The sequence below is a fragment of the Chitinophaga sp. 10T418 genome (genome assembly GCF_056394125.1).
Genome location: NZ_JBFTHG010000007.1, coordinates 115,344 through 173,014 on the forward strand (window position 1 = coordinate 115,344; position 57,671 = coordinate 173,014).

Below are 57,671 nucleotides of genomic sequence, written 5' to 3' on the forward strand. Positions count from 1 at the left end.
CTGCACTTTTGCCGGAGCACGGTTGATTTCATCTGCCAGGATAAAATTGGCGAAGATGGGACCTCTGCGCACCACGAACTCGTTCTTCTGCTGGTTATAGATCATAGTACCTATCACATCCGCAGGTAAAAGGTCAGGCGTAAACTGAATACGGCTGAATTTAGCGTTGATAGCGGATGACAGGGACTTGATAGACAAGGTTTTTGCCAGACCGGGTACGCCTTCCAGCAGTACGTGGCCCTGGGCCAGCAAACCGATGAGCAGTCTCTCCACCATATAACGCTGGCCAACAATTACTTTACCTAACTCCATTGTGAGCAGGTCCACGAAGGCGCTTGCCTGGTGAATCTTCTCATTCAGTTGCCGGATGTCGGACGATGTATTTTCCATGCTAATAATTTTTCAGGTGTGCTAAAATAAACATTCTCTGGTCAAATAAAACTTATCACTATGTGAACAGGCCGTTAAAATGCTGTTAAACTTGCCACTGTGGCTATTTTCGGACACTTAATCATTTAAAGACGCTGCCTAAATTAATAAAGCCCGGCATATTTATATAATATTTTTCCCTATAACGTACATTTGCCGGGACAAGCTTATGGCAAAACACCAACAATTTAAAGCAACAACAATATGGAAGATTTTGAGCAGCGCTGGAAACCGGTAGAAGAAATGCTTACCGAAAGGTTTGGTAAAAAGCCCAATATGGAAGCCATCCTTTTCCTGATCGGCGTAAATGAATTAAACAATCTTAAAAAGAAATATACCAAAGAACAAAAGCAGGATCTGATGCATGTGGCCGTATGTACCCTTCTGAGTCAGAGCGGATACTTTGAAGTAGATGGCTACGATAAAGACGGATGGCCTCATTTTAAAGAATTACAACCCGTTCCTAAAATGGAAATGATGGAACAGGAACACTTCCTGAAAGAGCATATTATTGCTTACTTTGCTGATCACGAAGAAGCATAAAGATATTTTATGAAAAAACTATTACCCCTCAGTGCCCTCCTGTTGTTCCTTGCTTTCTTTGCTGCTGCAAAAGACAGAAGAGTGAAAGTGATTACACCATACGGCACCATGATCATTAAACTGTATGATCAAACCCCGAAACACCGTAATAACTTTGTAAAGCTGGCCAGAAGCCACTTCTACGACAGTACTCTGTTTCACCGGGTGATCAATAATTTTATGATACAGGGCGGAGATCCGGATTCAAAGCATGCCCATCGCGGTGACACGCTCGGAAATGGGGATGTAGGTTATACTATCCCGCCGGAATTTCAACTGGACCTATACCATCGCAAGGGCGCATTGGGTGCTGCCCGGGACGACAGACCTGATAAAGCTTCTTCCGGCTGCCAGTTCTACATTGTGCAGGGTAAAGTATTCACGGATGAACAACTCGATAAACTGGAAAAAACAAGGCTGGGAGGCCGTAAAATACCGGTGGATCAGCGCCGGGTATATAAAACAGAAGGCGGTAGCCCCCATCTGGATCAAAACTATACCGTATTTGGTCAGGTAATTAAGGGCATGGATGTGATAGATAAAATTGCCGCACTGAAAACGGATAGCCATGACAGGCCACTGGAAGATGTGCCCGTGCGGATAAGGGTTATTAAAAAGTGGTGGTTATTTTAAAACGGTAATGACTCCAAATTGCCAAATTCATAATTCTTTCTGTATTTTTACGGCTCAAAATCAAACTTGATATGAATTTTCCGTCAAACCTGCGTTACACAAAGGATCACGAATGGGTTTTATTAGAAGGTAATGTGGCTACCATCGGTATAACTGAATTTGCACAGCGCGAATTAGGCGATATAGTTTTCGTTGATATCAACTCATTGGGTAAACCAGTAGGCGCTGAAGAAGTGTTTGGTACAGTAGAAGCAGTGAAAACAGTATCTGACCTCTTTATGCCTGTTGCGGGCACCGTTAGTGAAGTTAATCCGGAACTGGATGGCTCCCCTGAACTGGTAAACCAGGATCCATACGGCGAAGGCTGGATGGTGAAAGTTACCGTTAACAACCCGGCTGATGTAGAAGCCCTGCTGGATGCTGCAGCATACCAGGCACTGGTAGGTGAATAATTGCACCATAACATCTTTAATATAGAAAAGGACAACAGGCTACGTTATTCTACGATAAGCCTGTTGTCCTTTTTACTAATAGTCGGAAACCGGATAACAATAATTTAATAAGAAGATGAAAGCTCTGAGATATTTTGCGCCAGCCATTCTATGGATCATCCTGATCCTTGTTGTGTGTACCCTACCGGGAAACGATATTCCCTCCAACTCATTCCTGGATAAAATACATTTCGATAAGTTTGTTCATTTTGGCCTGTTTGGAGGCATTGTATTATTTCTGAGCCTGGGCATTTATAAGCAAAAGAAATATATTTCCCCGCTTACACTGGTATTACTGGTAATTGTTGCTGCCGGTTATGGACTTGCTATTGAATTTATTCAGAAATACTGGGCCATTGGAAGAAGCTTCGATATGTATGATGTGGTGGCCGATACTCTTGGCGCTATTGCAGGTGTGTGGGTATTTAAAATTGTCAGATACTTGTTCTTCACGGATAAGAAATAAAATTCCCCCCTGTAAACAGGGGGGAATCTATATCTGCTTATGAGAAATAAGTGTTCTTAATATTTTAATTACTGTTGACCAGCCTCTTTCTTCGCGTCATTTTTCATTTTGTCATTTGCAAAGATAGAGAACTCACAACGGCGGTTTATAGCGCGGTTAGCGTCAGAATCGTTTGGTACTTTAGGCTGTGACTTACCATACCAGAAACCCTGGATACGGCTACCAGCAATACCCTGAGCCTGCAGGAATGCCATCACCGCTTTAGTTCTTCTTTCAGATAAACTCATATTATATTCATCTGTACCCTTATCGTCCGTATGACCTTCCACACGCACATAAGTATCAGGGTATTTATTTAAAACAACAGCCAGTTGTTTAATGTTTTCCTGTGCTACAGCTGACAAGTTTGATTTAYCAAAACCAAATAATACACCTGCATCAAAAGTTACATTGATACCTTCACCTACACGTTCTACAGTAGCATTCGGTACTTCCGTTTTTATTTCCTGTGCCTGTTTATCCATTTTTTTACCRATCAAAGCACCACCAGCACCACCTACAACAGCACCAATGATGGCACCCAGGGCAGTATTACCGGCAACTTTACCTATTATAGCACCTGCGGCAGCTCCGCCACCTACACCTATAGCAGCACCCTTTTTAGTATTGTCCGCGCTCTGCCAGGTTTTACAACTGAACAACATGGTTACAGACAAAACCAAAGCTACCAGAACATTGAAATTTTTCATCATAATAATTTTAGACATGAAGGTTTTTAAGCATTAATTCCGTTGACAAAACTAATTGAAAAACTTGTAATCAAATATGCTGCCAACTTGATTTAATATTCACAACTTATTGATTAATAAAAATAAACAGAAACCAAAAAAATGATAAGTCTTTAACACATGGCAACAATATCTTATACCGTTGAAACGACTATGAGTAATAAACAACTGCACCTGTGAAAAAGATTAACCCAGCAGATTTTTTAGCATTCCACCAATACCACCACCAGTATTTGCCTGTTGCTGTTGCTGTGCGCCATTGGATAACAGACTCTTTAAATCTTCCAGATCTACATGTCCATCACCATTTTTATCCAGGCCTCCGGACAACTTGCCCAGTATGCTTTGCAGATTGATGCCCTGTGCGGAGCCACCAGTGAGTGAATTAAGGATACCATCCAGGCTGAAACTACCATTGGCTGGATCGCTGGTTTTATTAGCCAGAGAACCCAATACAGTTGGGATCAAGGTAGCCGCCAGCTGTGTAGCTGCTCCTTTATCAATGTTGAATTTCTCCAACAGAGTACCCACCAGGTTATTGGAGATATTGCTCACTACCGGGTTACTGGCAGATGCAGCACTATTACCGCCCAATAAAGAAAGTACACCTTCTGTATTGCCGCTGGCCAGCTCCTGCTGCAAACCGGATGCAATAGATTCTGTAGCTGCGCCAATAACAGCTTCATTTTGTTCATTAGGAATGGCAGGGTTGTTAACCACAGCACCCTGTGCATGTTCCCGAACGAGGTCCATTAATTGCTCTAACATTTGGAGATGATTTTTAGGGGAAGAAAAGGTTTTCGCTTTTAGTGCAGCAGCCCCATTCACACAAGACCGCTAACTAAATGTAGGATATTTTGGGAAATTACGGAGTCGTTGCGGAAAGATAACAGAGAATACATATCCCACGCATCTTTCCACAACACCCAGTCTTGACGAGACTAGCTTCCTTGTTTCAGTTTCTCCGCATTTTCAGCAAAAGAAAGGGCATCAATCATATCTTTGATTTCACCATTCATAAAGGCATCCATATTATATACAGTCATACCGATACGGTGATCTGTAACACGTCCCTGTGGATAGTTGTAGGTACGTATTTTAGCAGACCGGTCACCGGTAGATACCAGACTCTTACGTTTGGAGGCAATTGCATCTTCATGTTTACGTACTGCTGCTTCATAGATACGGGTACGTAACATTTTCATCGCAATTTCACGGTTGGAGTGCTGGCTACGGCCTTCCTGGCACTCTACTACCACGCCGGTAGGAATATGGGTAAGCCTTACTGCGGATTCCGTTTTATTTACGTGCTGACCACCCGCACCAGAGGAGCGGAAAGTATCCATCTTAATATCTGCTTCACGTACATCCACATCCACTTCTTCTGCTTCCGGTAATACCGCTACTGTAGCAGCAGAGGTATGCACACGGCCGGAGGCTTCCGTGGCCGGAACACGCTGTACACGATGTACACCTGATTCAAATTTCAGGGTGCCATATACATCATCCCCATTTACTTCCAGTACAATTTCCTTGTAACCACCAGCAGAACCAGGGTTTTCACTCAGTAAACTGGTAGACCAACCCTTGAGTTCACAGAAACGGAGATACATACGGAACAAGTCACCCGCAAAAAGACTGGCCTCATCACCACCGGTACCGGCTCGGATTTCAAGAATAGCATTCTTTTCATCCTGGGGATCTTTGGGTATCAGCAGGTTACGGATATCCTCTTCCAGAACAGTCTTCTGTTCCTGCAATTCTTCCGTTTCTGCCTTTGCCAGTTCGCGCATTTCATCGTCACCACTGTCCAGCACTTCCTTGTTGAATGCAATATTGTCCAGTAATTTACGGTAGGCGTCATATGCCTTCACAATCTTTTCCAACTGCCGGTATTCCTTGCTCAGCTGACCAAATTTCTTGTTATCACTAACAACAGCCGGGTTGGTGAGCGCCATTGATACCTGCTCGAAACGACCTTTTATAGCTTCCAGTTTGTCTATCATAATTATATTTGACTTTTGAGTATCCTTTCCCAACCGGAAAAAGATACTGCCAATCGGGTTGCAAAATTAACACCATTAACTTAATTAAACAGCAGGTAATTGAAACAGATCAAATTAAAGGGAAAAGATATATTTAACGGTACCCGGCTGCTGGGCCCCGGCAAAGTACTCATTCTTCAGGAAGATGGTGTAGTGGCGGGCATTGTAGCCGAATCAGAAGCAGGGGATTCTGTACAGGAACTGGATGGAGTTTTGTGCCCGGGATTTATAAACACACATTGCCACCTGGAATTATCGCATATGAAAGGGGTAATACCGGAAAAAACCGGGCTACCTGCCTTCCTTACCCAGGTCATGCAATCCAGGAATAATAATACCGGCGACTATAACGCTATCATTGATCAGGCAGAGCAGGCTATGTGGGAGGCCGGTATTTCAGCCGTTGGCGACATCTGCAATGGTACTGCCACCCTGGTTAAAAAGCAGCAGGGCAGAATGTATTACCACTCCTTTGTGGAGTGCATGGGCGTAGCAGATGCCGGCGCCAATAGCCGCTACCAATACAGCCTGGATGTATTGGCAGCTTTTCGGGAAATCAACAGTTCCCGACATCAGTGCTCCATTGTACCACATGCACCCTATTCCGTGAGCCAAACCCTGTTTGAATTGTTGGCCAGCACCCCCGCTAACACGCCTGTGTGTATTCATAACCAGGAAACTGCAGCAGAAAATGAATTGTTTCAACAGAAAACCGGGGACTTTCTAAATTTTTACCGTCAGTTTGGGATGGACGTCAGCGGCTTCCAACCTACTGGTACCAATAGCCTGGAAGCTTATCTGCCCAACTTCTCCCAAAATAAAATACTATTGGTGCACAATACCTTTACTACGGAGCAGGATGTACGGTTTGCACAGCAACAGCTCCTGGAAACCTGGTGGTGCCTTTGTCCACAGGCCAACCTGTACATAGAAAACCGTTTACCTGATATTCCGCTGTTCCGGCAGCTGCAATGTAATATTACCCTTGGAACCGACAGCCTGGCTTCTAACCACTCCTTGTCTGTTTGGGAAGAAATAAAAACCATCCGGCAGCATTTTCCGGAAATTCCGTTGGCAGAAATACTGCAATGGGCTACTTTTAACGGCGCAAAGGCCCTGGGCATACAGGATACCTATGGCAGTTTTAACACCGGCAGCCAGCCAGGTGTAATATTGATTAACCAGGAAAGCAGGAGAATAATTTAGCTGTAACTTATGAATGAATTTTTGAACAAGGTCTTTTTAGACAACCCCGTGCAGGATTACCTGATATTGATTGGCGTATTATTATTTGTGCTGATCGTGAAGCGCTATGTATCCAAAGGACTGGCGGCCATTCTGTTCCGGTTGGTAAGACACTGGTCTCCGCAAATCGAAGAAAAGGATTTTGTAAACCTGCTGCTGCGGCCGCTGGAGTACTTCCTGTTGCTGACCACCTTCATGCTGACTATCGACAGGTTCACCTTTCCACGTCTCCTGAACGTACATGTATACGGCAAAGCCACACTGCAAAACGTAACTGATACCTTGCTGGAGCTGGCCCTGAGCATGAGCATTATCTGGATTGTGTTGCGGCTGATTGATTTCATTTCCCTGGTACTGGAAAAGAAAGCGGATCTGACAGAAGATAAAACCGATAATCAATTCATTATTTTCTTCCGGGATTTTTTCAAGGCCATTGTGTTTATCATGGGGGCTATTGCCTTTATCCGCATCCTCTTTGGCCCGGGGCTGGTAGAAAAAATCATTGCCGGTCTGGGGATAGGTGCGGCAGCCCTTGCACTCGCTGCCAAAGAAAGTATTGAAAACCTGATAGGCTCTTTCATTATCTTTTTCGACAAACCATTCCGTGTAGGCGACAGCGTTAAAGTGGATTCCTACCAGGGAGCAGTAGAAAAGATAGGCTTACGCAGTACACGTATCCGTACACTGGAGAAAACATTTGTGACCGTTCCCAATAAAAAAATGGTGGACAGTATTCTCGACAATCTCTCTTTGCGCACACAACAACGTGTGGCTTTAAAGCTCGAACTGGGGACAGATACCCCGGCCGATGCGTTGTTGGGATTTTTACAGGATGTAAGACAGTCGCTGAAAAGCAATGCTAATGTACTGGAAAACTTTACCGTGAATCTGAATGATTTTACGAAAGATACTTACGTTATCCAGATCGTTTTTAATACCTATATCATTGACGGCGCCCAGTATGCGGCGTTAAGGGAAACAGTGAATCTGACAGTGATAAAGCTGTTGGAAGCAAGAGACATTAAATTGCCGACTACCTCTACCAATGTAACGGTAACGGATCAACGACCGTAATTTCCACAGGCTACTGATAAAAAAAAACAGCGAAGATCAAAGCAGGTATATGCTTTGATCTTCGCTGTTTTTTTATCCTTGGCAGAAGTAAAATCGGGTGGAAAACATCCGCATTTACTCCTTATCCTTCTCTTTTTCCTTGGCCTTCTGGCTGCTGCTCAGCAAAATGCGGGACAGGTCAGCTTCTACAGATTCTTTTGGAGAGCCTGTAATACGGCCTTCTTCTTTACCATCTTTGAGAACGATAATAGTAGGCAATTTCTTCACTTTATAGTCAACAGGAGAATCTGTCTGTAATTTCTGATCGGCAGCAAACATCAGGATTTGATCTTCCGGGCTGCCACCGGTGATCATAATTTTATAGAGGGCAGGCACTACCTCACGACTTGTTTCGTCCCAGGTGCCCATTACCACTACCAAATTGAAGTTGGAGCGGTTTGTTTTAATATAATTGAGCATATTGTCATTGGGCTGATAGCTGTTTACACCCTTGTAGAACCACGTTGTGGAGGTATCATTCATCAGTGTTTTCATATCTATCTTGCCCTTCAATACCTTTCCATTCTGTGCCCAGGCCAGGGAAGAGAATAACAGGCCGCCACCCAATAGTAATGTTTTCAATCGCATAATGATGTTTTTATAATTGATCTTTCAGTTCCGTTAAGAAACCCCGTACCTTTAGCAAAGCCTGTACCATTTCAAAATTCCGGGCAGCCAGCTTGTGATCTTCTTTCAGCTTTTGCTTGGCACCTTCTATGGTATATTTTCTTTCGCGTAGTAAATGATAAATTAATTTGAGGTGTTGAATGTCCTCCTGCCGGAAAAGTCGATCGCCCTTTCGGTTCTTCTTGGGTTGCAGTATATCAAACTCATTTTCCCAATAGCGGATGAGCGAAGTATTCACCTTAAACATGGCTGCAACCTCACTGATCGAATAATACTGCTTATCTAGTACCAATTTATCCAATTCCATAATCAGATCCGGGTCCTCCGATAACTCTTTCAATGATTTACGTCCCCGCTTTTTCCCAGGTATGGTGGGTGCTACGGCAGCTTTTTTGCTGCTTGCCTTTACTTTTACTTTAGCTGGCACAGTTACCGCAGCTTCAGCAGGATGCGGTATTCCAGGTGTCGAAAAAAGGTCTAGCTGGTGCATCGTAGTAAAAAACGAGGTGACAAATATCTTTTACGAAGATGAAGTTAAGCTTTTCGCCTTTAGCTTTCCTTTTTTAGATCCCAGAATTTTTAGTTCCGTGCAATTAGTCAGGACATATAACTTACTAAAAGCTAAGGACTAATGGCTCCTGTTTAGTCAAACGACTGGTTTCCTGACCTGGCCATTTTTAACATACGGTCAAACTGTTCCGGGGTGAGATCGTTAAAGAAGAAGTAGACCGGATCTACCTTTTCACCGTTTTTCATCACCTCATAGTGGCAATGCGGGCCGGTAGATTTACCTGTGCTGCCTACCCATCCCAGTACGTCCCCACGTTTAACCACCTGGCCAGCCTTCACTTTCATACGCAGCATGTGGCCATATAACGTTTTATAACCATATCCATGCCGGATGACCACATGATTACCATAGCCCACATCACTGAGACTGGCTTCTTCTACCACACCATCGCCGGTAGAATAGATAGGTGTACCGCTGGGGGCAGCAAAATCGAGCCCCGCATGATATTTCATGGTTTTATAGATTGGATCTATACGATATCCAAAACCGGAGGCAATATGTTTAAGATCTTTATTAGATACAGGTTGTATGGCAGGGATAGACGCCAGCATCTGCTGTTTGTTCTTCACCATCTTATCAATTTCATCATAAGAGGCTTCCTGTGCTTTTACCCGGTTATTCAGTTCTTTAAGTAAAACGGAGGTGGACGCAATGATTTCACTGCTGGCAAAAGATTGCAGCTGAGCAGCTTCTTCATCCCGCTTTACTTTACCCAGGCGGGTACTGTCGGGAATGGGAGAGGCCTCAAAGATAACCCGGTAAATTTCATTGTCACGGTCTTCCAGCTCCGCCAGCTTCCCTTTCACTTCCTTCATACGGCCCTGCAATGCATCGTACCTTTCCTTCATTCCTTCCAGGTCACGGCGGAGTGACTTCTCTTTAGGAGAGTCAACCAGGCGATAAGCCACGGACAGAAAGATAGCCCCGGTAACGATTGCCGCAGACACAAACCCCAGTATTCGGAGGATCTTAACCCGCAGAGATACTACGAGTTTCTCGTATTTTAATGTTTGGGTGTTGTAAAAATATTTAACCTTCTTCATGCACCAGGGTATACTTTATGCGCCATAGTGCAGTGAACGCTATGACAGCCGATTTATTTCACGAGGTACAAACTTATGGATGCTATAGTTGGCTTTTCTTTTCCCATTGAACTATTTTTGCCGGGTTACACAACCTGTTTTGCATAATCATACCAGTTTCGATATTTTTGCACTCCCTTTAACACGGCGGGAAAATAAGGCGCACAAACCTACTGTAATTAGATTAAAACATCAACCTTTTGAATGTCAATTTTCTAACTACTTTATAAGGGCTTGAAACACAGTTGCAAGTCCAAAGCAGGATGAAACACCTTTATAAGATATAAAATACATATTAATTCGTATCAATATTTATGACAGCATCTGAAATAAGACAGCAATTCCTGGACTTTTTTGCGTCAAAAGGGCACCAGATCGTCCCATCTGCCCCTATCGTTATTAAAAACGACCCCACCCTGATGTTTACCAACGCGGGGATGAACCAGTTTAAGGATTACTTCCTTGGCAACCGGGTTCCTCCCAATAAAAGAGTGGTAGATACGCAAAAGTGCCTGCGGGTAAGCGGCAAGCACAACGACCTGGAAGAAGTAGGTATTGATACTTACCACCATACCATGTTCGAAATGCTCGGTAACTGGAGCTTCGGCGACTATTTTAAGAAAGAAGCCATCGCCTGGAGCTGGGAATTACTGACCGAAGTATATAAGATCCCTAAAGACAAGCTCTATGTGACTGTTTTCCAGGGAGATGCCAGCGAAAACTTACCGAAAGACGAAGAAGCATATAATTTCTGGAAACAACATATCGCAGAAGACCGGATCCTGTTGGGTAACAAAAAGGACAACTTCTGGGAAATGGGCGATACCGGTCCATGCGGCCCTTGCTCTGAAATTCACGTGGATTGCAGAACAGAAGCGGAGAAAAAACTGGTAGACGGCAAAACCCTTGTCAATGCAGACCATCCACAGGTGATTGAAATATGGAACAACGTATTCATGCAGTTCAACCGCCTGAAAGATAAATCCCTGGAGCCTTTACCGGCACAGCACGTAGATACCGGTATGGGACTGGAGCGCCTCGTAAGGGTGTTGCAGAATAAAACCTCCAACTACGATACTGACCTGTTTATGGGTACCATCCATACTACAGAAGAACTCAGCGGCAAAAAATATGCTGGTACCGATGATAAAAAAGATGTGGCCTTCCGCGTTATTGCTGACCACATCCGCGCGATTTCCTTCACCATAGCGGATGGACAACTGCCATCCAATACCGGTGCAGGATACGTAATTCGCCGTATCCTCCGCAGGGCAGTACGTTATTATTACTCCTTCCTGGATGTGAAAAAGCCACTGCTGCACGACCTGGTACCTGTACTGGCTGCTCAGTTCTCTCACGTATTCCCTGAGTTGCAACAACAGGTAGACTTTGTTAAGAAAGTAGTTTTTGAAGAAGAAAATAACTTCCTGCGTACCCTGGAAAGCGGTATCCGCCGAATAGAAGACTTTATCCAACACGCAACCGTTAAGGCCGTAGATGGTAAAACTGCCTTCGAATTATATGATACATATGGCTTCCCTTACGACCTCACCAGCCTTATTGCTGCAGAAAATGGTTTTTCTGTGGATGAAAAAGGATTTGAGGCTGCCATGAAAGAACAGAAAGACCGCTCACGCGCCGCTACTGAACTTGATATGGGCGACTGGGTAATACTGGACGAAACACCTAATTCTGTTTTCGTAGGTTACGAACAGCTGGAAAGCACCACTAAACTGCTGAAATACCGTACCGTAAAGGCAAAAGGTAAAGAACAGTTTCAGCTGGTACTGGGGCAAACGCCTTTCTACGCTGAAAGCGGCGGACAGGTAGGAGATACCGGTACGCTGCATTTTGGAGAAGAAGTGATCCATATAACAGATACCAAGAAAGAAAATAACCTCACCATCCACTTTGCAGATAAATTGCCGGCTCAGCCAACAGTTCCTGTAAAAGCGGCCGTAGCAAAAGATAAACGCCATAACACGGAGCGTCATCACTCTGCTACTCACTTACTCCACGCAGCATTACGACAGGTACTGGGTACCCACGTAGCACAGAAAGGCTCGCTGGTTAATGCAGAAGCCCTGCGCTTTGACTTCTCCCACTTCGCGAAAGTAACAGACGAGGAAATGGCGCAGATAGAAGCTATTGTAAATGAGAAAATACGGGAAAACATACCCGTGGTGATCCGTGAACTACCTAAGGAAGAAGCCCTAAAACTGGGTGCCATGGCGTTGTTCGGTGAAAAATACGGAGATGTGGTACGTGTAGTAGTGATAGATCCCGCTTATAGCGTAGAGCTCTGCGGGGGTACACATATCAGCTCTACCGGCGAACTGGGTCAGTTTAAATTTGTGTCAGAAGGTGCAGTGGCTGCAGGCGTACGCCGTGTGGAAGCTGTTACCGGCTCTAAAGCAGAAGCTTTCGTAAATGAGCAACTGCAGCAACTGAAAGAAATTAAGGCCGCCCTGAAAAATCCGAAGGAAGTGGTTAAAACAGTGGAAACACTGCTGCAGGACAAAGCTTCCCTGGAAAAACAACTGGAAGCACTGGAGCTGGAAAAAGTACGTGCACTGGCCACTACATTGCGCCAACAGGCAGAATCCGTGAATGGCATTAACTTCCTGGGGCAGGTCGTAAACGTTAGCAGCGCAGAAGGATTAAAGCAACTTTCCTTCCAGCTGAAAAATGATATCCCGGATCATGTGCTGTTATTTGTAGCCAACATCGGCGGCAAAGCCAGTGTAGCACTCACTATAGACGAAAGTATAGTGGCTGCCAAAGGATTTGAAGCACCTAAATTTATTAAAGAACATATTGCACCGTTGATCAAAGGTGGTGGCGGTGGCCAGAAAACCTTTGCTACTGCAGGCGGACAGGATACAGATAAACTGGATCAGGTAATCGCGGCAGTGAAAAAAGCGATCAGCTAAGACAAAAGGTATAAAGAAAAAAGCTATTGTAGCGAATGATTGTGGAGGATAAATATATATCCATTATCATTATTCGCTACAATGGCTTTTTGCTTTATGCTTTATCCCTTCTGCGCTATTTTAACTTTTTCTTTCCTGTCTCACTCTTTAATTTTGTTGCATTAGTTTAAATTTAGTTAACAAAACGATTCAGCAATATGATCAGGTTACTGCAAATCCTCACACTGGCAGGTATTTCCTGCTTTATTACGGGCGCGGTATCTGCCCAAACAATCAAATCACCCAAAAATCAAATGGGAGAGTTTGATGAAATTGTAATCAAGCATAAAAACGACAAAGACAGTAAGGTTACCGTAGAAATCAAGAATGGCGATATCCTCGTGAATGGTAAAAAAATGGATCAATATAATGATCCTAATCTCTCTGTTTTCCGCAGAAAAATTACACCGCGTGATGGTAATTCCTTCAGCTTCGACACCGATAACCTCCCCGGTAATTTTGATATGCTCAATGATGATGGCAATGACGAGGAAGATAATATGCCCGCAATAGCTAACAAAGCAATACTGGGCGTGATCACAGAAAAAATAGCTGCGACCGGCGTTACCGTGAAAAGCGTCGCCAAAGGCACACCTGCAGATAAAGCCGGTATCAAAGAAGGCGATATCATCACCGCTATCGACAATCAGAAAATTAATGAACCGGCAGAACTATTTGAAGTCATCGGTAAACATCAGCCGGCAGACAATATAACGGTATCGTATATACGCAATTCGAAACCGAACAGCGTGATTGTTACACTGGACAAAAGAAAAAATATGGGTAGTGATAACTGGAGCCTGTATCCACCATCCGGATCACCCAAACTGAGACCACGCACTTTCACTTTTCCGTCTCCGTATCCACGTGGAGAACAAGGCTTTGGCAATGGCCGGTACAACCAGGCAGAAGAAGGTGTAAAACTCGGATTGCAGGTACAGGACACCGAAAATGAAGAGGGCGCCCAGGTAATTGACATTGCACCGGCATCTCCGGCAGAAAAAGCTGGATTTAAAAAAGATGATATTATCACAGACCTGGCTGGCAGTGCGGTTAAATCAGCATCAGATCTTTCCAAAGCATACCGGGAAAATCGGAACAAAGTTAATATAACGGCTACGGTTAAACGAAATGGACAAACACAATCGCTGGAAATAAAAATACCAAAGAAATTAAATAAAGCAGACTTGTAGTTTTTAATTATGCAACTATACATAGTTATCAATAAAAAAGGACGCCGATACAGCGTCCTTTTTTATTGGTAACTATTTCATTAATAGCTTCATCACTTTCAGCTTATTTTTAAATGGTGGATATTTCGTGGGAACATCCAGCCACGTAGCTGTTTTCAGCATTCCTTTCTCATGTGTAAACGTATTGAAGCTATACTTACCATGGTATTTGCCCATACCACTATAACCCGCGCCACCAAAAGGCAATTCAGGATTCGTGAGATGTACCAGCGCATTGTTCACGCAGCCACCACCAAAACGCACCTGTTCTATCAGCATTTTTTCTGTTTTCTTACTCTTTGTAAATACATATAATGCCAGTGGATAAGGCAGTTTTTTGATTGCCTGTATCGCCTGTGGTAATTCTGTATAGGTAAGAATCGGTAATACAGGACCGAATATTTCGTCCTGCATCACCGGATCGGTCCATTCCACATCATCCAGCAGGGTAGGGGCGATGTACAGACTATCACGATTGGTTTGGCCACCATGTAAAATATGGCCTTCCTCCAGGTAGGCCGCCACCGTATCAAAACGTTTGCTGTTGATGATCCGGGCATAATCACCGCTGGCCGCAGGATCATCTCCAAAAAATTCTATGATGGCCGCTTTCAGTGCTGTTACCAGTTCTTCTTTTACTTTCTGATGCACCAGCAAATAATCCGGCGCCACACAAGTTTGGCCGGCATTCCAGAACTTCCCCCATACAATACGTTTAGCCGCCACCGTTACATTCACTTTTTCATCTACCACACATGGCGATTTACCGCCCAACTCGAGTGTTACCGGTGTAAGATGTGGCACTGCCATTTCCATAATCTTTTTACCAACAGGTATACTGCCGGTAAAAAATACATGATCAAAACGGAAGCTCATGAGCAATGGAATTACTTCCGTACCATCACCTTCTACTACGGTAATATAGGCCGGATCAAAAGTATCCCTGATCAGGTCGGCTACTACGGTGGCTGTATGCGGAGCCATCTCCGAAGGTTTGATAATAGCACAGTTACCACCTGCAATAGCTCCCAGCAAAGGGCTCAGCAGCAACATAAACGGATAGTTCCACGGGCCAATGATCAGCGTGAGCCCTAGTGGTTGCTTGTACACCCGGCTGCTGCTGGGGTAGGTCACAAAAGGAGAGGTCACTATTTCGGGCTCCATCCACTGTTTAAGCCCATCGAGTATATAGCTTATTTCTTCATATAAAAACCCTATTTCGCTCCCATAAGATTCCATGGGGTGCTTATGCAGATCAGCATGTAAGGCCGCAATGATCTTCTCCTCATATTTCTGTATTGCCTTTTTTAACCGTTTCAACTGCGTTTTCCGGAAAGCATACGGGAGTGTAGCGCCAGAGTCGAAATACACCTGCTGCGCCTGATAAAGTTGACTTGCCTGGGCCTTACTGATCATAGGGAAGATTTTTTTTACTTGTTGCTTATCTCAATTTAGGGATTTATTGGCACCAAATAGCCTGAAATCACGGTATTATTTGAATATATTTGTGGGAATCAGTATGGAATATGAGCGATATATACAGCAAATATGAAACAGTGATAGGGCTGGAAGTGCACGCCCAGCTGCTTACCGAAAGTAAATTATTTTGTAGCGACAGCGCTGCCTTTGGCGGCGCACCTAATACGCATATCAGCCCTATTACGATGGCGCATCCGGGCACTTTGCCCCGTATGAACCGTAAGGCGGCAGAATATGCCATCAAACTGGGTCTGGCTTGTCATTGCGAGATTGAAAAAGATAATTATTTCGCCAGAAAGAATTATTTCTACCCGGATCTTCCGAAAGGTTACCAGGTATCGCAGCATACCGCCCCTATTTGTAAAGGTGGCTATATTACGATTATTACCGATGCAGGCACCCGTAATGTGCAGTTAAACCGCATTCACCTCGAAGAAGATGCGGGCAAATTGCTGCATGATCAGGATCCCAATAACAGCTATGTGGATTATAACCGCGCAGGCGTACCATTGGTAGAAATCGTGACGGAGCCGGACATGCACAACAGTGATGAGGCTTATGCTTATCTCACTGAAATGCGCCGCCTGGTACGTTACCTGGGCGTATGTGACGGTAATATGGAAGAAGGTAGTATGCGTTGTGACGCTAACATCTCCGTTCGCCTGAAAGGTGCTACCACCTTGGGTACCAAGGTAGAGGTGAAAAATATGAATTCTATCCGCAATGTAAAGCGGGCTATAGATAACGAAGTAAAAAGACAAATAGACCTGATTGAAGCCGGTGGCACCCTGGTACAGGAAACCCGGAGCTTTGACGCGTCTAATGGCAGTTCTTTTTCCCTGCGTTCCAAAGAGGAAGCCAACGACTACCGTTACTTCCCGGAACCAGATCTGGCGCCTTTCCGGCTCACCGATGAATTTATTGCAGGGATCAGGGCTACCTTACCGGCGCTGCCGGAAGAACTGATCCGCAAATATACGGTGGAATTCGGACTACCGGAATATGATGCCCGCGTGATCTGCGATGATAAGTCCACTGCAGATTATTACGAAAGCCTCATTGCTGTTACATCTCAGTACAAAGCTGCGGCCAACTGGATGTTGGGGCCTGTTAAGTCCTGGCTGAATGAAAATTCAGTGGAAATCAGCCAGTTTCCGGTAACACCCACCGCATTAGCATCGCTCATCACCTTAACAGATGCCGGCAAAGTAAGCTTCTCTATCGCCTCTTCCCGCATACTGCCGGAAATGATACAGTCGCCTGCTGATCCGATGGAAATAGCTACCCGGCTCAACTTATTGCAGGACAACAATGCCGACAACATTTCGCCTATCATTGATGAAGTGCTGGCAAAATATCCGGATAAAGTAGCTGCTTTTAAAGGTGGTAAAAAAGGCCTGATGTCGCTGTTTGTAGGAGAGGTCATGAAACTCTCCAAAGGCAAAGCAGATCCGCGTCTTACCAACGAATTACTGGCCGAAAAGCTCAAGGGCTGAAAAAGCATTAATGATAATTAACCTATATTGAGTAGCATTGGTCAGATGAATGTTCAAAAAACAACAGCATGAAAAAATACTTATTATGGATTTCCGCCGGTGTTTTTCTGGCAGGATGTGCCGGACAAACGGAGAAAGGTGAGTTTAAAATAGACGGGCACTTTAGTAATCTTCCATTGGGTCCGGTGGTACTGGAAGAATTGACACTGGAAAATGTGAAAGTGGTAGATTCAACCAACATCAAAGATGCCAGTGGAAAGTTTTCACTGAAAGGTATGGTGGCTGAACAAGGCCTGTATCGGATACGCTTTGATAACGGCAAATTTGTATTACTGGCACTCGATGCCGGCGATATGAAAATAGATGGTGATATGGACAAACTGGAAAACATCAAAGTAACCGGTTCTGAGCCTACTACCGAACTGCAACAGTTCCTGTCAGATATCAGTAAGCAGTCCATTTCACTTACGGAAGAAATGCGCCAACTGGATAGCCTTCACGGATCATTGCCTGATAGCGTGTTTCAGCCACGTCTGGCCGAGCTCCAGAAAAAAGAAAAGGATTTTGAAAATGGCTTCTTCCTGATGGCTGATAAAACAAAAAATCCTGCCAACGCAGTATTTGCTATTAGCCAGGTAAGAAATGGTGAAGAAATTGTAGCACACAAACAAGTGATCACTAATCTCACTACACGTTTCCCGAAGAACACGCTGGTAAAAAGCATGACAGATAAAATTGCTGAATTACAGAAATCACAGCAACAGGGTGGTGGCAGTGATGCTGCCGGTGGTGAAGAACCATCTGCTGTAAAAGTGGGTCAGGTAGCCCCCGACTTTACATTACCTGATCCTGCCGGTAAAATGATCAGTCTGAGTTCTTTCCGTGGTAAATATGTACTCGTGGATTTCTGGGCCAGCTGGTGTGGTCCCTGCCGCCAGGAAAACCCTAACGTAGTAAAAGCTTATCAGCAATACAAAGGTAAAAACTTTACGATACTGGGCGTATCTCTTGATAAAACAAAAGATAAGTGGCAACAGGCTATTAAAGAAGACGGACTTGCCTGGAACCATGTAAGCGATCTTAAATTCTGGGACTCTGCAGTAGTGCCTTTGTATGGCATCAATGCTATTCCTACCAACTTCTTACTGGACCCTCAGGGCAAAATTATTGCAGCTAATCTGAGAGGAGACGCGCTGGAAGCGAAGTTAAGAGAGGTACTGAAATAAGGTATTCATCTTCATAAAAAAAAACCTCACTGGAATAATACCAGTGAGGTTTTTTATTACAAGTGATAGTTTGCAATTATTATGGATTCTGTACAATCTTAGTATTCGCATTTAACTCATCCTGAGGGAACAGCCACTGCCATCTTGTATCACCTGCAGGCATCTTCATGATGCTTGCCAGGGAAGGATCATGATTGGCACCACTTCTGTCAAGCGCTTCATTTTTACGTTTCAGATCAAAGAAACGGAAGCCTTCACCCCAAAGTTCCAAACGACGTTGAATAGCAATTTCATCTTTCAGCGCCTGGCCCGTGTTAGTTGATTTTACATAATTAACATCGCGGTTGTTTACCAAGGTGTACAAAGCGTCTGCAGCTGCTCCATCCTTTGACAACTGGGCGTTTGCCTCTGCATCAATCAGGTACATTTCAGCTAAACGCATGTAAGGCACATCTCCCACACTGCTACCAGTTCCTTTAGCAAGAAATTTCTGGTTCATGTAAGGATACCTGATGAAGTTCGGCGCAGGTAATGGATATTTCTTTCCGGTAGAGTCCCACAACTGAGCACGTACATCCGTTGCCGTTAGCTTGGCGTATAACAATTTATTAATCGCTTTTGGATTACTACGGATATTGGTAGAGCTAAAATTAAACGACATGTAAGCAAAGAACCCGTTGAATGCGGTGGTCTGGTCATCTGTTGGACGACTTGCCCAGATCCATTCTGCGTTATCGCCGTTGTTGAATCCTCTTACATAATCAGTATTACTCATCAGAGAGTAGCCGCCTTTCTTAATCACCAGCTCCGCATTGGCAGCAGCATTCGCCCAATCCTGCGTAGCTAATGCAACACGTGCTTTAAGTCCCCATACCACGGTAGAATCAAAGTGAGATTTAGCTCCTGAAGTGCGCGCATAACCACTCAGATTTGTTAACGCATCGTTCAGGTCCTTGTTTACCTGGGTATATACTTCTTCTACCGTTGCTCTTGACTGTGGCTCAATAGTAAACTTAGTCAATACCGGCACACCATCCTGATTGTTAGGCTTCGTAGTAGCATCATAGCGTTTGGCAAATAACTGCACCAATTGAAAATGCGCCCATGCTCTGTAGGCCAAAGCCTCACCTCTGATGGCTCTCTTATCGGCATCACTACCGGGAATACCATCTATCTTTTCAATGATTTTGTTAGCATTTGCGATGATCCTGTAATAGAAGTAATAAACAAACTTCAGATGGGCGGCGCTGGTATTACGATGTGTAACCCATTGGTAATTGGCAACAAACCAGTTATTACCGGCGCTGGTCATCACGAGGTCATCTCCCATCATATCTGCATCGATCATAACAGTAGACTGACCGGTTTGGTCCTGGCTATCATAGTCCTTATACATGGCCCTGTGAATACCGTTCAAAGCAGCCCATGCGCCCTTCATGTCAACAAACACAACGCCTTCCTCCACTGATTCGGTAGGAGCAGTATTGAGATAATCTTTTTTGCAGGATGTCAGCGACACGCCGGATACTGCAAAAGCAATGAATATATAAAGTATCCTTTTCATTCTTTCAAATTTTAGAGTGTAATGTTCAATCCTGCACTGATGATACGCGCTGGCATATATACATTCGAGGTAACACCGGTAAACGCCTGTGCAACGTTCATTCCTTTACGTGCAGTGAAGAGTGCGAGGTTTTCACCACTCAGGTATACGTTAGCAGCACGCACGTGTGCTCTCTGCGCAAAAGCTTCCGGAACGTTATAGCCCAATTTAACTGACCTTAAATTCAGGAAAGAAGCGCTGGTTAACCAACGATCAGAAGTAGCAGCATTGAAGTTGGAAGTCTGGCTCTGATCCATACGTGGTACATCTGTGATATCACCAGGTTTCTGCCAGCGTTTCAATGCATCTGTATGTAAAGCCGCACCATAGCTACCGGAACTCATTAACGAAGCATAAGTTTGATCGTATACTTTACCACCCAACTGGAAGGATACCAGAACGGAAAGCTGGAATTGTTTGTAGTTGAAAGTATTGGTGATGCTACCAAATAAGTCTGGAATAGCGCTACCTGCATAGTGATACTTAGCATTATTGATATTGGTAGTTACCGTATCACCATTTTTCAGGGCGCGAACGCCAGCACCGCTGGTATTGTTGGCAACATACAATGCAGCTCCATCAGTAGGATCTACGCCGTACCAGTCACGTAACCAGTAGTCATACATAGAGTGACCAACAGACAACTTTTTTGTACCGCTGATAATTTCAGCCTGCGGCAATTTAGTGATCACGTTTTTGAAGGAACTCAGGTTCAGATCTACTGTCCAGCCGAAATCTTTCTTGCGGAAAACTTCACCTGTTAACTGCAATTCTACTCCTTTGTTCACCATAGTACCCACGTTCACTGTTTTAGTAGAAATACCGCTGGAAAGTGGTAATGGCAGATCGAACAACAGGTTATCTGATCTACGGTTGAAATATTCCACACTACCAGATAACCTGTTATCCAGTATTGCAAAGTCAACACCTACGTCAAAGCTCTTATTAGCTTCCCATTGAATCTGAGGGTTACCTAATTTGGTGAAGAATACACCTGGCTCCAGCGCATTATTGAAGCCCAGTTTATACAGTGTCTGCCATGCATAGTAGATCGGAGTTACTACTCCATTGCCATCTACCTCTATTACGGCATCATTACCCGCAGTACCATAAGAAGATCTCAGTTTCAACATATTAACCCAGGTAGCGCTATGCATAAAGTCTTCTTTATCAATACGCCATCCTGCACCAACGGAGTAGAAGTTACCCCAACGGTTATCTGTGTAAAACCGGGAGGTTCCATCACGACGGACAGATGCAGAAACAAAATATTTCTCATCATAATCGTAGTTAATACGGGAGAAATAACCTTCAGTTCTGTATTGTCTTTTATAAGAATACAGGTTGTTAGTGGTAGTAAAGTTATACAGCTCAGAGTTACCAAGAATGATCTGTGACTGACGCTCTCCATAGAGCTGGTTCGCTGTCTGATCATAATTTTCGTGACCTACTAACACACCCAGGGTATGAGCACCAAAGGTTTTGTTGTAGTTCAATAACTGGTTCAAGGTATAGCTGGTAGTTTGTGTACTGGTACGGGAACCGAGACCTATTGGTGCACCATCACCCACCACGGTATTCCAATAAACATTGCTTCTGGTGTTGGTAATGTCTACACTCAGGTTGGTAGTGAATTTAAAATCTTTCAGGAAAGTTATTTCACCAAAAGTTCTGCCACTGAGAACATTGCGGGTGAAAGAGTTATCATTCAGCAGGTTTTCACCAACGGTATTACGACCGGGGGAGGCATTGGAGCCACGAGAACCGCCCACATCAAAAATCTTGTTGCCATCTTTATCCAATACATAAGCACCGGTTGCATCGTGTTGATATACCGGATAAATTGGTCCGATATTACGGGCAAAGAAGATAGGATTTACGTAAGAAGTGCTGCTGGTAACGTCTGTTTGATTTGATTTCACAAAAGTACCCGACAGGTTAACACCCGTTTTAAACCAGTTGGTAGCCTGTGTGTTTACGTTAATACGAGCACTGATACGTTGAAAATCGGAATTGATTACATAACCTTTATCGCTCAGGTAGTTCAGTGATGCGAAATAATCCGTTTTATCTGTTCCGCCGCTGTAATTCATACCATATTCCCCACGGGCACCGCCGCGGGTAACTGCTTTTTCCCAATCCAGATCGTCCGGATAGAGCAATTTGGCATTAGGATTCAGTATACCATTGGTATCAACGATTGCATTATCGGCTACGTTAAACGGATTGTATCCCAACATATCTTTGATGCTTTTCGCACCAGCTACGAGGCCGGAAGCACGTTTGTTTGCAACATCCCGCGCTGTACCATTAGTCACCAACGCATTACGTTGTGCTTCCCATAGCATCGGATAATATTGCTGTGCATTTAATCTGCTATATTCCGGAATGCCACGTGAGTTAAAGCCCTGTATAGCAGTTACTTGCAGCTGATTACGTCCATTTTTACCTTTTTTGGTAGTTACAATTACCACACCGTTAGCTGCGCGGGAACCATAAAGAGAAGAAGAAGATGCATCTTTCAGCACAGAAATGCTCTCGATGTCAGCCACGTTCAAGCTACTCAGATTACCGGAGTACGGTACTCCATCCACTACATACAAAGGATCGCTGGAAGCATTGATAGATCCAAATCCACGGATGCGAATAGCTGGTCCGTCACCTGGCTGACCACTTCCTGCATTGGTTTGAATACCAGGAGCGGCTCCATCCAATGCACTGGCAACGTTGGAAATAGCCCTGGTAGCAAATTTTTTGCTGTCAATTTGTGTAGTAGCGCTGGTATTAGATCCCTTTTTAGTGGTACCATAGGCCACCACAATCACTTCATTGAGCGCTTTTTCATCGGTACCCAGCTTAACATCAATGTTGCTTTTACCGGAAGTAGCTACTTCCTTTGAACCAAAACCAACAAATGTAAACTCAAGCACCGGGTTCCCCTCTACATTCAAAGAGAACTTACCCTCTAAATTAGTAGTAGTCCCGGTATTGGTATTTTTAATTTTTACGGTTACACCAGTCAAAGGTGCACCGTCTTTGGCATCAGTCACCTTACCGGTGATAGGTCGCGTTTGCGCGTGCGCCTGGATAACGCTGATGGCCGCAATAAGCAAGAGCAGCAATGCTTTCTTCATAAGCGATTTAGATTTTAAAATACAACTACAACAAAAGGGTCCATTACAGGCATGGCAATGCTATTAGGCATCCTACCTTTATTCTAACAAATATGTACATACGAAATAACAAACTCCACGCGTGCAAACAACGTAGCGGCAAACAGCACAATACAGTACAGTACAGCAAATGTTATCTCAAAAGCAATTCAAAAACCAAATAACAAGCTAACATATTGCAGCACAAGCGCGCAGCAACAAGCAATTATTTTCTATCGTTAAACATTGTAACCGAACACATTTCAAAAAGTAATGCGTTCAATACCCCGAATAAATTCCGATGCGGGAATAGGTTCTGGTTTACAAGTTGTTTAGATCCTTAATTAAAATGGAAAAAGTCGTTGTAACTCGTTCCTCAGTAAGCAATTATTCTCTCTATAAGCTCAATAAAAGTTAAATTCAGTTTATCATGTTGTAACATAGAATACTTCTATGCGGTCCTGATTTTGGTTCATCAAAATTTTTCATGATGAGCGCAAATATAAATGAAACAGATCCGTCAGGAAATAACACCTTCGTAGTATAGTTGAGATCTATTAAAATAGTCCGGGAATAATCCCGAACTATTTCGTTGTATTCAGATTTCGGTTGACAAAAAATTAATACTGCGGTATTTGTGCTTTTTTCAATGCCGGATTCAAAAATGCTTCTGCAAATCGCCATCATTTAATCCTGGCTATAACATATTATTAGGTATCCTACCTTTATTTTCAGATAATATGTATACATGAAATAACAAATGCCAATGCAAGATAACCTAACAACGGACTTACAAAAATCCATATTACTCGTAAGCAATGAAAAATAACAAGTTAGTTTAGTTGATACATAGCACAGGTCAGCAATTTTTCCATGTAACATCGCAAGTGAAGTTTAGGTAGAACAAGACACCCAACAAACACTTTCTGAACCTAAGTTTCTCCTCGGAATGAATTACAGCTGGCAAGTGTTAGATCCTTAAAAAAATGGAAAATTGCAGTAACACGTCTTAATTAAGCAGAAAGTCCCTCAATACGGTCAAGTTAAAACATTCTCAATTCATCATGTATATTTTCCCGATAATCCATTGTAAATTCAGATTTTGGCTCTTCAAGTTTTCATGATGAAGGCAAATGTAACCAAAGAAGACTACCCAAAAATAACACATTCGTGTTATGTCATGAATTCTACAAAAGCTATTTGAAAAACGTAGTCCCCGAATATATCTTAACCATCAAGGCGCTCCATTTTTCAAATAGCTGCTTCTTAAATTCCGTGTATACGTTAGCGTTATTTCCGGATTGTATACGCCACCTGAATGCTTGCCCCAGGATAGCTGGTAGCATCCGGTCTCCTTTTTCACCGGGAACACCATATTTATCCTACATAAATATAAAATATCATAAACTTTTTTTTCTTCTTTTGATACGGTTATGCCTAAACGAAAGAAGGGAATGCCAAATAGCATTCCCTTCTTTAATACTTAAATACCAGTTAATTACTTATTGACCATATCCTGCATTTTGCTCAATCGGATTGGTATTGATTTCCGTTTKAGGAATAGGACAGATAGCAATAGGTGAGGTAGTACTGATAGTACATGGCGCCGTTATTTCCAGCAGATTATGACAGAAATTGCGGACAACATCTTTACCATTTCTGAGGAGGTCAAAATAACGGTGACCTTCAAACATAAATTCGTTTCTGCTTTCAGCCAGTACATAATCCAGTACATCTTTATCAGCGATACCAGACAACTGACCTCCTCCCATAATTCTCTGCGCTCTCAGGATATTCAGATTACTGATAGCATTGGCGGATTGATTCAGGTGCGCATATGCTTCCGCGCGAATCAGATACATTTCTGCCAAACGGAGGATCTTAGGGCTATGCATACCTGCGATACCATCCTGTCCTGAAAATTTCAGGTTAGTTCTTTCACCGGTGCTGCCGTCAGAAAATACACCAATAAACATTTTTCTATTATCGGTGCTGGCTACTGTATTGTACAGATCAGGAGATACACGAACATCGCCATATCCTGGCTTCAGGTATATTTTACCAATATTATCTGAACCAAAATCTTCAGCAGTACCAACATATCTCAGTGTAAAGATTTCCTCCTGAGTGCCAGGAGTACTATAAAATGCTGCCAGATCACTTGGGGTAGCTAATGAAAACCCTGCATTAATTACGTTGGTAGCTTCAGTAATAGCTGCCTGGTCATCCCCTTTTGCAAGATAAACCCTGGCCAGCAGTGCTGATGCTGCATACTGGCTTGCGCGGTATTTGCTTTTAATACCAACGTTTACCAATAATTTTTTCGATTCAGTCAGATCTGCAATGATCTGTGTATACACCTGCGCTACAGTACTACGGGATGTTTGCGCCAGTTCAAATTTCAATTTGAGTGGCACACCTGCCTGACTGCCGTTGGTGTTGCGGTAAGGCTTGGCAAACATATTCACCAGATCAGAATATGCTAATGCCCGGATAAACAAAGCTTCTCCTTTAGCAACATTCTTCACTTCCTGATCACCTGCTACGGAATCCACACTATTAATAACGTTATTAGCCCCCAGGATAGCTTTATAAGCCGTTTTCCACAGATTCTCTACATCCGCATCCTGCACGTTGTATTCACGCTTAAAACTGGATATAAAACGGTTACTGTTTTTTGCTGCCAGGTATACGTTATCGCCGCTCACCTCGGTCATCACCCAATAGTTACGACCATAATATTCTGTTTGCTGTAACGCATCGTATGTACCGGTCAGGGCAGACTGCACGGCGGGTAAATCACCTAATGCATCGCCTATGTCCAACTGGTTGTTTGGTTTCACATCCAGCTTACCAGAACAAGCCTGTAACAGGGCAGCTGCTGCAAATATTCCTATGATATATTTTTTCATGCTGATTATCCTTTTAAAATTACAATGTGATATCTACACCAAAGCTCACGCTCTTGTTAACCGGATACTTAAAGAACTCATATCCATCATATCCGATTTCCGGATCCACACCTGAGTAGTTAGTAATAGTCCACAGGTTAGCTCCTTGTACATATACGCGGATACCCTGTATCTTGGCGGCTTTCAACATGTATGAAGGCAGGTTGTAACCTAAAGTAACATTACGTAATCTGATGTAGGAACCATCTTCCAGGTAACGGCTGGAGGCTGCGTTGGAAGATTTATTACCACCAATTACAGGTTTAGGACGATCAGCCTTTTGACCGGGAGTAGTCCAGTAATTTTCTCCTGCTTCTACGTTGTAGTTCCATCCAAAACGTCCACCATCTGCATCACCATATCTCTTTGTACCGTTAAAGATTTCGTTACCCTGAGAAACATAGAAGAATGCAGACAGAGAGAAGCCCTTATAGTTAACGGTATTGTTGAAGCCCATAGTGAACTTAGGCATGGTGTTACCAAAAGTTTTATAAGATGCTTTGTTGATATCGTTGGTTGTTTTACCATCAGCAGTATACCACAATGGATCACCATTAGCAGGATCCACACCAGCCCATTCTCTCAGGTACCAGGTATAAGCCGGCATTCCTTCTTTCAGGATAGTGTTGGTGTAAGTGGTTTCTTCAAAATCTTTAAAGTTATTGATAGGCTCATGGTTATTCAGCTTCAATACCTTGTTGCGGTTCATTGCAAAAGTTACATCTGTAGTCCAGGTAACTTCTTTTGATTGAATATTTACAGAAGATACTGTTGCTTCAATACCCCGGTTTCTGATAGCACCTACGTTTGCTGGTCGCTGGAAAATACCAGTAGACAATGGAATAGGCACATTCATCAACAGATCATCACTCTTCTTGTTATAAACATCTAAGGAAACAGTCAGCCTGTCTTTCAGGAAGCCCATATCCAAACCAATGTTGGTATTGGTACTCTTTTCCCAGGTCAGGTCAGGATTACCAATGCTGTTCAGATATCCACCTGGTGCACCGTTGTAGGCAACATTGTATTTGTACAATGCCATCCACGCATAGTTACCAAAGTTGGCATTACCGGAAGTACCATAGCTGGCTCTCAGTTTCAGGTTGGAGAAAATGCTCTGAGACTTCATAAAGTTTTCATCTATTACACGCCAGGAAGCACCCAGGGCATAAAAAGTACCATACCTGTTGTTAGGGCTGAAACGGCTGCTACCATCTCTTCTGATGGAACCTGTCAGGTAATACTTGTTGTTGTAAGTATAGTTTAACTGACCCAGGTAAGAAACGAAACGATAATCATAAGAATCACCGGTTACTGACTGCGGCGTGGAAGTAGCATCCAGTACATTCAGTTTACCATTAGCCAAACCAATGCCCGATGCGTTGAAACCATCAAAGTGGGTAGGTACGTATTCCATCATCGCCAGGTAATCAAACTGGCTTTTTTCACCAATGTTGAAATTACCGGAGAGAGATGTTTGTGATGTGATTGTTCTGTTGGTTTGACTTGCTTCCAGTACACTTCCACTTTTGGAACCATCTTCAGAATTAAATCCATCTGCAGTAGTTGGATCCTGGAAAGATTTCTGACGGGCCATGATCATGTCAGCAGAGATATTCTGTGAGAATTTTAACCAGTCAAATATGCGGTAGTTCAGGAACATTTTACCCAAACCACGGAAGTTGTAGTTGTTATTGGTATTCAATGGAACAGAATACAGGAAGTTATCTCCGGTAGTAGAGCTTGCCCATGCATCTTCCAGACCTGTATATAACTTACCATTTGGCTGGTATGGATTCAGCATAGGTGAGTTGGCAAAACTTGCCAGCAACGGACTGCTGTAACGGTTACCAGCACCAGCGTTATTAGCATCGCTGTAAGACAGGTTCAGATTCATACCGATATCCAAACGGTCGTTTACTTTATGCTGGATGTTAGATACTACTGAGTAACGTTTCAGACCAGAGTAAATCAGGGCACCGTCCTGGCTGAAGTAAGCACCGGACAGGTAGTATTTGGTTTTATCGTTTCCTCCGCTGGAAGAAATCTGATAGTTCTGTGTACGTCCATTCTGGAAGGCAGCGTCTCTCCAGTCAAACATATGATTCAGTAAAGAGTCAGGCAGTTGGTCTTTGATTTCTGCTTCTGATGCCCCACCTAAGCGCAGAAGCCCTTTTTCATAATTAAAAGCCTGCTCACCATTCATTTGCTTCCATTTACCGAAGCTGGGAGAAGTGAAACCGTATTGTGCTTTAAAGTTAACGTTAGAGGTACCGGCTTTACCTTTTTTAGTGGTGATAACGATTACACCGTTACTACCTCTTGAACCATACAACCCGGTAGCAGATGCGTCTTTCAACACATTCACGCTTTCAATGTCGTTAGGGTTCAGGTTAGCCATGATATCACTGCTCTGTGTCTGGTTATCGTAATTGAACTGGCCATTATTCACGATAATACCATCAATTACGTACAGCGGACCTGCACCTGCACTCAGTGAACCAATACCACGGATAGTTACTTTCTGAACAGACCCGGGTTGTCCGGAACCGGAAGCAGATACCACACCAGGTGCACGACCTTGCAGGATCTGGTTTACATCCGGCATAGGTACGTTCTCTATTTGCTTGGAACTTACTTCTGCAATGGAACTCACCATTTTTTTACGGTCTACCTGCGTGTAACCTGTTACCACTACTTCGCTCAGTTGCTTGTTGTCGGCTTCCAGGCTCACGTTGATGACTTCTTTGTTTGCAGGAAGTTCCTTTACCAGGTATCCTATAAAAGAGAAGGACAGGACCGCATTGCTGTTGTCTACTGTAATTTTGTAAGAACCATCCGGAGTGGACATAGTGCCCTTGTTGGTTCCCTTGATCTGAATAGTTGCGCCAGGTATAGGCGAACCGTCTTTACCATCGGTAACTCTCCCTGTTACTGTGCGGCTCTGCGCATAGACCTGCCCGCCCAGAAATAGCACGGACAAGAGGAGAAATAACACTTTCCTCATAAGCATGATTTTGTTGTTTCCTTAACCTTAAAAAATAAAAATCCACATCAAGGCTATAGAGCCCTAATCATTTGGTTCCCGTTAAATCAGTTGAGTAAATTGTAAGCTGGATAACTTTAGTAGTGGAGAGCTGGCAAGCGTATTATATACTTTGACAATAACTAAAAGATTGACCTATTCCATTGCGATTTATTTAATAAATCAACATCAGAAGTAATCAACTTCTTCCTCATAAGCAGTTTCCTTAGCAAATTTTCAACCAGCTTCAAATATAATAATTCTTAACAAAAAATTAAGCTAGAAAAGTTGCTGATAACATTTGGATAACACTCTTTTAACGTCTTATTAACTTATTTGTAATTAATATAATTCGTAAGGGCATAAGAATAAACAAGCGGCAAGAATACCGCCTGTACTCATCAACCAAAATCTAAATCGAGATTAATGTTGCCCCGCATAAAGCGGGGCTAATTATTTTTATCAGGAAAGGGTAAGCGGGTATATTTTTAATAATTCCAGCAGTACCATAAACAGGTCATCATTACGATGATTAAACCGGTATTCACACTCTTTCAAGTGCAAATAGGCGGTGTTACGGTTCAACCCTTTAAACTTGGCTAGCCGGTGCTTTGTTAAGCCCCAGAAAGCATCTACATCGTCCATTTGGTGCGTTTCCGAAGTTTGCCCCAATCGGTACAAACGGTATTGACCTAAATCCACCAAACCATTAAACCTGCGCAAACGTTCTGCTGCACCCTGGGTTTCCAATACGGAACGACCACGTGTGGCAGCATGAATCATGGAGCGGCTTACATCTGGGAGAATTTCGGTGTGCAACCTGTCTGAGGATCTGCAGATGCCGAAGATTACCGGCTTTACAATCCGGTCTACTTCCGGCTTTACGGCCACCAGCGTGTCGCTGTCGTGGTCCGGGGTTAGGTCACTGGGTCTGCTGTCGTAGGTTAAAACGGGAACAGGCGCAGGATGCTGCGTCTCACAGTAGCGTGCAATCTGGTGTCTTAGCTTTTTCAGGTAACTATTAATAGTTACCCTGCTGACACCGCTGATATTGGCTATCTGGGTCGCAGTAAGATCATCGGCAAACAGCCGCAGGATCTCCTTAAATTTGCGCTCGGATAAATGAGCGCCCTTTAAGTACTTATTTTTCATGAACTATGTGTTAGAATGGCATTATAAACCTCATACTTTTTCATTATAATATGCCAGCCTTTTTTACAAGCGGTGAAAAGGGTATTTGAATGCTGCCCACTAGATTATTTCAGGGCGATTATTTGTCCATTTTAGCTAAATGTTTAGCAGTGACTGCGAAAAGTAGCCTATAAAAACACATCGGGGGCGAACAGCTGCAGCCAAAACTGCATCCGTTCGCCCCCGATAGAGACTATTTTTATGCTAAAAAAGACTATTCTTTATCGCTGATTCCCAGCTTCTCAATATCGATATCTTCCTCTTCATCCAGCGCTTTCCATAACTCCTTCTTCTTGGCCTTCTTTAATAACGCCTTTTCCATCCACAACAGCAAAGCCGGCAAAATCGTCAGATTGGTGATCATAGCCACTACCAGCGTAAKAGAAGTTAACCAGCCCAGAGCCTTTGTACCTCCAAACCCGGAGAAACTAAAGATCATAAAACCTGCAAACAAAATCGCAGAAGTATAAATGATACTCAACCCTGTTTCATGAATCGTTTGCTTTACAGTAGCACTGATATCAAAATCATGACGCGGTAACTCCTGTTTGAAATTTACAAGGAAACGTATTGTAACATCAATGGCTATACCAAGCGCTACGCTGAACACCAATACGGTAGATGGCTTCAACGGTACGCCTACCCAACCCATTACACCTGCAGTTACTACCAGCGGAATCACATTCGGGATCAAAGATATGATCAGCATCCTCCAGGAACGGAACAGATACAACATACACAGCATAATCAATACAAAAGCCAGCACAATACTTTCCATCAACCCGTTAATGATAAACCGGGTACCCTCCTGGAATATAACACTGGTACCTGTAAAGGTAACCTTGTAGTGAGCAGTATCAAAAATAGCCGTTACCTTAGGCTGTAACGAATCCAGCAATACCGGTAACTTCTGGGAACCCACATCCTTCATATTCACACTCAGTCTCGCTACCTGCTTGGTACTATCCATAAAGGAAGATACCAGCTTTGAGAAAGTAGAAGCAGGGCCAGTAGCATTACTTCCCTTCATTCGCAGATAAGGCGCCAGGAAGCCCAGATCAAACTGGTTAGGCACCGCAAAGTTGGAGCTATCCCCGTTATAGTAAGCCTGCTTGGCAAACTTAATACCTTCCACTACTGACAACGGACGGCCAAAATCAGGCTGTGCAGAAATCAACTGTGTCAGTTCATCCAGCTTGTTCAGCGTTTGCAGATTGATGACCCCGTTTTTCTTTTTGGTATCCACCGCTATTTCCAGTGGCATCACCCCTTTAAAGTTAGTTTCCAGGAACTTCAGATCCAGGTACAATTTATCGGTATGCGGAATATCATCCAGCATATAGCCCACAGACTGCAAACGTCCCATCCCTGCAATCGCCAGGATCACCAGGACAGCACTTACTGCGTATACCCATGACCGGTACTGGAATACCAGTTTGGTCAGGAAATTCAGAATAGCACCAAAGAAACGGTTATCCAGGTAGGTAGTATGTTTGCTCTTCGGTGCAGGTAAATAACTCAGTACAGAAGGCAGGAAAATGAAAGAGATCAGGAAGATGAACATAATATTCAAACCTGCTACCACACCAAACTCTTTCAGGATAGCACTATTGGTAAAACAAAACACGCCAAAACCAATAGCAGCCGTCAGATTGGTAAACAAGGTTACAATCCCCATCCGTTGTATCATATGCACCAATGCCCTCGTTTTATTGGCATCCTTGGCATATTCGGTATGATACTTACTCAGGAAATATACACAATTGGGAATCCCTATTACCACTATCAGCGATGGAATTAACCCCGTCAGTAATGTAATTTTATAGCCCATGAGCACTATCGTACCCACAGACCAGATCACTCCAATGGCAACCACAATCATAGACATCAGTACAGCGCCAAAGGAACGGAAGAACAGGAATAAGATCAACCCTGTCAGGAGAAATGATATTTTAAGAAACAGCTTCAGTTCGTCTGCCACCTTAACGGCCATGGCAGTACGAATTAAAGGCAATCCGCTCAAATGCACTTCTGTATGTTGCTTTTCCTGGAAAGCTGTTGCCAGCTTGGTTATTTCTTTTACTACCGCCGTACGTTTAGGCGAATTAAATACATCCTTATTCACATAAATAGCCATCAGATAGGCATGTGTATCCGGATTGTATAAAAGGCCTTTGTAAAACAGGAGAGTGTTAAATACTTTTGATAAACTATCAATCACTACCTGGTTTGTCAGATCGCCCTTGAAAAGCAAATTGGCTTCCAGCTTCTGTGTACTATCGTTCTTCACCAGGTTTACTGCCATGGGCACACTCATAATGTTTTCTACGGCAAAAACATTTTTCATGTCCTTGTTCAGCTGAACATAGTCCTTAAAAAAATCTGCCTGGAAAAATTTATCTGTTTGCACAGCGAGCATGAGCACATTACCATCTGCTCCAAATTTCTTCTTAAACTCCTGGTACTCAAGAAATTTTGGATTATCATGCGGGATAGTGGCCACATAGTCATAAGACATTTGAACCTTACTGGCAAAATAACCCATCACGCCGGTACCGGCAAGCAGTAGAACAAGAAGCAATAATCGATATTTTAGCACAAAGCCGGCTAAACGTTGCCACATAAGGATTTCCTTTTTAGTAATGGGCGTAAAGGTAATTAAAATAGCTATTAGCTGTTAGCGAACAGCGATGAGCTGTCTGGTTTTGGCTACCAGCTGCCAGCTTTTTGCCTTTACCTGTAAATCAGTGGCCTGCATGTTCCTTATCGTGGTTTGTATTAACTTGCAATTCTGTTTCTATCACAAAATGCTAACAGCTACCAGCTAAATGCTTCACAAAACACGCGGCATAGTATTACGCACCGTCAAGTATGGAGATACGAGCCTGATCGTGAATATATTCACTGAACTCTTTGGAGTACAATCGTACATTGTAAACGGTGCCCGATCTTCCAGGCCCAAAGCGGCTAAAGGAAATTTGCTGCAACCCGGCAATATCCTGGAGCTGGTGGTGTACCACAATGAAATCAAGAATCTCCAGCGGATATCCGAATTCAAGCTGGCATATATTTACAATGCCGTACACCTGAATGTAGTAAAAAATACAGTGGCACTCTACATTATAGAGCTTCTGCAAAAATGCCTTAAGCAACCGGAACAACAACTGGATCTTTATTATTTCACGGAAAACACGTTGCAGTTACTGGACGTATCTGCTTTACCGGTAGTTGCTAATCTTCCACTATATTTTACATTGAAAGTAGGGGAGCAGCTTGGTTTCCGGCTGAATGGCCGCTTCTCTGAATACACTCCCTACCTGGATTTACAGGAAGGCACCTTTGCTGATTTACCACCACATCACAGCGATCACCTGGATGCACATAGCAGTGAATTAACCGATCAGTTGTTCCAATGCACGGAAGTACAGCACCTGGCGGCAATCACGATGAATAAAGAAAGAAGAAGGAAATTACTGTATGCGTACCTGGATTTTTTCCGATTGCACTTACCTGATTTTACAGAGATGCACTCACCGCCTATCCTGCACGAGATTCTGGACGCCTGATCTGGCGGCCTTTTCACCGGCTTCGGTAAAAAACTTCAGTGCTACCTCATTGCCATCATAAACAGCATAGGAAAAATAGTTGAGCCAGTCTCCCAGATTAATATAGCGACTGCCTTCGGATAGTTGAATATCGAGGGGCAGATGTCTGTGCCCATATATGAAGTAATCGAAGTGTTCTTTTTGCAATATTTCTTTGCTGTAAATGGCCAGCCATTCATTTTCCGTACCTAAGAAATGTTCCAATTCCTGCCCGGTAGCGGAGCGGCTTTTACGGCTGAAATAGTTAGCAAGGGCAATTCCCCAGGCGGGGTGAATGGCAGAAAACATCCAGCGGCAAAAGGGATTTCTGAATACTTTCTTCAGCATCTTATAACCATGGTCACCTGGCCCTAAACCATCGCCATGGCCGATATAAAAACGTTTTCCACCAATGGTATAAGTTTGTGGCTCGTAGTAAACCGGGATATTCAGTTCTTCTTCAAAATATCCATTCATCCACATATCATGGTTTCCAATAAATACAGAAATACCAATGCCCTTATCACTTAAGGCAGCCAGCTTGCCCAGTATGCGGGTATAGCCTTTAGGGATAACATGTTTGTATTCAAACCAGAAGTCAAAAATATCACCTACCAGGAAAATATGTTGTGCATCAGGTTCTACCTGATCGAGCCATTGCAGGAGCAACTTTTCGCGCTCCCTGCTGGCAGCAGCATTAGGAGCACCCAGATGAAAATCAGAGGCAAAATATACTTTCTTATTGGGCGGTAAGTGGATATCCATTGCTTTAAAACCTTTAGCCTTTAGCGGTTAGCTTTTAGTAGCAAAGCGACGTATCGTTTTCTGCTAAAGGCTAAAAGCTAAAGGCTAAAGGCTGTTTTTTATTATTCGTCTACTAAAAATACATATACTTCTTTGGGACCATGAATCCCTACTACCAACGTTTTTTCGATATCTGCAGTACGACTGGGTCCTGTTGCAAAGGATATTGCAGAGGGGAGATCGTTACCATACTTATCTTTCAGCTTATTCAACGCATCCTTCAGGTCAAATACCAGTTGGTGCGTATAGGCGATCATGATATGTACAGGCGCATATACCGGCAATGCTCTGCCGCTGGGTTGTGCTGCACTCAGCACCACTGTTCCGGTGCGGGCTACCAGGTATTCACAATCTGTGATGGCAGCATCAGCTTCGTGCATGGAACCCTGATTAAGGGTGGGTAATTCTTCCTGATGAATTACTTTCAGCAGGGCAGGGGTTTGACAGAAAACGTTGTGCCACTCTTTGTTTTCGCAAAGCGCGCGCAAACTATCCATCAACTCACCTTTTCCTGTACAGAAAACAAATTTTCCTTGTAATCTGGTAAATTCTTCTGCAAACTTTAATTCCAGGCTCTCATTCTCGGTTCTGAAAACAGACGAGTTGCCCTCCGAATTGGGGAAGGGCAACTGTACTGACTGACTTAACGCATTCCGTACTCTTTTCAGAATATTTTCCTTAGCAGGAGAAATCTTCATATCACTATTTACGCATTAGCTGGTGATGGAGAAGGGTTGATGATATCTGATGGATGAACACCATCAGTAGTCATACCTTCTTTATTCAGTAAATGTTCTCTGTGAACGTCGTAAGGACGTTTACCGATCAGTCTTTCCAGGTCGGCCTGGTATAAAACCTCTTTCTTCAACAGTTCCTGCGCCAGTACTTTCACCTGATCCATCTTTTCAGTCAGCAGGTCTTTAGTTCTGATGTAAGCAGTTGCAATCAGCTTTCTTACTTCATCATCAATCATCTTGGATGTTTCTTCAGAGTAAGGCTTGGTAAAGGATTGCTCGCTGTTGGGATCGTAGAAAGATACATTTCCTACTTTATCGTTCATACCGTAAACGGTTACCATTGCATAGGCCATGCGGGTAATTACCTGCAGGTCATTTTGTGCACCGGTAGAAATTTTACCGAATACCAGTTCCTCTACTGCACGTCCACCGAGGGTCATACAGATATCATCGAGCAGCTGTTCAGTATTGTATAAATATTGTTCTTTAGGAAGATATTGCGCATAACCGAGTGCCGCAACACCACGGGGAACGATCGTTACTTTCACCAGTGGATTAGCGTGTTCCAGATGCCAGCCGCAGATAGCGTGACCAGCTTCATGGTAAGCGATGACTTCTTTTTCTTCCGGAGAGATGATTTTATTCTTCTTTTCCAGACCACCAATAACGCGGTCAATGGCATCATTGAAGTCATCCATTTCTACCTGTGTTTTGCCTTTACGGGCAGCAATCAGGGCGGCTTCGTTACATACGTTGGCAATATCAGCACCGGCAAAACCAGGTGTCATGGAAGCCAGCTTCTTCACATCGAGGATAGGAGAAGTTTTGATAGGCTTTAAATGCACTTCAAAAATGGTTTCCCTTCCTGCCAGATCCGGCTTGTCGATAGAGATCTGACGATCAAAACGACCCGGACGTAATAAAGCGCTATCCAGTACATCTGGGCGGTTAGTGGCAGCCAGGATAATGATACCGCTGTCTGTTCCGAAACCATCCATTTCTACCAGCAACTGGTTCAGTGTGTTTTCACGCTCATCGTTGCTCATCATTACATTCTTGCCTCTTGCACGACCAATCGCGTCAATTTCATCGATAAAGATGATACATGGTGCTTTTTCGCGGGCTTGTTTAAACAAGTCACGGACACGGCTCGCACCTACCCCTACAAACAGTTCCACAAAATCGGAACCGGACATAGAGAAGAAAGGAACCTGTGCTTCACCTGCCATGGCTTTAGCCAACAGGGTTTTACCAGTTCCCGGAGGACCTACCAGCAAAGCACCTTTAGGGATTTTACCTCCCAGGGCAGTATATTTTTTAGGATTTTTCAGGAAATCCACAATTTCCATTACTTCTACCTTGGCTTCGTCCAAACCAGCTACATCGTTGAATGTGATATTCACACGGGTACCTTTATCGAACAGGGTAGCTTTGGATTTACCAATATTGAAGATGCCACCAGGACCTCCACTACCACCGGCAGGGCCACCCATCTTACGCATCAGCAATATCCACAAACCAATGATCAGAATGATAGGTAATAACAATTGGAAGATAGGTTCAAACCAGCTTTGACGCTCATCATAAGAGATCTTAACCTGGTTTTCTACCGGAACACCTTCCTGTGCTTTATCAATATCTTTCTTGAAACTTTCTTCACTACCTATCGTAAAACGGTAATGAGGACCGGGGTTATCACCACCAAATCTGCTCTTGTTAACAGGATTAAACTTAGCTTGTTTTAAAGAGTCTGTTTTTATGTAGACCTCTACATATTTTTTATTTACGACAACCAGCTTATCAACATCTCCTGGTTTCAGATACTCGATCTGAAATTCCTGGAAACTGATCTCTTTGGTTGAGGATTTAAAATCACCAAAAATGTTCATTGCCAGCAGGGCAACGCCAATAAAGGCATATACCCAGTATATATTGAACTTCGGTCCTTTCTTAGGTGATTTCTCCGAACCCTTGTTGAAGTTATTGCCTCCTTTTTCCATAATCTTACGCTCCTTTACGGATGTTTATTGCAATCAGAATAATATAAATAATTAAATTCTAAAACAACTGTTTAGTCTAGTCTTCGATGTGGTCCATTCTATCAGCATCACTCCACATTTCCTCAAGATTATAGAATCTCCGGTTCTCTGGTTGGAAAATATGTACAACAACATTCACATAATCCACCAAAACCCAGTTTTGTGAACTAAATCCTTCGTGCTTATACGGTTCCTCTGATGTATGCTTCTCCACCTCATCTGACACATAATCAGCAATGGCTTTCACCTGGGTGCCCGAATTGGCTTCACATATGATAAAGAAATCGGCCACGGCTTCAGGAATCTGGCGTAGATCCAGGGATACGATATTTTCCCCCTTCTTATCCTGTATGGCCTTTATGATGGTGGTAAAAATTTCACTTTCTCTGGTCAGGCGTAACTGCGCCTTCTTTCTCGTGCTCAGAACGGTTAAGGGTGCCAATAAATCTCGTTTTTGTTAAAAATAATCTTTAATTGTCAAAGTTACTAAACAAGCAGTAATATAAGATGTTTAATCTCACCTGCGGGCCTCCTGAAATGTTAATTAAATAATAAAATGAATTACTTTTCGGGCCAGATATACAGACTAAAAAAGATTCATGTGATAGGACACCCGTTTCATGTATTAGACGAAATAGACAGCACCAATAACTATGCCATGGAGCAGGTAAATTCCGGGCAGGTGACATCTGGTACTGCCTGGTTTACCAGCAACCAAACTGCCGGAAAAGGTACCCGTGGGAAACAATGGTTGGCCCAACCCGGCGACATCTGTGCGCTCAGTGTTGCCCTCCAACCGGCTATGCTACCGCTTTCGCGCCAGTTTATGCTCAGCATTTCGGTGGCACTGGCTACCGCCGATTTCTTTACTTCCTATGCCGGCGACGAAACCACCATCAAGTGGCCAAACGATATTTATTGGCGTGACAGAAAGGCAGTAGGCATGTTGATAGAGAATGTACTACGCGGAAATATGTGGCAATATGCCATTATCGGAATCGGACTCAACATTAATCAGGCTGCTTTCCCTCCCGAATTACCTAATGCTGTTTCCCTTAGACAGATCACCGGTAAAACCCGGGAAACCTCCAGCCTGGCAAAGGAATTATGTACTTTCCTGGACAAAAGAATCCGGCAACTACAACCTGCCAACTACGAAGCCCTCCTCCAGGAATATACCAGTAGGCTTTTCCGCTGGCAACAACCAGCCCTGTACCGCAAAGACGGGGAAATTTTTGAAGGCATTATCAGGGACGTATTGCCCGATGGACATCTTTGCCTGGAGAAAAATGGAGAAATATTGCAACTAGGATTTGGTGAGATAGAGTTTATCCTCAACCGGTAATATATAAGCAAAAGAGCAGCCACCAGCCAAAGCCTGGCGGCTGCCCCTGTAAAACGCCTACTTCTTTCCTGTATATTCCTGTTGTTTTTCCAGTAGTACCTTGTGTAATACCTGTGGCAACACCGGCGACAAATCAGACAACAGGTAAACATCCGCTCCATAACCGTACTCGCGGGAAAGGGTATCTTGTAATGTACCGGTTTGCACCACCCGGCCAATAAACTTCAGCGTTTCGCCCTGCGGCCGCTTGCCTACTTTAATAATGTAACGGATACTATCAATCCTGGGAAACCAGAAAACATAGTCTGCGTCGAAAGACACTGCAAAAGGCATCTTTCCTTTATTATAATAGTTTAATGCACCCGCTTCTCCATAATTACTGGTAACTACCATCGTATAAGGCCTATCTGCTGCCGGCACCTGCTGCCAGGCCTGTAATGCCATTGCAGCCAGACTATGCCAGCCCAGCATATCCGCAAAATCCTGGGGCAGCGGATGATCCTGTCCGTCTTCCCAGCGTAATAAACCCAACGTCTTGAACTTGGCAGCCTTTTCACTGATCTGCGCAGGGCGCAGTACCGGGAAAACTGCATTTACCAGTAATGCAAAAGGGATAACGATGATCGCTACCCATAACACGCGCAGATAGCGCGTCCAGTCGTGCGTAAAAATTCGTTCCCAGTATACGCTGCCAAAAGCCAGTAACACCGGATATAAGCCCAAAGAATAATAGCTTTTTGCCCGCAGATAGGTAAACAGCAGCATGGTTAGCCCATATGCCAGCAGCACCACCCGGTAAGGACGAAAGGGTTTGTAGAAAAGTAATCCTATAAATGCTGCTACCACAATGAAAGCACCACCTATAAAGAAAATGAACTGATCAGTGATAAAAGTCATGCGACTTACATGTACCAGCTGGCTCTCACTCAGCTCCTTCATATGATGCAACACAGGCAATCCATGTTGCAGCTGCCATACTATATTGGGCGATATGATCACCAACGCAATCAATCCCCCTATGTACAGGTACTTATTTTTAAATATTTGCCGGTGCGAAGACAGCAATAAGCCACCCACCAGGCCTATCACCCCGAATATAATATTGTATTTATTCAGAATACCGATGCCAGTAACAACGCCCATCCATAATAACCACTTATTTTGCTGGGTGTGTAGGAATTGTAATAAACACCAAAACAATAAGGTCCAGGCCAGAATTTCAAAAGAGTTGGGCTGGTACAACAAATTTATACGACTCATCCCCGAACAAATAAACACCAGGGCTGCCAACACCTGTGCAAACCATCTGCCTCCAAGCATCTCCACCATTTTCCACACCAACACCATGGTGAATACACCGTATATAGCAGGGAAAAATCTTACCCAGAAAAAACTATTGCCCAGCCATTGGATCAATAAAGAAGTAAAAGCGGTGAAAGGGGGCACCGACAAGTATCCGGCAGACAAATGATTGGCCAGGTCCAGGTGAAGGTATTCATCCCGTTGTAAATCGTAATAGGGAGTCAGTATTCCGTACTGAAAACCCATTTTTACTATTATAATTAATAAAAGCAGCCAAAGGGACGTACGGCCGCTGTGCTGTTGCGGGGCAATCGTTGATGTTATCATAAACAGGGACAAAAAATATTCATCTCAAAAAAAAACGGAAATACTTGCCGGTAAGCAATGTATTTCCGTCGATAAATTATAAGTTTCTTGTTCGGTGGCATATGTGGCAGGCTGCTCTACATAGCAATCATCAGGGCTTGACGATAACAAGATTTTGGTTGATAAAGGCGTTAACAAATTGTGAAATTTTTTCTATTTAAGCAAAAATGAAATTGCAACTTAGTTTCATTTTATAAAAATAGCGGGACGCAGCAAGGATTTGCAGGCATTCTTTCTTTGTAAAACTTAACATTGACAGCGTAGGCAACAGGAGAATTTAATATGGAATTGCTTAAATTTGGTGTATGCCTACAAATAAAAATGCTTCCATTGGACTGAAAACGATTGATGACTTCAACGATGATGTTCTCTTGTATACAAGAAAAGAAATAGTACCCAAAGCACCTCTGCGTGGCAGTTTTGCCGTTCAGGAAAGGGTCAACTACCCTTGCCTGGATGAAGTCACCGCCAGCAGACGTGATTATTACAAAATAAGTTTCTTTAGTAAAGGCAGCGGCATCTTCACGATGGGGGAAGAACGCTACGAGATAGATGGTCCCACTTTACTTTTCATCAATCCGTTTGAAGTAAAAACATGGCGCCCCTCTTCAGAGGTACAGGAAGGTTACTTCTGCCTGTTTACCGACCTGTTGTTTGAATCACAGACAGGGCACCAGGAAAACCTGTTGCAACATCCGCTTTTGCAGCTGGGCGCCAAAGCAGTATTCAAATTAACCAATGAACAATCCGAATACCTGCAATCCATATTCAGACAACTATTAAGAGAATATAACGAAAACGCGGCCTTTAAACAGGAAGCTATTCTTATTTACCTGAAGCTGCTGATGCTGGAAGGCAAACGACTGTCTTCCCAAACTCAGCAACCTAACCGGCAGCTTTCAGCAGCACAAATACTGGCGCATCGTTTTACAGACAAACTGGAAAAACAGTTTCCAATTGAGTATAGTCATAACCAGGTGTCCCTCAAAACGGCGAAAGAATTTGCACAGGTATTAAATACTCATCCTAATCACTTAAATGCTTCTGTAAAACAAGCTACCGGCCGTACAGTGAGCGAACATATCCGTCAGCGTATGCTGCTGGAAGCTCGTTTATTACTGATGCATACCGACTGGCAGATTGCTGAGATTGCATGGTGTCTTGGTTTTGAAGATCCGGGTAACTTCACTCACTTCTTTAAAAATCATAGCGGTGTATCTCCGCATGTATACCGGGTACATTAAAACCTTTGATATTAACAACTAATACTTTGCCTCTTACAATTGTAAGACCTGTACCCGCATGTACTTTTGTATCACTAAAAAATTAATCAATATGCAGTACAGAAAACTAGGTAAAACAGGTGAATCTATATCCGCGATAGGACTGGGTTGCATGGGCATGTCATTCGCTTACGGCAGCGGTCAGGATTTCAATGAATCCGAATCATTGGCTACATTGGAACTGGCACTGGATTTAGGTGTTAATTTCTGGGATACAGCAGATATGTATGGGCAAGGCGCCAACGAAATTCTACTTTCAAAAGTACTCGCTACTAAAAGAGATAAAGTTTTCCTCGCCACCAAATTTGGATTCAAATTTAAAGACGATGGCTCCTACTATTTTGATGGCTCTCCAAAATACCTGAAACAGGCTTGTGAAGCAAGTTTGAAAAGACTGGGAGTAGACGTAATTGATCTTTATTACGCACATCGTATAGACGACACCGTGCCTGTAGAAGAAACTGTTGGCGCTATGGCCGAACTGGTGAAAGAAGGTAAGGTGCGCTATCTTGGCTTATCCGAAGCAAGTGCTGCTTCTATCAGGAAAGCCAATGCAGTACATCCGATTGCAGCCCTGCAAACAGAATATTCATTGTTTACCCGCGATGTGGAAGGGGATATTTTAGCCGCCACCCGTGAACTGGGTATCTCTCTGGTGGCCTACAGTCCACTGGGCAGAGGACTCTCCACCGGCGCTATCAATAATACCGACTCATTAAGCGATGGTGATTTCCGTAAAAACCTACCACGGTTTCAGGGAGAAAACTTTGAGCAGAACTTACAAACCGTKACTGCACTGGAAGCCTTTGCAAAAGAGAAAGGTATTACAGCCGCTCAATTGTCACTCGCATGGCTGCTGGCACAGGGAGAAGACATTGTGCCCATTCCCGGAACCAAACGCAGAAAATATTTACTGGAAAATGCCGCCGCTGCTGATGTAAATTTATCAGCTGCAGATGTAGCTGCCATTGAAAATATTCTACGCAACAATGCAGTAGCCGGCGCCCGTTATACTGAAGGCGGAATGCAACTGGTAAATAGATAGCGAACCAGCTATTAGCCGTTAGCTTTTAGCAAAATGCAGCGAAGAACATAGTCTATCTATGTAAATCTTCGCTGCATTTTGCTAAAAGCTAAAAGCTAACGGCTAATAGCTAAATCACTATTTCGTTTTCTTATAGCCCCAATCCAGTAACCATTTCACCACTTTTTCTTTATAGTCGCCCTGGATAAGAATTTCACCGTCCTTTACGCTACCGCCGGTACCGCATTTCGTTTTAAGTTCTTTTCCCAGTTTCTCTATGTCTTCGTCCTTACCGATAAAACCGGTAATCAGGGTTACTACTTTTCCTGCGCGTTGTTTTTTATCCAGTATCACTCTCAGGATCTGTTCTGCGGGAGCCAGTGTGTCTGTTACTTCTTCCGGCTCTGGTTCGAGTGAAAAGTTAGGATCGGTGGAATATACTATTCCGTGACCTGGTGTATTTTTCTTTTTCGACATCTCTCTAAAATATTTAAAGGTTATTCGTTTACCACTACGTTAATAGCCTGTGATTGTATCCGTATACGTACTACTCCGTTTTCTGTGAGCGGTACAGCATCGCCGTCTACCTGCAGATATTGCAGCGCATTACTGCGAATGGTAATATCCTTACCTGTATAATGTTTTATGTAACGTGTATTATCGATGTTACCCATCAAGGAGAAAATACTTACGGGTAACAGGCTCAGAATACCCACTGGTGGCATAATACAAAGGTCCAGCTGTCCATCGAATACGCTTGCTTTAGGTGCTAGTTTAAATTCATATCCAAACTGGTTGCCATTGGCTACGGTGAGCAAGAACGCTTTTGCCTGAAAGGATGATCCATCAATATCAATATTGTATTCCGCAGGATCGTAGGTGTTAAAACTTTTCAACACCAGTTTTGCATAACCTGATAAGCCGCGTTTGGTATTATGTCTGAACTGTTCAGCAATCAGGGCATCAAAGCCAACCCCGGCATTACTGAGGAACAGATGCTCATTGGCATAACCTACATCAATAGCGCGTTGTTTATTGTTGACGATGAGTTGCAAAGCCTTGTCTATGTTCAATGGAATTTTCAGTGCGCGTGCCAGGCCATTTCCACTGCCCAGCGGCAGTATCGCCATAGCGGTATTGCTCCCTATCAGGCCTTGTGAAATTTCATTGATGGAACCATCGCCGCCAACGGCGACCACGATATGTACGCCATTTTGCACGGCTTCTCTCGCCAGATCGGCACCATGGCCCAGATAAGCCAGGAATGCCGTACTCACTTCATACCGGTCAGCCGGCAGGTGCCTGCTGATGGCATGCTCCAAACGTTTTTCACGATCAGTACCCGCTTTGCGGTTGATGATAAATAGTATCTTCTTCAAAAAAACTGTTTTATAATATAATCGCCTTCAGGCTCAGATCCAGGCTCACAGCGTGATGTATGATAGCACCAACTGAAATATAATCAACGCCTGTTTTAGCATATGCTTCCAGGGTGTCTATCGTGATACCACCTGATGCTTCTGTTTCAAAGCGACCATTGATGAGTTCCAATGCAGTAACAATATCAGCAGGCGCAAAGTTGTCGAGCATGATCCGGTCTATCTGTCCAACTGCCAGCACCTCCTTCACATCATCCAGGTTGCGTGTTTCCACCTCAATTTTCAGCGGCAGCTTACGTTCCTTCAGATAGGCTACGGTCTTGGTGATCGCGGCTGTGATGCCACCGGAAAAATCAATGTGATTATCTTTCAGCATAACCATATCATACAATCCTATGCGGTGATTAACGCCACCGCCTATACGAACAGCTTCCTTCTCCAGCATCCTGAAGTTGGGTGTGGTTTTACGGGTATCCAATATACGGGTATGGTATCCTTTCAACTTTGTTACATACTGATTGGTTAAGGTAGCAATACCACTCATGCGTTGCATGCAGTTCAGCACCAGTCTTTCGCCCATCAGCAGGGTATGCACGGCGGCTTCTACTTCAAAGGCTATTTCACCGGCTTTCATGGCATCACCATCTTTTTTATGTGGAGTGAATATGGTGAACATATCCAGCCATTTAAAAATGGCTTCGGCCACTTCCATGCCGGCCAGAATGCCGTCTTCTTTAATCTTGAGTACCGCCTTTCCTTTCGCGGTAGGCGGAATACACGCCATAGTGGAATGATCCCCGCTTCCTATATCTTCTGCCAGTGCGCTTCTTATAAACGCATTCAGCGCTGCTTCGTCTAACATAATTGAATAATTTTCAATTACGAATTACGAATTGCCGGATTTATGGAAGAATCCACCATAATCCCATCATTCGTAATTCGTAATTACCGCGTGAAAGATATGTCAAAAATAAAAAGTGCCCCGCAATAAATTGCGGGGCACCGGGGTTTTTCAATTAATTTATATTGGTATACTTATTTACTCTCAAATCTTAATTCATTCAATACCATTGTTCCACCTTTCTTCTGCAGGAAGAAAGAAACCCTGAAAGTACCATTACCAGTCACCATAGTACCAATACCAAAGCGGGAATTATCTCCACCCTGATGTACCAGTTCAAATGATTTAACCTGGTTTTTAGAGAAGAAATCCTTTAAAATAATCTCCGCCTGTGCTTTGCTATAGGAATTAGACTTTCCTGAAATATTGATCTCCACAGTATTGTCGAGGTAACGGGATAACCCGCTAACATCGCCTTGCTTTAATGCCGCCACTACATCTTCAAATGGCCCGGCAACTGTGATACTAATTGACCTGGCCGACAGTGTAAGCGACGTAAAAACACCTCCCAACAACATAATCCCCAGCACAATCAATAGCTTCTTCATTGTCAGTTATTTTATTAAAAATGTGATTTTTCTAACTCAAATTAAAAGCGAAAACTATGCCAAACACACTGCAAATCAACAAAATCACATTATAGTGGTAGCTATTAACGGCTAAGTAATAACAGTAAGATAATATGTGTTTCATTTTAAATAAATAGAATATAAAATTTAAGCAATCAGGGTCATGAGGGTTAATTTTTTGATAAGCGTTATTTTTGCAAAATATTTAAACCCTTTATAAGTACTTTCACCGTCTTGAGTGAATTTATATTAAACTATAACCAGATAGGATATGGAAAAGAAAAGAGCCATTCTCGTAATTATGGACGGATGGGGCGAAGGTAAAGTTCCTACAGCCGATGCCATTGCACATGCAAAAACCCCTTTTGTAAGCAGTTTATACAAGCAGTACCCACACAGTCACCTCATTACCTGCGGAGAAGCCGTGGGTCTTCCTGATGGACAAATGGGCAACTCTGAAGTAGGCCATCTTAACATCGGCGCAGGCAGAATAGTGTACCAGGAACTGCAACGCATCAACGTAGCCATCAGAGATGGAGAACTGGCTGCCAATCCTATATTACTGGATACATTGGCTCATGCTAAAAACAACGATAAAGCGCTTCACCTGATAGGACTGGTAAGTGATGGTGGCGTACACTCACATATTGCCCACCTGAAAGCACTGACCAACATTGCCAAAGCACATGGCCTGGAAAAAGTATATATCCACGCTTTCACAGATGGTCGTGATACTGATCCCAGAAGTGGATTAGGCTTCCTCGAAGACCTTTCTGCTCACCTGGAAACATCTACCGGTAAAATTGCTACCGTAACAGGCCGTTACTATGCCATGGACCGCGACAAGCGCTGGGAGCGCGTGAAGCTGGCCTATGATGCCATGGTACATGGAATAGGTACTCCTACTCATGACCTGTTAACTGCTGTGAAAGCATCTTATGCAGAAGGCGTAACAGATGAATTCATTAAGCCAATCATTGCAACAGATGCTCAGGAAAAAGCGATAGGTACCATCCAGGAAGGCGATGCCGTACTTTGCTTCAACTTCCGCACGGATCGTTGCCGCGAAATATCTCAGGTGCTCACACAGGAAGCCATTCCTGACTTCGGTATGACGCCGCTGAATATCTACTATACTACCATGACAGATTACGACCGTACCTACAAAAATGTACACGTAATTTTTGAAAACGATAACCTGAACATGACGCTGGGTGAAGTGTTGGCTAAAGATGGCTGTACACAGATCCGTATTGCTGAAACAGAAAAATATCCGCACGTATCCTTCTTTTTCTCCGGAGGCCGTGAAACAGAATTCGAAGGTGAACGCAGGCTGATGGCAGCTTCTCCCAAAGTAGCCACCTACGACCTGAAACCAGAAATGAGCGCAAATGAACTGGCTGACCTGATTGTTCCGGAACTGCAACAAAAATCAGCCGACTTTGTGGTACTCAACTTCGCTAACGCAGACATGGTAGGACATACCGGTGTATTCGAAGCCGTTATTAAAGCAGTTGAAACCGTAGATCATTGCGTAGAACGTGTAGTGACCGCAGCTCTGGCCAGCGACTATACTGTTTTCCTCACCGCGGATCATGGTAACGCCGACTTTATGATCAATGCAGATGGTAGCCCTAATACCGCCCACTCATTGAACCTGGTTCCGTTCTTCATTATCAACAAAGATTTTCAGGGTCCCGTAAAAGATGGTAAACTGGGTGACATTGCCCCTACCATCCTGCATTTCATGGGACTACCTATTCCCAGGGAAATGACCGGTAATTTACTGGTATAGCAGAAGGCATAAAGCAAAAAGCTATTGTAGCGAATGAACTAAACGGATATGAATATTCCGTATGGATCATTCGCTACAATAGCTTTTTGCTTTATGCTTTACGCCCTCTGCCCAATTTATTTATCGGCACCTGTAACATTTAGTTTATTGCCCTCGTTTAATAGAGGTTACCCTTAAAAAATTGTCAGCCCAACACGCTGATTTACATATTTTTAGTGCTCTCGACAGATTTGCTCATGCATCGATGCGCCGTTTTTACGGCGCATTTTTTATGACCCACATTTAAGTATTAATTTTGCAGCATGAAAATATACCCGCAAGTAACGGTGTTGTTTACCATAATTGGCTTCATGGCCTGTAACCAGGCAAATAAAACATCAAAAGACCCAGTACAAGATAAGTTTGCAGCACTGCCAGCCTACTTCAGCCAGGAGAATGCACATATTCGCACCAACGATGTGACACTATTTAAAACAGTGATACTCAATGGGAAAAAAGATACTGCCAGCATTTCCGGAAACGATAGCGCTACCGTACATGACTTATTAAAGCCATTTATCGATGCTGACCTAAATAAGCCCTCCCTCCGGGATGAATATGATACCTCCAGCTTATACGATCCCTTTTCCGGCAGGAAATCAGTGATCTATAAATCACGGGGCAAACAAACCAATCCATCAGAAGTAACCATGGAACTGGACAAACAAGGCAATATACAACAGGTAAACATTCACTCCTATACCAGCAACCTGGTATATGAATTCCGACAGGACCTCTTTTACCAGCAAAACAAGCAGGTTCGGATGACTACCTATCAGAAAATAGCCTTCCTGGCCCCCAAAGAACTGGAAGTAAATGTAACGATCGCACCTAAAAAAGGGATGTAAACATGACCGCAGCGGAGTTTCAGAAAATATCACATACCATACCTGGCGATGCAGGCATCTATAAATACTACGATGAATCAGGCACTCTCTTATATGTAGGGAAAGCCAAAAGTTTGCGTAAACGGGTGAGCTCCTATTTTGTAAAAAATCATGATAACTACAAAACCAGGAAACTGGTAGAGCATATACATCATATTGAGTTTACCATCGTAGACTCAGAACAGGATGCATTTCTACTGGAAAACTCTCTTATCAAACAATTCAGGCCCAAATACAATATTAACCTGAAGGATGATAAAACCTATCCTTATATCGTTATTAAACATGAGTCTTTTCCCCGTGTGTTTTTCACCCGTAATATTGTCAAAGACGGATCCGACTACCTGGGGCCTTTTACCTCTGTAGGACGTGTAAGGGAAATACTGGATGTGATCAAATACAATATCCCCTTACGTACCTGTAGCCTCAACTTAACGGAAGAGAATATACGAAAAGGCAAATTCAAGGTATGTCTCGAATATCACCTTGGGAACTGCAAAGGCCCCTGTGAAGGACTACAGACACAGGAAGACTACCGCGAAGGATTGCAGCAGGTAAAGAACGTGTTAAAAGGAAATCTTACCCCGGTAGTAAACCTGTTCAAAGAACAGATGCTGGACCATGTGTCAAAAATGGAATTCGAGAAGGCGGAAATCATGCGTAAAAAGATTGCCAGTCTCGAAGACTACTCCGCCAAATCCACCATTGTTAATAACCGCATGGGCAATGTGGATGTGTTTTCTATTATCAGCGAAGGCAATCATGCTTATGTAAATTACCTGCGTATTTTGAACGGCACCATTGCTGATACCAAAACCGTAACACTGGAAAAACAACTGGAAGAAAGTGATGAAGAAGTGCTGGCATATGCCATTGCATACCTTCGTGAAGTATTTAAAAGTATCACTACTGAAATAGTAGTACCGTTACCGTTAGAATACCCTGAAAGCAGCGTTACTGTTACCGTTCCAAAAGGTGGTGATAAGAAGAAATTGCTGGAGCTTTCTGAAAAGAATGTCAATTATTTCAAAGAAGATTTATACCGTAAAAAAATACTGCACCTGGAAGGTAAAACTGATATGGAGAGAAAGCAGGTATTATACCAGCTGCAGGCAGATCTTGAATTACCGGTATTACCCGAACATATTGAATGCTTTGATAACTCCAACTTCCAGGGTAGCTATCCTGTGGCTGCCTGTGTAGTTTTCAAAGACGGCGTGGCCTCCAATAAAGATTACCGGCATTTCAATATCAAAACAGTAGAAGGGATCAATGACTTTGCCTCCATGAAAGAAGTGGTTTTCAGGCGATATAACCGCCTGTTGGCAGAGCAACAGCCACTACCACAACTGGTGATCATCGATGGCGGTAAGGGCCAGCTCGGATCTGCTATGGAAAGTATTCGTGAGCTGAACCTGATAGGCAGCATGACTGTTGTGGGGTTAGCAAAAAATGAAGAAGAAATATTTTTTCCGGGCGACTCCCAAAGCATCAAGTTGCCGTATAACAGCGAGAGCCTGAAACTGATACGCCGGGTCCGTGATGAAGTGCATCGTTTCGGTATTACTTTTCACCGGCAGAAACGCAGCAAAGGCACCTTCAAAAACGAATTGGAAAGTATTAAAGGCATTGGAGAAAATACAGCTACACAATTACTGAAAGCCTTCCGGTCTGTCACTAAAATAAAATTATTATCACAGGAAGAACTGGAAAAAGAAGTAGGTGCTGCTAAAGCCAAACTGATCTGGGAGCACTTTCATAACGGTTAGCCTTATACGATTTTAGCCATCGGAGCTGTTTGTTCAGCCATCGCTCTTTCCGCCTGCAGTATATGCCGGTTGATATGTGCGGTGAGGAAACCAAATGTGTCGCCTACAGACAACTTTATAAAGCGCGACAGGGAAGTGGGTACTTTATATTGGCGGATATTTATTTTTTCTGCACGTACCAGCAACGCTTCCAACTGCTGTTGCTGCTCAATGAACTCCTGTAATACGGTGGCTACATCCGGGGTTAAAGCAGGGATATGCCCCTTGGGGGATTTCATCCGGGAGCGCAATTGCCCATCTTCTTTGGGTTGCATCAGGCGGGTGAAATAGCTTCCAAGCCAACTGCTTTTAAACCACGTTTCCGACCGACTATTATTTTTCTCTGCTGATGTGATTGCATTTTCAAGTTGCGGCAGATAGTACCTGCCATAAGTATTCAGGTGCTCCAGGCATTGCACTGCACTCCATTTGCCCTGCGCCGGAAAATGTTGTAACATCCCATCTGTACTTTCGCCAAAACGATTGGCTGCTTTATATTGTATGGCTACAATTTGTTTACGCAGCCCCTGCAACAGTTCATTACTTTTAACCGGGTTCATGGCCTCCATATTTAGCACAAAACTAGGATGGTTTGTGATAGAAAATCTTTGTGCAGATCAACATTTTATAGTTTTACCGTACTCAGTAATTTACTGAAGGTGGCGGGATCTATGCCCAGATAGGAAGCGAGGTATTTATGCGGTATAAGGTGTAATACGTGAGGGCTGCGGGTTAATAGTTTCCTGAATTTCTGTTCGGCAGTGAAAGAAAGCAATTCCAGATGTCGTTCCATAACACCAGCCAAAGCAGCTACTGTTCCTAATCTCACCCATCTTTCTATCAGCGGATATTCCAGGATCAGGCGGGTAAAATCGGCGTAGCTCATTCGCAGCAATTCACTATGTGTTAATGTTTCCAGGTACCAGGGAGAGGGGCGTTGTAGCTGGAAGGAATCCATTACACCGGAAAATGAGCCGGTATAAGTAAAGAGGAGGGTCGATTCTTTATCACCTTCCAGGTTAAAAACTCGTTGTACGCCGGCAGTAACGAAGTAGAGATATTTTTCCACCTCACCGGCTACTGTCATTACTTCCTTTCGTTTATACTGCACTGGTGTCCAAACGGCAGCCAGCGCCTCCCATTCAGGATCGGGGAGGGGCATGATCTGGAAAGCTGTTTTACGCAATAGCTCGAGGTGCATACTGAAAGATAGGAAAAAGAGCGAAAAGCATAAAGCAAAATGCAGCGAAGAACATTATATGTTCTTCGCTGCATTTTGCTTTATGCTAAAAGCTAATAGCTTTATGCTAGTATTGCCAGAGGTCCTGCTCTTTATTAAAGATACGGTCATGAATGGCTTGTCCTTCGAGGAGGCGCATGGTACCGTCTTTAATGTAGTCCTTGATCTCGCGGTTGTAGGTATTATTTTCCTTCACTATGTAGCTACCGAAGAAGCGCATTTCAAAAAGATCTTCCCAGCTGATAGTAGATGCATCATTATTCTGGTTGTACACATCGTGTTTGGCCAGGATACCGCGGCAGTCAGGATAATATACCCAGAATAAAGGAATGGAGGCACGGATAGAGCCGTCTTCATTTATACGGGATACCATAGGAGCAATACCCAGTATACGAACTTTCAGGACGGAAGCTTCTTTGTCGAATACCCACACTTCTTTGATCTTGTACTGTTTGATGGTACGAGGATCGAAGTCATCGCGGGTAGTCACCATTTTCTCTTCGCCGGTTACCGGATCTATACTACGTACTGTTCTTTCTTCACCGCTGAGTTTATTCTGGATTTCGGCGAAGGGCATAACAGTGGTAAAGCGGTCATCGATAGGGCTGAAAGCTTCTACCTCTTTATTCTTGAGTGCGTCCAGCAGAATATTTATAAACAGCTGATTGGTGCCAGTCTCATCTTCCACGTTATATTGGAAGGGGAGGTTTATTTTCTCTCTGATGTCGATTACCTGCCATACGCGTTTTTCCCAGAACCTGTCGTCCTCACGGATGTAATCATAGACAATTGGCGTACGTTCTCTTGCAAGGTTTCTTTCCACCACACCATCAATACGTAATGATTTGCGGGGAGTATCCACCACCGGGGAGGTAATACCATCCGGACGTTGAGAAGCAGGAGGAGCAGCCGGAGGCGTAACAGCATTCCCGGTGGCCGGGTTTACTACTGAAGCATCTGGTGTAGGCGTAGCTGTGGTAGCAGTTCTACGGCGGGTTGTACCACCGCGGCGTTGCGCATCAGCAGCTGTTGCCAGCATCACCAGCAAAAGAGTGCACCAACCTATTCTGTTAAATATTACTGCTCGCATAATTCAGTAATTAATTGACCGTTAGTTTAATTTAAATATAGTACTCGGCATCGAACGAACAATGTTATCCGGGCCTTTCACTTTCACGTTCTCGAAAAACACTTCATCACCTGGGCGCAGAGAGCGGATAGATCCCGCTACGTTGCCTGGGAAATAAGCGGAAGTAGCATCACCTTCCTGGTATTCTTTGCCTTTTGCAGAGATACCTACACGGTAACCGATTACTTCATATTTCACACCTTCAAATTCGAAGTCTTCCAGATCAGCGCGTAAACCGCCCTGAACTTTAAAGTCTGCAGCTTTCATGCTACCACCTTTGTTAACACCTACTTTCAGTACCGGATCAGGAACACGTTTTACACGGAATTCTTTCTGACCAAGTGATTTGGTTTTACCATCGATGTTAGCTACTACGTTAATTACTGCTTTACCTGGCTGGCTTACTGTAACGATATATTCGCCTGAACCGCGTTTAGTCATGTTACCACCACTAATGGAGGCAGACACTTGTTCGGCAGGTACACCTGCAGCAGAAATCGAAATTGGATTCTGCAAACCGATATACAGCACGTTCATTTTGTCAGCGGAGATGGAGGTAGCAGAAGCACCTACATTATAAGTTTCTGTAAAGGGATAGGATTCAGGAGCGCCACCAGAAGGGCTAGGTAAGGTAATAGTACCGGAGATGGTTTTTTCGCCAATTCCGGAAGCAGGAATAGTAACTGTTCCTAAACCTTCGTGTGCTTCAATGGTTTGACCATTTACAACGATAGTTGGATTTACCGTGGTGCTGTAGGCACCTACTGCGATGTTAGCAGTTAAGGTTTGTCCTTCCATCAGGTTTTTGGAATTCAGTGAAATGAAAGGTCTTACTTTATCAAACTTGAAAGTGTTTGCTTCAATACGACCGAAAAGATAATCAATCACAGCAGATTCAGAGTTCTTGATATCATTCTGGAATTTGCCCAGGATGGTTACTGCTGCAATGGTAGGCACCATGTTGAAGTGATAGGTAGTCCAGGTTTTAGGGCCGCCTTGATCATCATTGGATTTGCCTACTTCTATTTTCAGTGGTAAAGTTTTTTCGATCTGTGCTTTAGATTTAGGATCGTCAATAAAGGAGAGGAGTTTTTCACGCAGCTCTTTCAGCTTGCCTTCCAGCTCAGGTCCTCTTTTGTTATTCTCCATTACCCTTGTAGGGGCATCCAGACCAGCTTTGTCCTTAATTTCACCATGTTCGTCTTTACCGCCGCTTTCAGCAATAATGGTTTCTTTTAAGGATTGTACATAGTCATACATGCTGGCAGATAATTTCTTTACATCTTCAGCTTTGGCTTTGTAGGGTGCTACTTTCGCAGCATTGTCCTTCATTTGAGCTTCAAACTGTTTGTAAATGAAATCGTTTTTATCTGTCAGTGATTTATTGGAAGTATTAATTGAGTTATTTACGATACTAAATGCGTTCAATATTTCGGCGGAGACGTTCAACGCGAGCATGGCCGTCAAGACCAGGTACATGATGTTGATCATCTTCTGCCTAGGATCTTTAGGTAGTGCCATAGTTTGTTTTCAGATTTAATTGATATGTGTTAATTCAAAAACTATTAGCTATACCTTATCGTCCTCCGTGCATTGCGCTCAGCATGTTACCATAAATTGAATTCAGGTTGCTGAGGTTTTTAGCGAGCAGGGAAATTTGTTCTTGCGTTTTCTTAGCATCTTCAATGCTGCCACTCATAGCGGAAGAAGCATTCTGCAGGTTGCTGTAGAATGAGTTCATTGCTTTCAGGTGGTTGTTAGTGTCCTGGAGTTCCAGTTCGTAGATAGCATTGAGGGAAGCCAGATTTTTAGTCATACCCTGCATCTGTACGTGAAAATCTTTGGTAGATTCTGATGCACTGTTGAAAGAAGATACGGCAGCAGCAGCAGTAGTGTAAGCGTTAGCTACATTACCAATAGCACTGGCAGCTTCTCTTGTTTTCTGAGTGTAATCACCGGTGGCTGCTACCACATCGCTGATGTCTCTCATTTTGTCAACAGTAGTACCCAGTTTCTGGAAGTTTTCGCTTAAACGTTGCAGGTTAGCAGGAGTGATGTCTGCTTCCTGGAGCATTTTATCCAGGCCAGCTACTGCAGGACTGCCGGCAACTGCCACTACTTGTCCTTCAGTATGTGCACTGGAATCAGGCACGAAAGCGTATACAAAGAAGATAAGCGCTTCTGTGCTCAAACCTAAGATCAAAGCGATATCAGCTCCCCGCCAGTGTTGCAGTTTAAATAATGCTCCGATAATTACTACGGAAGCCGCAATACATACGAAAAAGTTCAGCCATTTAGCTTTGTTAGGATTCATAGCCATAGGTTAAAATTTACTGGTTAAAGTGTTAATAGTTAAAGTCTGTATGGAATAGTTAATTCTCACTGATTTGCTGATAATAGTGTACATAATACAAAGGTTTCTTTGGTAGTTATATTAATACAGGCTATTACTGATTTGGTTTTTACTATCTGTGTTTGGCTCTTCTGCTCAGGGCAATGGTACATCTGAAACCTACATATGATTTAGAACTGTCCTGATATTCATATGTCCTGGTTCCTGTTTGGAGGAAATAACCTACATCTTTCCATGATCCGCCTCTGATGGCTTTACGCTTCATTTTCAATGGTGCATCATCTGGTACATCCATTCTCAAATAAGGGTTCATATCAGAAGTGAATGAGTAGGCATTTTCATAAAAGATATCCGCTGTCCATTCGGCTACGTTACCGGACATATTGTATAATCCGTAATCGTTGGGCCAGTAAGCATCTGCGCGAACAGTATAAAATCCACCATCTTCCGGATAGTTACCACGGCCAGGTTTGAAGTTGGCGAGTAAGCATCCTTTTTTGTTACGGATATAGTAACCACCCCATGGGTATGGTGTTTGCTCTCTTCCGCCGCGGGCTGCATATTCCCACTGCGCTTCAGAAGGCAACTGGAATTTATCTTCCGTGAACAGCTTCTTGCTGAGACGGTAGTCTTCCCAGAATTTACTTCTCCATTCGCAGAAAGCAGTAGCCTGATGCCAGTTTACACCTACTACCGGATAGTTATCAAACGCCGGGTGCCAGAAGTACATACGTGTCATCGGCTCGTTGTAGGCGTAAGAGAAATCCCTGATCCAGCAAAGTGTATCCGGATAAATGGGCACATCTTTCTTTACAATAAATGTAGAACGTGGCTTACCAGTGTTCTCTCTCAACTTGGCTTTATCCCAGTTGAATGTTTCCTGATGGTAAATCAGTTTACCTACATCAATATCTTTGCGACCATATAACCTGTCTGCCTCGGAATACACCATAGCATCCAGTTTTTCCCAGGTTCCTTTGTCCTTCCAGACAATCTTCTGCTTCCAATCGATTACGTCATGGCCGTCATCGGATTTTACGTGCCCCAGCAGGATATGCGCGATTGAATCCTGTACCCATTGCACAAACTGGCGATACTCGTTATTGGTAATTTCCGTGGCATCCATGTAGAAACCGGAAATGGAAATTGCCTTGTTACGCGCAGTGAATGCATAGTTTACATCTTCATCACTGGGACCCATGTGAAAAGTTCCGGCAGGTATATATACCATGCCATAAGGTACAGGGGGAGTGTACTTTGGTCTCGGACTTACGCCGATCAATTGCCCTTGTGCATTTTTAGGGGTTTTACTACCGCCACAGCTGGCCAGCAGGGAAACCAGCAAAACTGCCAACAGACCTTTTACATAGTTAAGCTTCATAAGGGTAGCTTTCATCAGAATATGTTTTTTCTATTAACCAGCCTGGTGTGATTTGCCTGTATACAAGGGAACACATTTCTCATATTTCACCCGCTTTGTTTATATGAAAGATAGCAAATGTAATAATTAATTTTAATCCGTAGTGACTTTTTATACAACTTTTTCAATCCCACTTACAACCGTTCTGTAACTAGTTTAAACGCTGCTTTTAACATTTTATTATATTAACGTAATAACATTTATTGAATCGCCGGCCCCCCTTATAAGGGGCAAGTTACATAATTATTATATTAAATTAATAATTTCTTCTATATAATGTACTGGCTTAATGCAATGATAATCTTTGCATAAATACACTAAAGTTTCATTTTCCTTCTCCCGATCCGTCAGGAGCGGAATATCAGAAATATTTTTTTCTGCGCCTATTAATATTCTATACGGAATAAACCATTTTTGGGTTTCCTGCATTTTTTCTTTAAAATCTTTTCCTACCACCGCCAGTTCCGGGGTCCCTTTTACAAATTGTAATAACTGGCTCGCCCACACGCCAAATGAGGTTGGATAGCGTACCACCGTTTGTGAAAGGCTGGAAACAGCCGCTATACATCTGTCTGCCCATTCCTTATGATCAAAAACAACAGAGAGGTACCAAAGGTTTTGAATCATTACGGCATTCCCACTGGGAACTGCTCCATCATAAATTTCCTTCTTACGCACAATCACATCTCCCTGACTTTCAATGGTATAGTAAAAAAAGAGCTGATTTTCATCGCTGAAATGCGTAGTCACAAACGTAGCAATATCCCGTGCATGATACAGATAAATGGTATCACCTGTGATTTCCTGCAAGGCAATCAGCGCACTGATCAAACATGCATAATCGTCCAGGAAAGCCGGATACTTCGCCTGATTATTTTTCCAGGTATGATAAAAAGCTTGTCCTCCTTCAGTTTGACGGAAATTTGCCAGGCAGAAATTCATATTGCGGATCGCCATCTGCCGGTATTCTTCTACCCCCAGCGCACCATAAGCTTTGCAGCAGGCATGTACCATCATCGCATTCCATCCCAGCAGAATTTTATCATCCAACCCGGGACGGATCCTGTTTGCCCGCACTGCCAGCAGCTTTTCGCGGCATCCCTTCAGCATCGCACCCAATATAGCTGCATCATATCCTTTCTCAGCGGCAAACTGCTGCAACGGCTTTTGTACCCACAATATATTTTGTTCTTCCCAGTTGCCATGCTCGCTCACGTCATAATACTCGCAGAATGGTATTGCCTGCTCTCCCAGTATATGATGTATTT

Annotated in this window: 47 protein-coding genes (2 of these 47 cut by a window edge); 17 read left to right on the forward strand and 30 right to left on the reverse strand. The window is 43.5% G+C overall.

Annotated elements, in window-relative coordinates; genetic code table 11:
- A protein-coding gene (locus AC1DCV_RS21335; RefSeq protein WP_133806907.1) for an AAA family ATPase crosses the window boundary here: on the reverse strand, positions 1-390 show its 5' end (the start). It extends 612 nt beyond the left edge of the window; the window shows 390 of its 1,002 coding nt (coding positions 1-390); the start codon lies at positions 388-390; its stop codon lies beyond the left edge, outside the window.
- Between the two features lie 243 nt (positions 391-633).
- On the opposite strand from AC1DCV_RS21335, the gene AC1DCV_RS21340 reads away from it, so the two are divergent.
- From AC1DCV_RS21340 to AC1DCV_RS21355, 4 genes are all read left to right on the forward strand, one after another.
- A complete protein-coding gene (locus tag AC1DCV_RS21340) occupies positions 634-972 on the forward strand; it encodes a hypothetical protein (RefSeq protein ID WP_441573078.1) in 339 nt (112 codons plus the stop codon).
- A 9-nt stretch (positions 973-981) separates the two neighbouring features.
- A complete protein-coding gene (locus AC1DCV_RS21345) occupies positions 982-1,644 on the forward strand; it encodes a peptidylprolyl isomerase (protein WP_477025064.1) in 663 nt (220 codons plus the stop codon).
- A gap of 71 nt (positions 1,645-1,715) precedes the next feature.
- Positions 1,716-2,096, forward strand: a complete 381-nt coding sequence (gene gcvH, locus AC1DCV_RS21350; RefSeq protein WP_477025065.1) for a glycine cleavage system protein GcvH — start codon at positions 1,716-1,718, stop codon at positions 2,094-2,096.
- Positions 2,097-2,211: 115 nt separating this feature from the next.
- Positions 2,212-2,601: a VanZ family protein gene (locus AC1DCV_RS21355; RefSeq protein ID WP_477025066.1), complete on the forward strand. Its 390-nt coding sequence runs from the start codon at positions 2,212-2,214 to the stop codon at positions 2,599-2,601.
- Between the two features lie 68 nt (positions 2,602-2,669).
- Here AC1DCV_RS21355 and AC1DCV_RS21360 read toward each other — a convergent pair whose 3' ends face one another.
- The 3 genes from AC1DCV_RS21360 to prfA all read right to left on the reverse strand — a co-directional run bounded on the left by AC1DCV_RS21360 (position 2,670) and on the right by prfA (position 5,395).
- Entirely contained in the window at positions 2,670-3,350 is a 681-nt protein-coding gene (locus AC1DCV_RS21360) for a YiaD family glycine zipper/OmpA-like lipoprotein (RefSeq protein ID WP_477025285.1), read from the reverse strand.
- 225 nt (positions 3,351-3,575) lie between these two features.
- Positions 3,576-4,157 carry a hypothetical protein gene (locus AC1DCV_RS21365; RefSeq protein ID WP_477025067.1) on the reverse strand — a complete coding sequence of 194 codons (582 nt, stop codon included), beginning with the start codon at positions 4,155-4,157 and terminating at the stop codon, positions 3,576-3,578.
- 173 nt (positions 4,158-4,330) lie between these two features.
- Entirely contained in the window at positions 4,331-5,395 is a 1,065-nt protein-coding gene (prfA, locus tag AC1DCV_RS21370; protein WP_477025068.1) for a peptide chain release factor 1, read from the reverse strand.
- A gap of 99 nt (positions 5,396-5,494) precedes the next feature.
- On the opposite strand from prfA, the gene AC1DCV_RS21375 reads away from it, so the two are divergent.
- The gene (locus AC1DCV_RS21375; RefSeq protein WP_477025069.1) at positions 5,495-6,640 is read left to right on the forward strand and encodes an amidohydrolase family protein; all 1,146 of its coding nucleotides are present in this window, start codon (positions 5,495-5,497) and stop codon (positions 6,638-6,640) included.
- 9 nt (positions 6,641-6,649) lie between these two features.
- Positions 6,650-7,753 carry a mechanosensitive ion channel family protein gene (locus AC1DCV_RS21380; protein WP_477025070.1) on the forward strand — a complete coding sequence of 368 codons (1,104 nt, stop codon included), beginning with the start codon at positions 6,650-6,652 and terminating at the stop codon, positions 7,751-7,753.
- A 114-nt stretch (positions 7,754-7,867) separates the two neighbouring features.
- Here AC1DCV_RS21380 and AC1DCV_RS21385 read toward each other — a convergent pair whose 3' ends face one another.
- The 3 genes from AC1DCV_RS21385 to AC1DCV_RS21395 form a co-directional block, all read right to left on the reverse strand.
- Positions 7,868-8,380 carry a hypothetical protein gene (locus AC1DCV_RS21385; protein WP_441573069.1) on the reverse strand — a complete coding sequence of 171 codons (513 nt, stop codon included), beginning with the start codon at positions 8,378-8,380 and terminating at the stop codon, positions 7,868-7,870.
- Between the two features lie 10 nt (positions 8,381-8,390).
- On the reverse strand, positions 8,391-8,909 hold the full coding sequence (locus AC1DCV_RS21390) for a MerR family transcriptional regulator (protein ID WP_441573068.1): 519 nt from the start codon (positions 8,907-8,909) through the stop codon (positions 8,391-8,393).
- A gap of 152 nt (positions 8,910-9,061) precedes the next feature.
- On the reverse strand, positions 9,062-10,033 hold the full coding sequence (locus AC1DCV_RS21395; RefSeq protein WP_441573067.1) for a M23 family metallopeptidase: 972 nt from the start codon (positions 10,031-10,033) through the stop codon (positions 9,062-9,064).
- Positions 10,034-10,386: 353 nt separating this feature from the next.
- Here AC1DCV_RS21395 and alaS point away from each other — a divergent pair, with 353 nt between their 5' ends.
- Together alaS and AC1DCV_RS21405 are read left to right on the forward strand one after the other, a co-directional pair.
- Positions 10,387-13,005 (forward strand): alanine--tRNA ligase, encoded by a 2,619-nt coding sequence (gene alaS, locus AC1DCV_RS21400; protein WP_477025071.1) that lies wholly within the window; start codon positions 10,387-10,389, stop codon positions 13,003-13,005.
- A gap of 197 nt (positions 13,006-13,202) precedes the next feature.
- Complete coding sequence (locus AC1DCV_RS21405; protein WP_477025072.1) at positions 13,203-14,237, forward strand: PDZ domain-containing protein; 1,035 nt, start codon at positions 13,203-13,205, stop codon at positions 14,235-14,237.
- A gap of 72 nt (positions 14,238-14,309) precedes the next feature.
- Here the strand turns inward: AC1DCV_RS21405 and AC1DCV_RS21410 are convergent, their stop codons facing one another.
- A complete protein-coding gene (locus tag AC1DCV_RS21410; protein WP_477025073.1) occupies positions 14,310-15,692 on the reverse strand; it encodes an aldehyde dehydrogenase in 1,383 nt (460 codons plus the stop codon).
- Positions 15,693-15,802: 110 nt separating this feature from the next.
- On the opposite strand from AC1DCV_RS21410, the gene gatB reads away from it, so the two are divergent.
- The gene (gene gatB, locus AC1DCV_RS21415; protein WP_477025074.1) at positions 15,803-17,251 is read left to right on the forward strand and encodes an Asp-tRNA(Asn)/Glu-tRNA(Gln) amidotransferase subunit GatB; all 1,449 of its coding nucleotides are present in this window, start codon (positions 15,803-15,805) and stop codon (positions 17,249-17,251) included.
- 68 nt (positions 17,252-17,319) lie between these two features.
- A complete protein-coding gene (locus AC1DCV_RS21420) occupies positions 17,320-18,477 on the forward strand; it encodes a redoxin domain-containing protein (RefSeq protein ID WP_477025075.1) in 1,158 nt (385 codons plus the stop codon).
- A gap of 79 nt (positions 18,478-18,556) precedes the next feature.
- Here the strand turns inward: AC1DCV_RS21420 and AC1DCV_RS21425 are convergent, their stop codons facing one another.
- From AC1DCV_RS21425 to AC1DCV_RS21450, 6 genes are all read right to left on the reverse strand, one after another.
- Entirely contained in the window at positions 18,557-20,041 is a 1,485-nt protein-coding gene (locus AC1DCV_RS21425; RefSeq protein WP_477025076.1) for a RagB/SusD family nutrient uptake outer membrane protein, read from the reverse strand.
- 11 nt (positions 20,042-20,052) lie between these two features.
- Positions 20,053-23,214 carry a SusC/RagA family TonB-linked outer membrane protein gene (locus AC1DCV_RS21430; protein WP_477025077.1) on the reverse strand — a complete coding sequence of 1,054 codons (3,162 nt, stop codon included), beginning with the start codon at positions 23,212-23,214 and terminating at the stop codon, positions 20,053-20,055.
- A gap of 1,520 nt (positions 23,215-24,734) precedes the next feature.
- Positions 24,735-26,144 (reverse strand): RagB/SusD family nutrient uptake outer membrane protein, encoded by a 1,410-nt coding sequence (locus AC1DCV_RS21435; protein ID WP_477025078.1) that lies wholly within the window; start codon positions 26,142-26,144, stop codon positions 24,735-24,737.
- A 19-nt stretch (positions 26,145-26,163) separates the two neighbouring features.
- Positions 26,164-29,190 (reverse strand): SusC/RagA family TonB-linked outer membrane protein, encoded by a 3,027-nt coding sequence (locus AC1DCV_RS21440; RefSeq protein ID WP_477025079.1) that lies wholly within the window; start codon positions 29,188-29,190, stop codon positions 26,164-26,166.
- Positions 29,191-29,670: 480 nt separating this feature from the next.
- Positions 29,671-30,360, reverse strand: coding sequence for a hypothetical protein (locus AC1DCV_RS21445; protein WP_441573056.1), 690 nt, complete (start codon positions 30,358-30,360; stop codon positions 29,671-29,673).
- A gap of 253 nt (positions 30,361-30,613) precedes the next feature.
- On the reverse strand, positions 30,614-33,022 hold the full coding sequence (locus tag AC1DCV_RS21450; RefSeq protein ID WP_477025080.1) for an efflux RND transporter permease subunit: 2,409 nt from the start codon (positions 33,020-33,022) through the stop codon (positions 30,614-30,616).
- A gap of 205 nt (positions 33,023-33,227) precedes the next feature.
- Here AC1DCV_RS21450 and recO point away from each other — a divergent pair, with 205 nt between their 5' ends.
- Positions 33,228-33,965 (forward strand): DNA repair protein RecO, encoded by a 738-nt coding sequence (recO, locus tag AC1DCV_RS21455; protein ID WP_477025081.1) that lies wholly within the window; start codon positions 33,228-33,230, stop codon positions 33,963-33,965.
- Here the strand turns inward: recO and AC1DCV_RS21460 are convergent.
- From AC1DCV_RS21460 to rsfS, 4 genes are all read right to left on the reverse strand, one after another.
- Positions 33,930-34,748: a UDP-2,3-diacylglucosamine diphosphatase gene (locus AC1DCV_RS21460; protein WP_477025082.1), complete on the reverse strand. Its 819-nt coding sequence runs from the start codon at positions 34,746-34,748 to the stop codon at positions 33,930-33,932. The genes recO and AC1DCV_RS21460 overlap by 36 nt on opposite strands.
- Positions 34,749-34,849: 101 nt before the next feature.
- Positions 34,850-35,485, reverse strand: a complete 636-nt coding sequence (locus AC1DCV_RS21465; protein WP_477025083.1) for a LutC/YkgG family protein — start codon at positions 35,483-35,485, stop codon at positions 34,850-34,852.
- Between the two features lie 8 nt (positions 35,486-35,493).
- Positions 35,494-37,524: an ATP-dependent zinc metalloprotease FtsH gene (gene ftsH, locus AC1DCV_RS21470; protein ID WP_477025084.1), complete on the reverse strand. Its 2,031-nt coding sequence runs from the start codon at positions 37,522-37,524 to the stop codon at positions 35,494-35,496.
- Between the two features lie 76 nt (positions 37,525-37,600).
- Positions 37,601-38,005, reverse strand: a complete 405-nt coding sequence (gene rsfS / locus AC1DCV_RS21475; RefSeq protein WP_441573050.1) for a ribosome silencing factor — start codon at positions 38,003-38,005, stop codon at positions 37,601-37,603.
- A 114-nt stretch (positions 38,006-38,119) separates the two neighbouring features.
- Between rsfS and AC1DCV_RS21480 the strand changes: the two genes are divergently transcribed.
- The gene (locus tag AC1DCV_RS21480; RefSeq protein ID WP_477025085.1) at positions 38,120-38,908 is read left to right on the forward strand and encodes a biotin--[acetyl-CoA-carboxylase] ligase; all 789 of its coding nucleotides are present in this window, start codon (positions 38,120-38,122) and stop codon (positions 38,906-38,908) included.
- Positions 38,909-38,965: 57 nt separating this feature from the next.
- Here the strand turns inward: AC1DCV_RS21480 and AC1DCV_RS21485 are convergent, their stop codons facing one another.
- Positions 38,966-40,456 (reverse strand): glycosyltransferase family 39 protein, encoded by a 1,491-nt coding sequence (locus AC1DCV_RS21485; RefSeq protein ID WP_477025086.1) that lies wholly within the window; start codon positions 40,454-40,456, stop codon positions 38,966-38,968.
- Between the two features lie 425 nt (positions 40,457-40,881).
- Between AC1DCV_RS21485 and AC1DCV_RS21490 the strand changes: the two genes are divergently transcribed.
- Positions 40,882-41,820 (forward strand): AraC family transcriptional regulator, encoded by a 939-nt coding sequence (locus AC1DCV_RS21490; protein ID WP_477025087.1) that lies wholly within the window; start codon positions 40,882-40,884, stop codon positions 41,818-41,820.
- A 91-nt stretch (positions 41,821-41,911) separates the two neighbouring features.
- Positions 41,912-42,904 carry an aldo/keto reductase gene (locus AC1DCV_RS21495; protein WP_477025088.1) on the forward strand — a complete coding sequence of 331 codons (993 nt, stop codon included), beginning with the start codon at positions 41,912-41,914 and terminating at the stop codon, positions 42,902-42,904.
- A gap of 117 nt (positions 42,905-43,021) precedes the next feature.
- On the opposite strand, the gene AC1DCV_RS21500 is transcribed toward AC1DCV_RS21495, so the two are convergent.
- The 4 genes from AC1DCV_RS21500 to AC1DCV_RS21515 all read right to left on the reverse strand — a co-directional run bounded on the left by AC1DCV_RS21500 (position 43,022) and on the right by AC1DCV_RS21515 (position 45,711).
- Positions 43,022-43,360 (reverse strand): translation initiation factor, encoded by a 339-nt coding sequence (locus AC1DCV_RS21500; RefSeq protein ID WP_477025089.1) that lies wholly within the window; start codon positions 43,358-43,360, stop codon positions 43,022-43,024.
- A 20-nt stretch (positions 43,361-43,380) separates the two neighbouring features.
- Positions 43,381-44,262, reverse strand: a complete 882-nt coding sequence (locus AC1DCV_RS21505; protein WP_477025090.1) for a diacylglycerol/lipid kinase family protein — start codon at positions 44,260-44,262, stop codon at positions 43,381-43,383.
- Between the two features lie 10 nt (positions 44,263-44,272).
- Entirely contained in the window at positions 44,273-45,124 is an 852-nt protein-coding gene (nadC, locus tag AC1DCV_RS21510) for a carboxylating nicotinate-nucleotide diphosphorylase (RefSeq protein ID WP_477025091.1), read from the reverse strand.
- A gap of 173 nt (positions 45,125-45,297) precedes the next feature.
- Complete coding sequence (locus AC1DCV_RS21515; protein WP_441573042.1) at positions 45,298-45,711, reverse strand: DUF4783 domain-containing protein; 414 nt, start codon at positions 45,709-45,711, stop codon at positions 45,298-45,300.
- Between the two features lie 292 nt (positions 45,712-46,003).
- Here AC1DCV_RS21515 and gpmI point away from each other — a divergent pair, with 292 nt between their 5' ends.
- From gpmI to uvrC, 3 genes are all read left to right on the forward strand, one after another.
- The gene (gpmI, locus tag AC1DCV_RS21520; protein ID WP_477025092.1) at positions 46,004-47,527 is read left to right on the forward strand and encodes a 2,3-bisphosphoglycerate-independent phosphoglycerate mutase; all 1,524 of its coding nucleotides are present in this window, start codon (positions 46,004-46,006) and stop codon (positions 47,525-47,527) included.
- Positions 47,528-47,829: 302 nt separating this feature from the next.
- Positions 47,830-48,414, forward strand: coding sequence for a hypothetical protein (locus AC1DCV_RS21525; RefSeq protein ID WP_477025093.1), 585 nt, complete (start codon positions 47,830-47,832; stop codon positions 48,412-48,414).
- 2 nt (positions 48,415-48,416) lie between these two features.
- A complete protein-coding gene (uvrC, locus tag AC1DCV_RS21530) occupies positions 48,417-50,222 on the forward strand; it encodes an excinuclease ABC subunit UvrC (protein ID WP_477025094.1) in 1,806 nt (601 codons plus the stop codon).
- Between the two features lie 2 nt (positions 50,223-50,224).
- Here the strand turns inward: uvrC and AC1DCV_RS21535 are convergent, their stop codons facing one another.
- From AC1DCV_RS21535 to AC1DCV_RS21565, 7 genes are all read right to left on the reverse strand, one after another.
- Positions 50,225-50,821 carry a DinB family protein gene (locus tag AC1DCV_RS21535; RefSeq protein ID WP_477025095.1) on the reverse strand — a complete coding sequence of 199 codons (597 nt, stop codon included), beginning with the start codon at positions 50,819-50,821 and terminating at the stop codon, positions 50,225-50,227.
- A gap of 65 nt (positions 50,822-50,886) precedes the next feature.
- Positions 50,887-51,462, reverse strand: a complete 576-nt coding sequence (locus AC1DCV_RS21540) for a Crp/Fnr family transcriptional regulator (protein WP_477025096.1) — start codon at positions 51,460-51,462, stop codon at positions 50,887-50,889.
- 106 nt (positions 51,463-51,568) lie between these two features.
- Entirely contained in the window at positions 51,569-52,591 is a 1,023-nt protein-coding gene (gene porN / locus AC1DCV_RS21545; protein ID WP_477025097.1) for a type IX secretion system ring subunit PorN/GldN, read from the reverse strand.
- 21 nt (positions 52,592-52,612) lie between these two features.
- Positions 52,613-54,151, reverse strand: coding sequence for a type IX secretion system motor protein PorM/GldM (gene porM / locus AC1DCV_RS21550; RefSeq protein ID WP_477025098.1), 1,539 nt, complete (start codon positions 54,149-54,151; stop codon positions 52,613-52,615).
- A 55-nt stretch (positions 54,152-54,206) separates the two neighbouring features.
- The gene (gene porL, locus AC1DCV_RS21555) at positions 54,207-54,944 is read right to left on the reverse strand and encodes a type IX secretion system motor protein PorL/GldL (RefSeq protein ID WP_441573034.1); all 738 of its coding nucleotides are present in this window, start codon (positions 54,942-54,944) and stop codon (positions 54,207-54,209) included.
- A gap of 151 nt (positions 54,945-55,095) precedes the next feature.
- The gene (gene porK, locus AC1DCV_RS21560; RefSeq protein ID WP_477025099.1) at positions 55,096-56,379 is read right to left on the reverse strand and encodes a T9SS ring complex lipoprotein PorK/GldK; all 1,284 of its coding nucleotides are present in this window, start codon (positions 56,377-56,379) and stop codon (positions 55,096-55,098) included.
- A gap of 270 nt (positions 56,380-56,649) precedes the next feature.
- A protein-coding gene (locus AC1DCV_RS21565) for a thioredoxin domain-containing protein (protein ID WP_477025100.1) crosses the window boundary here: on the reverse strand, positions 56,650-57,671 show its 3' portion. 1,024 nt of this gene lie beyond the right edge of the window; 1,022 of the gene's 2,046 nt are visible here — the last part of the coding sequence; its start codon lies beyond the right edge, outside the window; the stop codon is at positions 56,650-56,652.

Bases quoted from the DNA above. Each gene is read 5' to 3' on its own strand.
- AC1DCV_RS21340 (WP_441573078.1), top strand. From the start codon at position 634: ATGGAAGATTTTGAGCAGCGCTGGAAACCGGTAGAAGAAATGCTTACC.
- AC1DCV_RS21345 (WP_477025064.1), top strand. From the start codon at position 982: ATGAAAAAACTATTACCCCTCAGTGCCCTCCTGTTGTTCCTTGCTTTC.
- gcvH (WP_477025065.1), top strand. From the start codon at position 1,716: ATGAATTTTCCGTCAAACCTGCGTTACACAAAGGATCACGAATGGGTT.
- AC1DCV_RS21355 (WP_477025066.1), top strand. From the start codon at position 2,212: ATGAAAGCTCTGAGATATTTTGCGCCAGCCATTCTATGGATCATCCTG.
- AC1DCV_RS21365 (WP_477025067.1), bottom strand. From the start codon at position 4,157: ATGTTAGAGCAATTAATGGACCTCGTTCGGGAACATGCACAGGGTGCT.
- prfA (WP_477025068.1), bottom strand. From the start codon at position 5,395: ATGATAGACAAACTGGAAGCTATAAAAGGTCGTTTCGAGCAGGTATCA.
- AC1DCV_RS21380 (WP_477025070.1), top strand. From the start codon at position 6,650: ATGAATGAATTTTTGAACAAGGTCTTTTTAGACAACCCCGTGCAGGAT.
- AC1DCV_RS21385 (WP_441573069.1), bottom strand. From the start codon at position 8,380: ATGCGATTGAAAACATTACTATTGGGTGGCGGCCTGTTATTCTCTTCC.
- AC1DCV_RS21390 (WP_441573068.1), bottom strand. From the start codon at position 8,909: ATGCACCAGCTAGACCTTTTTTCGACACCTGGAATACCGCATCCTGCT.
- AC1DCV_RS21395 (WP_441573067.1), bottom strand. From the start codon at position 10,033: ATGAAGAAGGTTAAATATTTTTACAACACCCAAACATTAAAATACGAG.
- alaS (WP_477025071.1), top strand. From the start codon at position 10,387: ATGACAGCATCTGAAATAAGACAGCAATTCCTGGACTTTTTTGCGTCA.
- AC1DCV_RS21405 (WP_477025072.1), top strand. From the start codon at position 13,203: ATGATCAGGTTACTGCAAATCCTCACACTGGCAGGTATTTCCTGCTTT.
- AC1DCV_RS21410 (WP_477025073.1), bottom strand. From the start codon at position 15,692: ATGATCAGTAAGGCCCAGGCAAGTCAACTTTATCAGGCGCAGCAGGTG.
- gatB (WP_477025074.1), top strand. From the start codon at position 15,803: ATGAGCGATATATACAGCAAATATGAAACAGTGATAGGGCTGGAAGTG.
- AC1DCV_RS21420 (WP_477025075.1), top strand. From the start codon at position 17,320: ATGAAAAAATACTTATTATGGATTTCCGCCGGTGTTTTTCTGGCAGGA.
- AC1DCV_RS21425 (WP_477025076.1), bottom strand. From the start codon at position 20,041: ATGAAAAGGATACTTTATATATTCATTGCTTTTGCAGTATCCGGCGTG.
- AC1DCV_RS21430 (WP_477025077.1), bottom strand. From the start codon at position 23,214: ATGAAGAAAGCATTGCTGCTCTTGCTTATTGCGGCCATCAGCGTTATC.
- AC1DCV_RS21440 (WP_477025079.1), bottom strand. From the start codon at position 29,190: ATGAGGAAAGTGTTATTTCTCCTCTTGTCCGTGCTATTTCTGGGCGGG.
- AC1DCV_RS21445 (WP_441573056.1), bottom strand. From the start codon at position 30,360: ATGAAAAATAAGTACTTAAAGGGCGCTCATTTATCCGAGCGCAAATTT.
- recO (WP_477025081.1), top strand. From the start codon at position 33,228: ATGCTTCACAAAACACGCGGCATAGTATTACGCACCGTCAAGTATGGA.
- AC1DCV_RS21460 (WP_477025082.1), bottom strand. From the start codon at position 34,748: ATGGATATCCACTTACCGCCCAATAAGAAAGTATATTTTGCCTCTGAT.
- AC1DCV_RS21465 (WP_477025083.1), bottom strand. From the start codon at position 35,485: ATGAAGATTTCTCCTGCTAAGGAAAATATTCTGAAAAGAGTACGGAAT.
- ftsH (WP_477025084.1), bottom strand. From the start codon at position 37,524: ATGGAAAAAGGAGGCAATAACTTCAACAAGGGTTCGGAGAAATCACCT.
- AC1DCV_RS21480 (WP_477025085.1), top strand. From the start codon at position 38,120: ATGAATTACTTTTCGGGCCAGATATACAGACTAAAAAAGATTCATGTG.
- AC1DCV_RS21485 (WP_477025086.1), bottom strand. From the start codon at position 40,456: ATGGGTTTTCAGTACGGAATACTGACTCCCTATTACGATTTACAACGG.
- AC1DCV_RS21490 (WP_477025087.1), top strand. From the start codon at position 40,882: ATGCCTACAAATAAAAATGCTTCCATTGGACTGAAAACGATTGATGAC.
- AC1DCV_RS21500 (WP_477025089.1), bottom strand. From the start codon at position 43,360: ATGTCGAAAAAGAAAAATACACCAGGTCACGGAATAGTATATTCCACC.
- nadC (WP_477025091.1), bottom strand. From the start codon at position 45,124: ATGTTAGACGAAGCAGCGCTGAATGCGTTTATAAGAAGCGCACTGGCA.
- AC1DCV_RS21515 (WP_441573042.1), bottom strand. From the start codon at position 45,711: ATGAAGAAGCTATTGATTGTGCTGGGGATTATGTTGTTGGGAGGTGTT.
- gpmI (WP_477025092.1), top strand. From the start codon at position 46,004: ATGGAAAAGAAAAGAGCCATTCTCGTAATTATGGACGGATGGGGCGAA.
- AC1DCV_RS21525 (WP_477025093.1), top strand. From the start codon at position 47,830: ATGAAAATATACCCGCAAGTAACGGTGTTGTTTACCATAATTGGCTTC.
- uvrC (WP_477025094.1), top strand. From the start codon at position 48,417: ATGACCGCAGCGGAGTTTCAGAAAATATCACATACCATACCTGGCGAT.
- AC1DCV_RS21535 (WP_477025095.1), bottom strand. From the start codon at position 50,821: ATGAACCCGGTTAAAAGTAATGAACTGTTGCAGGGGCTGCGTAAACAA.
- AC1DCV_RS21540 (WP_477025096.1), bottom strand. From the start codon at position 51,462: ATGCACCTCGAGCTATTGCGTAAAACAGCTTTCCAGATCATGCCCCTC.
- porN (WP_477025097.1), bottom strand. From the start codon at position 52,591: ATGCGAGCAGTAATATTTAACAGAATAGGTTGGTGCACTCTTTTGCTG.
- porM (WP_477025098.1), bottom strand. From the start codon at position 54,151: ATGGCACTACCTAAAGATCCTAGGCAGAAGATGATCAACATCATGTAC.
- porL (WP_441573034.1), bottom strand. From the start codon at position 54,944: ATGAATCCTAACAAAGCTAAATGGCTGAACTTTTTCGTATGTATTGCG.
- porK (WP_477025099.1), bottom strand. From the start codon at position 56,379: ATGAAAGCTACCCTTATGAAGCTTAACTATGTAAAAGGTCTGTTGGCA.